At 65.8% G+C, this 57,671-nt stretch carries 43 protein-coding genes and 1 pseudogene (2 of these 44 cut by a window edge); 24 read left to right on the forward strand and 20 right to left on the reverse strand.

Annotated elements, in window-relative coordinates; genetic code table 11:
* The 3 genes from hslO to AC06DU_RS14785 all read left to right on the forward strand — a co-directional run.
* Positions 1 to 484, forward strand: partial view of an Hsp33 family molecular chaperone HslO gene (gene hslO, locus AC06DU_RS14775; RefSeq protein ID WP_024939249.1) — the 3' portion only. 407 nt of this gene lie to the left of the window's left edge; the window shows 484 of its 891 coding nt (coding positions 408-891); the start codon falls outside the window, past its left edge; it ends in the stop codon at positions 482 to 484.
* Between the two features lie 153 nt (positions 485 to 637).
* On the forward strand, positions 638 to 1,471 hold the full coding sequence (locus AC06DU_RS14780) for an XOO1806 family protein (protein WP_024939250.1): 834 nt from the start codon (positions 638 to 640) through the stop codon (positions 1,469 to 1,471).
* A 240-nt stretch (positions 1,472 to 1,711) separates the two neighbouring features.
* Positions 1,712 to 4,561: a TonB-dependent receptor domain-containing protein gene (locus tag AC06DU_RS14785; RefSeq protein ID WP_478202715.1), complete on the forward strand. Its 2,850-nt coding sequence runs from the start codon at positions 1,712 to 1,714 to the stop codon at positions 4,559 to 4,561.
* Positions 4,562 to 4,667: 106 nt separating this feature from the next.
* On the opposite strand, the gene AC06DU_RS14790 is transcribed toward AC06DU_RS14785, so the two are convergent.
* Positions 4,668 to 5,276: a TetR/AcrR family transcriptional regulator gene (locus AC06DU_RS14790; protein ID WP_016902764.1), complete on the reverse strand. Its 609-nt coding sequence runs from the start codon at positions 5,274 to 5,276 to the stop codon at positions 4,668 to 4,670.
* Positions 5,277 to 5,413: 137 nt separating this feature from the next.
* Between AC06DU_RS14790 and AC06DU_RS14795 the strand changes: the two genes are divergently transcribed.
* A complete protein-coding gene (locus AC06DU_RS14795) occupies positions 5,414 to 6,337 on the forward strand; it encodes an alpha/beta fold hydrolase (protein ID WP_478202716.1) in 924 nt (307 codons plus the stop codon).
* Positions 6,334 to 8,808, forward strand: a complete 2,475-nt coding sequence (locus AC06DU_RS14800; RefSeq protein WP_478202717.1) for an acyl-CoA dehydrogenase — start codon at positions 6,334 to 6,336, stop codon at positions 8,806 to 8,808. The genes AC06DU_RS14795 and AC06DU_RS14800 overlap by 4 nt, the downstream gene beginning before the upstream one ends.
* Positions 8,809 to 9,049: 241 nt before the next feature.
* On the opposite strand, the gene AC06DU_RS14805 is transcribed toward AC06DU_RS14800, so the two are convergent.
* Positions 9,050 to 9,403 carry a DUF1304 domain-containing protein gene (locus AC06DU_RS14805; protein WP_046343744.1) on the reverse strand — a complete coding sequence of 118 codons (354 nt, stop codon included), beginning with the start codon at positions 9,401 to 9,403 and terminating at the stop codon, positions 9,050 to 9,052.
* 418 nt (positions 9,404 to 9,821) lie between these two features.
* Positions 9,822 to 11,183, reverse strand: a complete 1,362-nt coding sequence (locus AC06DU_RS14810; protein ID WP_102251537.1) for an NTP/NDP exchange transporter — start codon at positions 11,181 to 11,183, stop codon at positions 9,822 to 9,824.
* Positions 11,184 to 11,516: 333 nt separating this feature from the next.
* On the opposite strand from AC06DU_RS14810, the gene AC06DU_RS14815 reads away from it, so the two are divergent.
* Positions 11,517 to 12,896, forward strand: coding sequence for a serine hydrolase domain-containing protein (locus tag AC06DU_RS14815; protein WP_478202718.1), 1,380 nt, complete (start codon positions 11,517 to 11,519; stop codon positions 12,894 to 12,896).
* A 590-nt stretch (positions 12,897 to 13,486) separates the two neighbouring features.
* Here AC06DU_RS14815 and AC06DU_RS14820 read toward each other — a convergent pair.
* Positions 13,487 to 13,966, reverse strand: a complete 480-nt coding sequence (locus tag AC06DU_RS14820) for a hypothetical protein (protein ID WP_039519650.1) — start codon at positions 13,964 to 13,966, stop codon at positions 13,487 to 13,489.
* 214 nt (positions 13,967 to 14,180) lie between these two features.
* Here AC06DU_RS14820 and AC06DU_RS14825 point away from each other — a divergent pair, with 214 nt between their 5' ends.
* Positions 14,181 to 14,480, forward strand: a complete 300-nt coding sequence (locus tag AC06DU_RS14825) for a hypothetical protein (RefSeq protein ID WP_167337516.1) — start codon at positions 14,181 to 14,183, stop codon at positions 14,478 to 14,480.
* Positions 14,481 to 14,977: 497 nt separating this feature from the next.
* Here the strand turns inward: AC06DU_RS14825 and gcvH are convergent, their stop codons facing one another.
* The 8 genes from gcvH to nudE form a co-directional block, all read right to left on the reverse strand.
* The gene (gcvH, locus tag AC06DU_RS14830) at positions 14,978 to 15,373 is read right to left on the reverse strand and encodes a glycine cleavage system protein GcvH (RefSeq protein WP_024939260.1); all 396 of its coding nucleotides are present in this window, start codon (positions 15,371 to 15,373) and stop codon (positions 14,978 to 14,980) included.
* 145 nt (positions 15,374 to 15,518) lie between these two features.
* A complete protein-coding gene (gene gcvT / locus AC06DU_RS14835; protein ID WP_039526065.1) occupies positions 15,519 to 16,628 on the reverse strand; it encodes a glycine cleavage system aminomethyltransferase GcvT in 1,110 nt (369 codons plus the stop codon).
* Positions 16,629 to 16,790: 162 nt separating this feature from the next.
* Positions 16,791 to 17,225: an NfeD family protein gene (locus tag AC06DU_RS14840; RefSeq protein WP_104568142.1), complete on the reverse strand. Its 435-nt coding sequence runs from the start codon at positions 17,223 to 17,225 to the stop codon at positions 16,791 to 16,793.
* Positions 17,226 to 17,228: 3 nt separating this feature from the next.
* Positions 17,229 to 18,194, reverse strand: coding sequence for an SPFH domain-containing protein (locus AC06DU_RS14845; protein ID WP_024939263.1), 966 nt, complete (start codon positions 18,192 to 18,194; stop codon positions 17,229 to 17,231).
* 215 nt (positions 18,195 to 18,409) lie between these two features.
* On the reverse strand, positions 18,410 to 18,745 hold the full coding sequence (locus tag AC06DU_RS14850; protein WP_024939264.1) for a YnfA family protein: 336 nt from the start codon (positions 18,743 to 18,745) through the stop codon (positions 18,410 to 18,412).
* Positions 18,742 to 19,698, reverse strand: coding sequence for a nucleoside triphosphate pyrophosphohydrolase (gene mazG / locus AC06DU_RS14855; protein ID WP_478202719.1), 957 nt, complete (start codon positions 19,696 to 19,698; stop codon positions 18,742 to 18,744). Before mazG ends, AC06DU_RS14850 begins: the two co-directional genes overlap by 4 nt.
* Positions 19,699 to 19,875: 177 nt before the next feature.
* Complete coding sequence (gene cysQ / locus AC06DU_RS14860; protein ID WP_016905000.1) at positions 19,876 to 20,676, reverse strand: 3'(2'),5'-bisphosphate nucleotidase CysQ; 801 nt, start codon at positions 20,674 to 20,676, stop codon at positions 19,876 to 19,878.
* Positions 20,673 to 21,221, reverse strand: a complete 549-nt coding sequence (nudE, locus tag AC06DU_RS14865; protein ID WP_016905001.1) for an ADP compounds hydrolase NudE — start codon at positions 21,219 to 21,221, stop codon at positions 20,673 to 20,675. Before nudE ends, cysQ begins: the two co-directional genes overlap by 4 nt.
* 41 nt (positions 21,222 to 21,262) lie before the next feature.
* Between nudE and bioA the strand changes: the two genes are divergently transcribed.
* A complete protein-coding gene (bioA, locus tag AC06DU_RS14870; RefSeq protein WP_184378934.1) occupies positions 21,263 to 22,681 on the forward strand; it encodes an adenosylmethionine--8-amino-7-oxononanoate transaminase in 1,419 nt (472 codons plus the stop codon).
* Positions 22,672 to 23,406: a 16S rRNA (uracil(1498)-N(3))-methyltransferase gene (locus AC06DU_RS14875; protein WP_478202720.1), complete on the forward strand. Its 735-nt coding sequence runs from the start codon at positions 22,672 to 22,674 to the stop codon at positions 23,404 to 23,406. The genes bioA and AC06DU_RS14875 overlap by 10 nt, the downstream gene beginning before the upstream one ends.
* A 454-nt stretch (positions 23,407 to 23,860) precedes the next feature.
* On the opposite strand, the gene AC06DU_RS14880 is transcribed toward AC06DU_RS14875, so the two are convergent.
* Positions 23,861 to 24,859, reverse strand: a complete 999-nt coding sequence (locus tag AC06DU_RS14880; RefSeq protein WP_184456977.1) for a glucokinase family protein — start codon at positions 24,857 to 24,859, stop codon at positions 23,861 to 23,863.
* 717 nt (positions 24,860 to 25,576) lie between these two features.
* Between AC06DU_RS14880 and AC06DU_RS14885 the strand changes: the two genes are divergently transcribed.
* The 11 genes and pseudogenes from AC06DU_RS14885 to AC06DU_RS14935 all read left to right on the forward strand — a co-directional run bounded on the left by AC06DU_RS14885 (position 25,577) and on the right by AC06DU_RS14935 (position 46,343).
* Positions 25,577 to 28,237, forward strand: coding sequence for a TonB-dependent receptor (locus AC06DU_RS14885; RefSeq protein ID WP_154832429.1), 2,661 nt, complete (start codon positions 25,577 to 25,579; stop codon positions 28,235 to 28,237).
* A gap of 208 nt (positions 28,238 to 28,445) precedes the next feature.
* Complete coding sequence (locus AC06DU_RS14890) at positions 28,446 to 30,128, forward strand: alpha-L-fucosidase (protein ID WP_478202721.1); 1,683 nt, start codon at positions 28,446 to 28,448, stop codon at positions 30,126 to 30,128.
* A 14-nt stretch (positions 30,129 to 30,142) separates the two neighbouring features.
* Positions 30,143 to 31,198, forward strand: a complete 1,056-nt coding sequence (locus AC06DU_RS14895; RefSeq protein WP_016903894.1) for a glycosyl hydrolase family 18 protein — start codon at positions 30,143 to 30,145, stop codon at positions 31,196 to 31,198.
* A 310-nt stretch (positions 31,199 to 31,508) separates the two neighbouring features.
* On the forward strand, positions 31,509 to 33,932 hold the full coding sequence (locus AC06DU_RS14900) for a family 20 glycosylhydrolase (RefSeq protein ID WP_478204425.1): 2,424 nt from the start codon (positions 31,509 to 31,511) through the stop codon (positions 33,930 to 33,932).
* 21 nt (positions 33,933 to 33,953) lie between these two features.
* The gene (locus tag AC06DU_RS14905) at positions 33,954 to 36,635 is read left to right on the forward strand and encodes a beta-mannosidase (RefSeq protein ID WP_478202722.1); all 2,682 of its coding nucleotides are present in this window, start codon (positions 33,954 to 33,956) and stop codon (positions 36,633 to 36,635) included.
* 237 nt (positions 36,636 to 36,872) lie between these two features.
* Positions 36,873 to 39,542, forward strand: a complete 2,670-nt coding sequence (locus AC06DU_RS14910; RefSeq protein WP_478202723.1) for a glycoside hydrolase family 3 C-terminal domain-containing protein — start codon at positions 36,873 to 36,875, stop codon at positions 39,540 to 39,542.
* Between the two features lie 46 nt (positions 39,543 to 39,588).
* Positions 39,589 to 39,753 (forward strand): annotated as a pseudogene (locus tag AC06DU_RS14915) (6-phospho-beta-glucosidase); the annotation flags it as partial.
* A 234-nt stretch (positions 39,754 to 39,987) separates the two neighbouring features.
* Complete coding sequence (locus AC06DU_RS14920; RefSeq protein WP_478202724.1) at positions 39,988 to 41,448, forward strand: glycoside hydrolase family 125 protein; 1,461 nt, start codon at positions 39,988 to 39,990, stop codon at positions 41,446 to 41,448.
* A gap of 134 nt (positions 41,449 to 41,582) precedes the next feature.
* Positions 41,583 to 43,925: a GH92 family glycosyl hydrolase gene (locus AC06DU_RS14925; RefSeq protein ID WP_478202725.1), complete on the forward strand. Its 2,343-nt coding sequence runs from the start codon at positions 41,583 to 41,585 to the stop codon at positions 43,923 to 43,925.
* A 42-nt stretch (positions 43,926 to 43,967) separates the two neighbouring features.
* Entirely contained in the window at positions 43,968 to 45,809 is a 1,842-nt protein-coding gene (locus AC06DU_RS14930; protein ID WP_478202726.1) for a glycoside hydrolase family 35 protein, read from the forward strand.
* A gap of 318 nt (positions 45,810 to 46,127) precedes the next feature.
* On the forward strand, positions 46,128 to 46,343 hold the full coding sequence (locus tag AC06DU_RS14935) for a hypothetical protein (RefSeq protein ID WP_016904393.1): 216 nt from the start codon (positions 46,128 to 46,130) through the stop codon (positions 46,341 to 46,343).
* Positions 46,344 to 46,415: 72 nt separating this feature from the next.
* On the opposite strand, the gene AC06DU_RS14940 is transcribed toward AC06DU_RS14935, so the two are convergent.
* Positions 46,416 to 46,745 carry a RebB family R body protein gene (locus tag AC06DU_RS14940; RefSeq protein ID WP_102580839.1) on the reverse strand — a complete coding sequence of 110 codons (330 nt, stop codon included), beginning with the start codon at positions 46,743 to 46,745 and terminating at the stop codon, positions 46,416 to 46,418.
* Positions 46,746 to 47,151: 406 nt separating this feature from the next.
* Here AC06DU_RS14940 and AC06DU_RS14945 point away from each other — a divergent pair, with 406 nt between their 5' ends.
* Positions 47,152 to 48,264, forward strand: coding sequence for a sialidase family protein (locus tag AC06DU_RS14945; protein ID WP_478202727.1), 1,113 nt, complete (start codon positions 47,152 to 47,154; stop codon positions 48,262 to 48,264).
* A gap of 931 nt (positions 48,265 to 49,195) precedes the next feature.
* On the opposite strand, the gene AC06DU_RS14950 is transcribed toward AC06DU_RS14945, so the two are convergent.
* The 3 genes from AC06DU_RS14950 to AC06DU_RS14960 all read right to left on the reverse strand — a co-directional run bounded on the left by AC06DU_RS14950 (position 49,196) and on the right by AC06DU_RS14960 (position 51,833).
* Positions 49,196 to 49,927, reverse strand: coding sequence for a copper homeostasis protein CutC (locus AC06DU_RS14950; protein ID WP_184577708.1), 732 nt, complete (start codon positions 49,925 to 49,927; stop codon positions 49,196 to 49,198).
* The gene (locus AC06DU_RS14955; RefSeq protein WP_046346022.1) at positions 49,924 to 50,988 is read right to left on the reverse strand and encodes a glycosylasparaginase; all 1,065 of its coding nucleotides are present in this window, start codon (positions 50,986 to 50,988) and stop codon (positions 49,924 to 49,926) included. Before AC06DU_RS14955 ends, AC06DU_RS14950 begins: the two co-directional genes overlap by 4 nt.
* A gap of 581 nt (positions 50,989 to 51,569) precedes the next feature.
* Positions 51,570 to 51,833 carry a hypothetical protein gene (locus tag AC06DU_RS14960; RefSeq protein ID WP_478202728.1) on the reverse strand — a complete coding sequence of 88 codons (264 nt, stop codon included), beginning with the start codon at positions 51,831 to 51,833 and terminating at the stop codon, positions 51,570 to 51,572.
* Between the two features lie 61 nt (positions 51,834 to 51,894).
* Here AC06DU_RS14960 and AC06DU_RS14965 point away from each other — a divergent pair, with 61 nt between their 5' ends.
* Genes AC06DU_RS14965 through AC06DU_RS14975 form a run of 3 tightly spaced genes read left to right on the forward strand, consistent with a single transcriptional unit; the run spans position 51,895 to position 55,618 of the window.
* Entirely contained in the window at positions 51,895 to 53,379 is a 1,485-nt protein-coding gene (locus AC06DU_RS14965; protein WP_478202729.1) for a vWA domain-containing protein, read from the forward strand.
* Positions 53,380 to 53,408: 29 nt separating this feature from the next.
* Positions 53,409 to 53,981: a sigma-70 family RNA polymerase sigma factor gene (locus AC06DU_RS14970; RefSeq protein WP_104576486.1), complete on the forward strand. Its 573-nt coding sequence runs from the start codon at positions 53,409 to 53,411 to the stop codon at positions 53,979 to 53,981.
* Positions 53,978 to 55,618, forward strand: coding sequence for a hypothetical protein (locus AC06DU_RS14975; RefSeq protein ID WP_478202730.1), 1,641 nt, complete (start codon positions 53,978 to 53,980; stop codon positions 55,616 to 55,618). Before AC06DU_RS14970 ends, AC06DU_RS14975 begins: the two co-directional genes overlap by 4 nt.
* 45 nt (positions 55,619 to 55,663) lie before the next feature.
* Here AC06DU_RS14975 and AC06DU_RS14980 read toward each other — a convergent pair whose 3' ends face one another.
* The 3 genes from AC06DU_RS14980 to AC06DU_RS14990 all read right to left on the reverse strand — a co-directional run.
* Positions 55,664 to 56,236, reverse strand: a complete 573-nt coding sequence (locus tag AC06DU_RS14980; protein ID WP_478202731.1) for a GNAT family N-acetyltransferase — start codon at positions 56,234 to 56,236, stop codon at positions 55,664 to 55,666.
* Between the two features lie 223 nt (positions 56,237 to 56,459).
* Positions 56,460 to 56,936: a chemotaxis protein CheW gene (locus AC06DU_RS14985; RefSeq protein ID WP_024940325.1), complete on the reverse strand. Its 477-nt coding sequence runs from the start codon at positions 56,934 to 56,936 to the stop codon at positions 56,460 to 56,462.
* A gap of 35 nt (positions 56,937 to 56,971) precedes the next feature.
* On the reverse strand, positions 56,972 to 57,671 hold the 3' portion of the coding sequence (locus tag AC06DU_RS14990) for a chemotaxis protein CheB (RefSeq protein WP_054591004.1). The gene runs 482 nt beyond the window's last position; 700 of the gene's 1,182 nt are visible here — the last part of the coding sequence; its start codon lies off the right edge, out of view; its stop codon occupies positions 56,972 to 56,974.

A 57,671-nucleotide genomic window follows, 5' to 3' on the forward strand; every position in this document is an offset into this window, starting at 1 on the left:
GCAGGCGCCGGATCTGGCCGAAGCGTTCGAAACTTATTTCCAGCAGTCCGAGCAACTGCCGACCCGCCTGCTGCTGGCCGCCGGCCCGGATCAGGCCGCCGGCCTGTTGCTGCAAAAGCTGCCCGGCGACGAAGGCGACACCGATGGCTGGACCCGCATCGGCGCGCTGTTCGACACCCTGGGCGCACCGGAATTGCTCTCGGTCGCCAGCGAGGACCTGCTGCACCGGTTGTTCCACGAGGAAGACACCCAATTGCTGGGCAGCAAGCCGCTCAGCTTCGGCTGCTCGTGCTCGCGCGAGCGGGTCGCCTCGATGCTGCAGTCCCTGGGCGAAGACGAGGCCCGTGCCGCTGCCGAGGCGACCGGCGAGGTCGAGGTCCGCTGCGAGTTCTGTGGGCGTGAGTATCACTTTCCGTTGACCGCACTGGACGTACTTTTCAGCGAGGCGCGCCCCCTGCAGGAGGCGCCGGAACGGTTGCAGTAGAAAGGTTTGACAGGTGCGATCCGGGGATCGTGAGTACTTGTTAAATAATCATAAACACCCTAGCATTCCGACTGCCCGCTTCCGGGAACTTAACAACTGCCGCTGGGTCTGAACTCTGGTATGCGACACCTACTGCGCCTTCCGCTTGCTCTGATGGTTGCCCTTGCGGCGGCTACGGGTGTGCATGCGCAGTCGACCCAGCAGGTACGTGAAAGCACCATCCTGCCGGTGTGGAACAAGGGCAGCGGCAAGGTCGAAGCCTTTCTGTACCTGGAGCCCACCGGCGAGCAGAGGGCCGGTGCACGCTGGCACTTCGGCCGCAACTCGCTGGACGCGGCGTTCGGCCTGACCTCCGGCGATTCGCTGGGCTTGATCTGCAACAGCAGCCGCGGCACCAACATCAACGGACTCGCCAGCCACTGCCTGCTCGCAGGCATCGGCGATGACGAAGAAGACAGCGCCGCCGCATCGCGCCGCGTGTCGGCAACCCTGGGCTTCAACCGTGGCGGCGCACGCGCCGGCGTCACTGCCGGTACCGGCCGCGATACCCTGCCGGCCTGGTTGATCGGCGCCGGCAAGGCACCGCTGACCCGCGTCGAACAGAACGACCTGACCGTGTTCGGGCAGAAGAACATCGGCCGCGAAGGCTTCGTTTCGATCGGCGGCACCTATGCGCGCGCGCGCCTGGTACCGCTGGCCGACGTTTCGCCGGCGATCGCCGACCAGTGGGACAGCAAGACCCTGAGCGTCGGAGGCGGCTACGGTGCCTTCAGCGCCAACGTCATCGGCCGCGTCGTCGACGTCCCCGGCCAGCCGGAAAAGTGGGAAGGTCTGGGCCTGGGTCTGACCTGGCGCACCCCCTGGAGCGGCCAGCTGACCGTCGGCGCAGAGAACGTCATCTCCCGCGGCAAGAACCCGTTTGCGCCGAGCAACGAGAGCAACAGCGACGGTACGATCCCGTACGTTCGGTATGAGCAAGACCTCTAAGTAATTGATTTTAAACTATTTTACCTGACGCCACCGGCTTGCAGCCGGTGGCGTTTTGCGTTCCAGCACCCGGCCTGCGGCAGCCTTTCACGTCTTTCTTCTTTTTCGTTAACGGGACTTTAATTTCTCGCATAACGCATATACCATCGGTTCACCCTGACGTTTTGGATCCGCTTCTTTCGGACCCCCGACAGGCAAACAACCCTTGGCAGTACCCAAGATCACTTGGAGAGAGAGCTAATGAATTGCAAGTCCAACAAGCTGCGCGATGCAGTCGTCCTCGCGCTTGTCGTGGGCGTCGGCGGTACCGGTACCGCCATCGCTCAGGAAGCCGGCACCACCAACCTCGACAAGATCGAAGTGACCGGCTCGCGCATCAAGCGCGCCGACGTTGAAACGTCGCAGCCAGTCTTCACCATGAGCCGCCAGCAGATCGAATCGCAGGGTCTGACCTCGATCGGCGACGTGATCCAGAACATCAGCTCGGGTGGTTCGGCGCTTAACAGCAACGTCAACAATGGCGGCAACGGCGAAACCCGCGTCAACCTCCGTAACCTCGGTTCCAACCGCACCCTGGTGCTGGTTAACGGTCGTCGTTGGGTCGGCGGCACCGGCCTGGGCGGCGCAGTAGACCTCAACACGATTCCGACTGCTGCCGTCGAGCGCATCGAAGTCCTGAAGGACGGCGCCTCCACGATTTACGGCTCCGATGCTATCTCCGGCGTGGTCAACATCATTCTGCGCCAGAACTTCGATGGCGCCGAAGCGAATGCTTATTTCGGTCAGTACGACAAGGGCGACGGCAGCCGTGAGTCCTACGACTTCACCATCGGCTCCACTGGCGATCGTTGGCACGCCACGTTGGGCGTTGGCTACGTCAAAGAAGAGCCAGTCTGGGCAGGTGATCGCGAAATCTCGTCGGTCCCGGTGTTCGGCGCCGTTGCCGGCACCGGCAACAGCACCACGATTCCTGGCGGTCGCTTCGGCATCTTCGGGCCGACCGGCACCAGCGCCACTGGCACACCCACCTTTGGCGCAACGCGCTTCAACGGAACGCCTGGGTTCTCCATCACCAATAACGGTGGTACGACCTCGCGCAACTACACTGCAGCCGACAGCTACAACTTTGCGCCGGCTAACTATCTGGTGACCCCGCAGGAGCGCAAGTCGGTATTCGCCGACGCTGGCCTGTCGATCACGGACAATGTGCGCTTCAAGACCACGGTGACCTACAACGAGCGCGAGTCGAGCCAGATCCTGGCACCGATGCCGGTCGTTCTTGGTCGCTCTGCGCCCGGCACCAACGGCGCAGATATCGTTATTTCGGCAAACAACATTTACAACAACACCGGCCGCGATATCGACTACATCCAGTACCGCGCCGAAGAGACCGGCGGTCGCATCTTCACCCAGAACGTCAAGACGTTCGGGTTTAGCGGCGCATTCGAGGGTGATTTCGAAGTTGGCCAGCGTTTCTTCAGCTGGGAAGCCGGGATGTTCTACGGCAAGAATGACCAGACCGATCGCACCACCGGCCTGTTCAATATTTCTGCACTGCGTAACGCGCTTGGCCCGTCGTTTGTCGACGCTGGCGGTGTAGCACGCTGCGGTACCGCTGCCAGCACGATCGACGGCTGCGTGCCGATGAACATGTTGAGCGGCCCGGGCTCGTTGACCCCGGAAATGCTGGGTTACGCTGGCTTCAATGCACACGACCTCTATGGGTACGAGCAGAAGACCTATTTCGGCAACATCGGCGGCGAGCTGTTCGACCTGCAGGGAGGTGCATTTGCATTCTCCTTTGGCGCTGAACACCGTGAAGAGTCGGGCTTTGACGATCCGGACGCGCTGATCAACTCCGGTGACACCACCGGCAACGCACGTACCGCGACCAATGGCGGCTACAAGCTGGACGAAGCCTACCTCGAACTCGCCGTGCCGCTGCTGGCTGACCTGCCGGGCGCACAGTTGCTGGACTTCAGTCTGGCCACGCGTTATTCGGACTACAGCAACTTCGGCGACACCACCAACAGCAAGTTTGGTTTCCGCTGGAAGCCGATCACCGACTTGATGATCCGTGGTAACTGGTCGCAGGGCTTCCGCGCACCGTCGATCAACGAGCTGTTCCAGGGCGTAAGCGATACCTTCGAAGACGTGCGTGATCCTTGCGCAGGCTCCTTCAGCGATGGCTCCGTCAACGGAACGCGTCCGGGTTCGTGCGGCGCAGTGCCAGCCTACGCTCAGGCCAACCCGCAGGTGCGTACCGCTACTGGCGGCAACCCCAACCTGCAGCCGGAAACGTCGACGTCCAAGACCTTGGGCTTTGTGCTCAGCCCGAGCTGGGTCACTGGTCTGGATATCTCGCTGGACTGGTGGAACATCGAGATCGAAGATGCGATCGACACGCAGACCGTGCAGGAAACCCTGGACAGCTGCTATTTGGCAGGCATCGCCAATGCTTGCTCGCTGATTCAGCGCGAACCTACTGGCGAAGTGTCGAATCTGCTGGCAGTGCCGAACAACATCGCAAGAATCGAGGCTGAAGGTTACGACCTGACCGTGGGCTATCGCCTGCCGGACACCGCGTGGGGCAGCTTCAGCGTGGTGTGGGACTCGACCTACATGAGCAAGTTCGTGGTCGAGAAGCCGCTGCAGGACCCGGAAACCCGCGTTGGCTTGTACCGTGGCGGCTCGGCCCGTGACAACAACTGGCGCATCCGCTCCAACCTGATGCTCAATTGGGAATTGGGCGACGTCGGCGGCTCGGCATCCATGCGCTACTACAGCTCGCAGGTCGAAAACTGCACCGGCGCCAACGTGGCGACTCCGGCGAACGTGGCGCTGCTGTGCTCGGATCCGGATCGTGTGACCGCTGCAGGTGCAGCGCCGCGTAATCATGTCCCCAGCGTGACTTACACCGATCTGGCCGCGTACTGGAAGGCACCGTGGAACGCGCGCGTTACTGTTGGCGTGAATAATGCCTTTGACCGCGATCCGCCGCAGGCTGCCACGGCGTTTGCCAATAGCTTTGACCCGCAGTACGAAATCCCGGGTCGCTTCTACTACATGCGTTACACCCAGAAGTTCTGATATTCGTCCGCTTAAGTAATACGTAAATTAAAAACCGCGACTCGGAAGAGTCGCGGTTTTTTTTTGCTCAACGATCGAACATCAGCTTATGCCGGACGACTGAAGCCTATCCCGGAATCAACGTCTGAATCACATGCTCGACGTAAGCCTCGAAGTCTTCGCGGGCTTGCTTGGGTTGCTGCAGTTGCAGCGAGAGCTGCAGGAAACCGACGTAGGCAGCGTAGGCCAGGCGGGCGCGGTGCTGGGCATCGGTGCGGCTCAGGCCGGCCTGGCGGAACGAGGCGATCAGGTAGTCGAGACGGCGCTGCGAGACGCGGTCGATGACCGGGCGCACGGCCGGGTGATCGAGTGCCTTGAGCAGTTCGCTGTAGATGACGTGCGGCTTGACTTCGTGCGCGACCAGTTGAAACAGCGCGCGCAGGCGTGCGCTGGGGTCGGGCACGTCCTCCAGGCTGCCGAATACTTCCTTCTGTTCGAAGATTTCCCAGCGTTCCAGGGCTGCCTGCAGCAAGGCATCGCGCGAGGGAAAATGCCAGTAGAAGCTGCCCTTGGTCACCCCGAGACGGCGTGCCAGTGGCTCCACCGCGACGGCACCCACCCCTTGTTCGGCGATCAGGTCCAGTGCGGCCTGCGCCCAATCGTCCGCGCTGAGGCGGTTGCCGCGACCGGACGTGGCGCGGGGCGTGGTGAGGCTTGGGTCGGTGATGTCATTCATTGCCGCGATTTAACCATACGCTTGAGTCAGTTGCAGTATGCATCACAAAAAGGACACACAACTGCCACGATTCAATGGCTTAACCGTCCATACCAAGGAGTATTGACAGCCACCCAGACAGGTCCATACCATGAGGTATGGTCACCTCTTCTCCTAGCCTCGCCCACCGTGTGTCTACCTCGCGCATCGACGCTGGCGAGACATCGCTTGCGGTGTCGGTGCGGGGCGCGGACCACACGCCGACGGTGCTGCTGGCACATGGCTTTGGACAAACCCGGCACGCGTGGGAAAGCACTGCGGTCCATCTGGCCGAAGCTGGCTACCGGGCGCTGGCCTACGATGCGCGCGGCCATGGCGATTCCGGTTTCAACGACGCAGACCTGCCCTACTCGGCCACGCAGTTCACCGATGACCTGATCGTGCTGGCAGGCGAGCAGGCCGAGCCACCGGTGCTGGTTGCCGCATCGATGGGCGGCTTGTTCGGCCTGCTTGCCGAGGCGCGCTGGCCAGGTCTGTTTCGCGCGATCGTGCTGGTCGACATCACGCCGCGCTGGGACACCGCGGGCGTGGAGCGCATCCTGCGTTTCATGACCGCACATCCAGATGGCTTTGCATCGCTGGATGCCGCCGCCGATGCGATTGCCGCCTATTTGCCACAGCGCCCACGTAAGACGGCCGAGCAGTTGCAGGCCTTGCTGAGGCAGCGCGCAGACGGGCGCTGGCACTGGCACTGGGACCCGCGGCTGGTCGATGAACCGGCGGGACGGGATCCGCACGCACAACAACAGACCTTGCTGGACGCCGCCGCGCGGACGCGTTGCCCGATGTTGCTGATCAGCGGCGGTCGCAGCGACCTGGTCACTCCGGACACCATCAAGGAATTCCTGTTGATCGCGCCGCATGCGCAGCACGTGCATCTGCCCGATGCCACGCACATGCTGGCCGGCGACGACAACACCACGTTTACCGCAACCGTGTTGCATTATCTGGACGCACTGCCCCCGGTTGGCACCATCGCAGCGTCCAACATTACCGAGCATGTCACTGGAGCAAGACCATGAGCATCGTTGCACCGTTCCTCCTCGTCATCCTGGCGGCGGGCATCGCTGCCTATCACCGCATGCGCCTTGCCACCTGGGTCGCGCTGAGCGCCTGTGTGCTGGTGGCCTGCTGGTTACTGGGTGCCAATCTCACCGCAACCATCGTCGCTGCCGTGCTGGTGGTGCTGATTTCCGCGCCAGTGCTGCTGCCGTTCCTGCGCAAGCCGCTGCTGACCACGCCACTGATGGGCTTCTTCCGCAAGGTGCTGCCGCCGCTGTCGCAGACCGAGCGCATCGCGCTGGAAACGGGTTCGGTGGGCTTTGAAGGCGAACTGTTCACCGGCGACCCGGATTGGCAGAAGCTGCTCAACTATCCCAAGCCGCAACTGAGCGCCGAAGAGCAGGCCTTCCTAGATGGCCCGGTCGAAGAGCTGTGCAGGATGGTCAACGACTGGGAGATCACCCACGTCCACGCCGACCTGCCGCCGGAGCTGTGGGAATACATCAAGAAGAACAAGTTCTTCGGCATGATCATTCCCAAGCAGTACGGCGGGCTGGGCTTCAGTGCGCTGGCGCATCACAAGGTGATCCAGAAGCTGTCCTCGATCTCCAGCGTGGTCAGCTCCACCGTCGGCGTGCCCAACTCGCTCGGGCCGGGCGAGCTGCTGCTGCATTACGGCACGCCGGAACAGAAGGATTACTACCTGCCGCGCCTGGCGGTCGGCGCAGAAGTGCCGTGTTTCGGCCTGACCGGTCCGTTCGCCGGTTCCGATGCGACCTCGATCCCCGACTACGGCATCGTCTGCAAGGGCGAATGGAATGGCGCCAACGTGCTCGGCGTCAAGCTGACCTTCGACAAGCGCTACATCACCCTGGCGCCGGTGGCCTCGCTGATCGGCCTGGCATTCCGCGCCTACGATCCGGATGGCCTGATCGGCGACAAGAAGGACATCGGCATCACCCTGGCCCTGTTGCCGCGCGAGACCCCCGGCGTGGAAATCGGCCGTCGCCATTTCCCACTCAATTCGCCGTTCCAGAATGGCCCGATCCACGGCGAGGAAGTGTTCATCCCGCTGAGCCAGCTGATCGGCGGCGTGGAGATGGTCGGTAAGGGCTGGAACATGCTCAACGAGTGCCTGGCGGTGGGCCGTTCGATCACCCTGCCCTCCACGGCCAGCGGTGGCAGCAAGTATGCCGCCGTGGTCACCGGCGCGTATGCGCGTATTCGCAAGCAGTTTGGCCTGTCGGTCGGACGCTTCGAGGGCGTCGAAGAAGCGCTCGCGCGGATCGGCGGCAAGGCCTATGCCATCAGCGCGTTGTCGCAGGCCACCGCTGCGGCGGTGGACCGTGGCGATGTGCCATCGGTGCCGTCGGCGATCGCCAAGTATCACTGCACCACCATGGGCCGCGAAGTGGTCAGCGACATGATGGATGTGATCGGCGGCAAGGGCATCATCCTGGGGCCGCGCAACTTCGCCGGCCGTGCCTGGCAGGCGGCACCGATCGGCGTGACCGTGGAAGGCGCCAACATCATGACCCGCAGCCTGCTGATCTTCGGGCAGGGCGCAATCCTGTGCCATCCGTGGGTGATGAAGGAAATGCAGGCGGCGCAGGATCCGGACACGCGTCGTGGCCTGGAAGAGTTCGACCAGAGTCTGTTCGGGCATATCCGCTTCGGCATCTCCAATGCGGTGCGTTCGTTCTGGTTCGGGCTGACCGGTGCGCGCATCGGGGCAGCGCCGGGCGATGCATACACGCGGCGCTTCTTCCGCAAGCTGGATCGTTATTCCGCCAACCTGGCGCTGATGGCCGACGTGTCGATGCTGATGCTCGGCGGCAAGCTCAAGTTCAAGGAATCACTGTCCGGCCGTCTGGGCGATGTGCTGAGCCACATCTACCTGACCAGCGCGATGCTCAAGCGCTATCACGACGAAGGCGCGCCGGCGACCGATCAGCCGCTGCTGGCCTGGGCGTTCCATGACAGCGTGCACAAGATCGAAACCGCGCTGTCTGCGGCGCTGCGCAACTTCCCGATCCGTCCGGTGGGCTGGCTGATGTGGGTGCTGATCTTCCCGCTGGGCCGTCGTGCCGAAGCACCGGGCGACCGGCTGGGACACCGCGTGGCATCGATCCTGATGACGCCGAACGAAGCGCGCGACCGTCTGGGCCAGGGCGTGTTTCTGACCCCCTGCGCCAACAATCCGGGCGGACGTATCGCCAGCTATCTGGCCAAGGCCGTGCTGGCCGAGCCGGTGGAGCGCAAGTTCCTCAAGGCGCTCAAGACCAAGGGCATCGAGGCGCTGGATTTCACCGCGCAGCTGGACGAAGCCGTGGCCGAAGGCGTGATCACCGGCGACGAGCGCAGGCAGCTGGAAGAGTTGCGCGAGATGATGATGGACACCATCACCGTGGACGATTTCGACCCGCACGAACTGCGTGCGGCCAGCTACTACGACAAGCCGCAGGCCCAGCAGCCGCGCGAAGCGGCATAAGGCGCAGGCCAAGTGACGGCAGACGACGGCGGGCTTCGGCCCGCCGTTGTCGTTTTTGGAGACTGGCCGTGGTGGAGGCCGAGCATCGCAACTGCGCTGCCTGCCGTCAGCGTCTTCGACCAGTTCCCAGCAACTGCAATCCGGTGGACACCTAGCAGGAGCGGGCCTGCCCGCGATGAAGCTCTACCGGTAACGCCTCATCGCGGGCAGGCCCGCTCCTACAGGAAGCGAGCACACGGCCTCAGCGCGGCAACCACAGCAGCGCCAGGGCAATCAGCGCGGGCAAGGCCTGCACGAAAAAGATGCGGCGGTTGACGCTGTAGGCACCATAGCAGCCTGCCACGACGACACAGCCCAGAAAGAAGCCCAGCACGTCGGTGCGGGCCTGCAACGCGCCCCAGAACAGGCCCGCTGCCAGGAAGCCGTTGTACAGGCCCTGATTGGCCGCGAGCACGCGCGTGGCCTGCGCCTTCTCGGGAGTATTGCGGAAGGTCTTCAGGCCCAGCGGCCGCGTCCACAACGCCATCTCCAAGACCAGAATGTAGACGTGCAGCAGAGCGACGCACAGGCCGGCAACGATGGCGAACAGGGACATGGCGGATCGGCCTGATGGATGTGGCGACCAGCATAGCTGCGATTGCGGCCCTGCTGCTCGGAACAGGCGACGGAACCCGGCACGCCGGCAAGAGACGGGGGATGTGCAGGACCTGCATGCATGATCGGAGCGTCGCGATTGCGGACATCGGCGGCGTGTCCTGCAATGGCCTGATCTATCTGCTCGCCACGCTCTCCCAAAGGCAAAAGCGGCTAGTCCAGACAGCGGCATCGCTAATGCATGTCATGCCCTGCTTGCCAGTGCACACCGACCATCTCGACCGGTCCTTGCCCGCTCACCGTCGCGGGCCTTTATGCGGCATGGATGCCGCGTAAGAGCCTACAAGGACGTACTTGCGGCGTGTCCCGCGAGGGTGGGCGGGCAAGGGCCCTGCAGCCAGGCCGCTTGTTGACCGCTCCTAGTCGGAGACCTGATTGCCAGTCTCCGCATCGCGCTCTGCGGGCAGCTTGCGCGCCTCACGCAGCAGGCCGAACGCGCCCAGGGTCATGCCCGATGCCACCAGCAGACCGACACCGAACACCGCGCTGGAGCCGAATGCCGACACCAGCTTGTGCACCCAGACGAAAGTGAGATCGCCACCGCGGTAGATCACGGTGTCGATCGCCGCGCCGGCCTTGTAACGCCATTCCCGATCCACCCGCGTGTACAAGGTCTCGCGCGCCGGCTTGGCCAGTGCGAACTCGCTGGAGCGGGTGATCACCTGCACGATCGCAAGCATCATCGGCAGCGGCGAGGCCGTCAGCACGGCATAGCCCAGCGTGATCGCCACGCCCGGAATCAACAGCGCCGGTGCGATGCCGAAACGCGACAGCAGCGCGCGCGTCACCAGCAGCTGCAACACCAGGGTAAGCGCGTTGATCGCCAGGTCGATGCTGGCGTAATAGGCGGTGGCCGCCGCTGCGTCCGTGTAGAGCCGACGTACCAACGCTGCCTGCTCGTTGTAGAGCAAGGTGCCGACGCCCACGCCAAACAGCACCATGAAGGCCAGCCAGCGCAGCAACGGCTCGCGCACGATCAGCTTGAGCCCGCCCAGCACATCGCCGCCCATCGGCACCTCGCCGGAGCCCAGCTGTCGCTCCTGCTCGCGCGCAACCGCCCACAGGCGCAGACGCAGCACGCAGACCACGCACACGGTCAGAAACCCGGCCGAGACCAACATCAGATGCGCGATGCCGATGCGCTCGACCAGCGTGCGGGTGAGGATCGGCCCGAGAAACGCGCCCAGCGTGCCGGCCGCACCGATGTAACCGTAGTAGCTGCGCGCTTCGGCATTGCCGAAGACGTCGGCCATGAAGCTCCAGAACACCGCCACCGCAAACAGGTTGAAGACGGTCACCCACAGGAAGAACGCCAGGCCGCGCCCGGGCACGCCGCTGTCGAACAATACGTAGAACAGCAACAGGGTCGCGATGAAGAAGCCATACACCGCTGGCAGGAACACCCGGCGCGGGTAGCGACTGACCAGCGCGCCGTAGACCGGCTGCAGCAACACCATGATCAGGAAGGTGCAGGTAAACAGCACCTGCAGGGTGAAATCCTTGAGCGGTATGCCGTGCGTGGCAAAGAAGGCGATCATGCCGGTGGGGAAAATCGCTTCCACATCCGCCGACGCACTCATCGCCTCGCGCACCGGGCGCAGCACGTAGTAGCCGCTGAGCAGGCAGAAGAAATACAGGAACGACCACGCCAGCGGCGGCGAGCTGCGCAATGCCACGCTCAGACGGCCAGCCGCAGAGCGCGGCGAAGACAGGCTGGTCATCGGGTAAGGCTCGCTCGCATCGACGAGCGCGACAGCAAGGACATGGCAGCGGCAACACCCGCGAAACAAGCGCGCAAGTTAGCCGATGCCGCGCTGCATCACCAGCAGCAGCGGGCGGCACCGACTAAATCGATTGCCTGCGGAGACGGCACGCCGCTTGCAGCTGTCTCCGCACGGGCTCCCGATTGCGTTGCAGAGGGTCCTGGCAGTTCGATTTATGAACCTAAAATCATCAATAGGATCAACACGATGCCCATTCATCTTCCGGCAGTTTGTGCTATTGCAAAGCGCGGCGCTAGAATCGTCGGAGGCAGTGGAACAGGCGGGACAACCATGACTCAAATGCGCAGGCGCCGACGGTTCCGACCGTTGGCCATCGGGCTGCTCGGGGCGTTATTGCCTCTGGCCCTCTCTTCCACCGCGCAGACACCCGCGCCGGCTGCTTCTGCGCTGCAGCCGGCCACCGTCGTGCAGTCGCCCACCGCCCCGCTGCAATACCGCGCGTCGCTTCCGGCCAGCCAGGTGCTGGCCCCGGCGGCCGGGTTCGATGTGGCCACGTTCGAATCGATGGCCAACCAGTTGACCTACGGCAATCGCCTGCCCGGCATGGCGATGGCGATCGTGCAGGGCGGCAAGGTGCTGAGCGCGCGCGGCTATGGTGTCACCGACGTCAATCACCCGCAGCCGGTCGACGCGCATACCGTGTTCCGTCTGGCATCGCTGTCCAAGGCCTTCGCCGGCACCATGGCCGGGTTACTGGTCAACGACGGCGTGCTGCGTTGGGACAGCAAGGTAGTGGACTACGTGCCTGGGTTCCAGCTCAGCAATGACGTCGCCACCCGGCAGCTCACCGTCGCCGAGGTGCTGAGCCACCGCGTCGGGCTGACCCGCAATGCCTACGACAACGATATCGAATCCAACGTCGACTACTACTCGCTCAGCCACAAGCTTGCCGCCGCACCGCTGCGCTGCGCGCCCGGCGATTGCTATGCGTACCAGAACGTGGCCTTCAGCCTGGTCGGCGATGTGGTGTTCGCTGCGTCCGGCAGCTTCTACGAGCAGTCGGTGGAGCGCCGCATCTTCAAGCCACTGGGCATGAACGATGCGAGCATGGGACTGGCCGGTATCCAGGCCAGCCCGCGCTGGGCGCGCCCGCATGTGCGCAGCCGCAATGGCTGGGTGTCGTTGACGCCCAAGCCGACCTACTACCGTCTGGCCCCCGCTGCTGGCGTCAATGCCAGCGCCAGCGACATGGCGCAGTGGCTGCTCGCGCACACCGGCCACCGCACCGACGTGCTGCCTGCGCCGCTGCTGGCGACGCTGCACGCGCCGCTGATCTCCACGCCAGGGGAGATGCGCTCGGGTTGGCGCCACGAGCGTGTTGACGCTGCCAGCTACGCGCTGGGCTGGCGCGTGTTCGACTACGCCGGCCATCAGGTCGTCTTCCATGCCGGCGCAGTGCAAGGCTATCGCGGCTTGGTCGCGTTGCTGCCCGAACGTGATCTCGGCATTGCGATCATGTGGAACGGCGAGAGCGGCCTGCCTTCCGGCATGCTGCCGACCATTCTGGATCGTGCGCTGGGCCTGCCCGCCAAGCGTTGGCTGGATATCGATGTGGATGGCGACTTCGGCAGCGAGAACATGCTGGCCGAGCGCCCCGACCCTGCCGGCAAGGGTGCCTCGTCGGGCAAGTCGGTGGCATCGCCGCGCTGAGTTGGCGTTGCTGCGACCTCGCACACAGGCGGCTTCGGCCGCCTGTGTCGTTTCCGGCCTGCAGAATCGAGTCGGGCATATCAACATCGGTGGCCGGGAGCCGGACATCGCTCCATGGCCATGCGATGACGGTCATGGCAGGCGCAGGTCTGAGTCACCTTGCCCAGTGCGCGCGCCAGATCTGACTGAAAAGCGAGAGCGTGGCTGCCCACGATACAGCCCAATGCATCTACCCCCGCTTGGCACGACCAACACACCGCACCGCTAGGCCAATCGATGGCGACACGACCGATCGGGACAGACGATGGTCAGTTGGGCGGGCGGCGCAGCGGCCCAGCCCATTGCTAGCGTTGGACCGGAGAAAGCGGGTGGCGGGTGGGAAGCGGCGATAGTGTGGCGATAGCCACAACGTCCCGGCCTGACATCCCGTCACGCACAGCGCAATGCATCCGGCGGCGATAGCTTCGGCTGCCTGCGTGCGACCGGGACTTCCTCGATCACGGACGCCCTGGGCACGTCAATAAAAAAGCTCCCTCCCCGCTGGGCGTCGGGGAGAGAGCTCGATGTTTACGGCGATCGGGTGGTGCAGATCAGATCAGCGGCGCCGGGGTTGCGGGCAGCGCGACCGGAGCGGCCTTCTTCTTGCGAACGGCCGGCTTCTTCTTGGCGACCTTCTTCACAGCAGGCTTCTTGGCGGCAGTCTTCTTGGTGGCGGACTTCTTGGTCGCCTTCTTGGCAACTGCCTTCTTCGCGGTCTTCTTTACTGCCTTCTTGGCGGTCTTCTTGACGGCCTTCTTGGCGGCAGTCTTCTTGGTCGCCTTCTTTGCAGTCTTCTTCACTGCCTTCTTGGCGGCAGTCTTCTTGGTTGCCTTCTTTGCAGTCTTCTTCACTGCCTTCTTGGCGGTTGCCTTCTTTGCAGTCTTCTTGACGGCCTTCTTGGCAGCAGTCTTCTTCACTGCCTTCTTGGCGGTTGCCTTTTTGGCGACCTTCTTGACTGCCTTCTTGGCGGCAGTCTTCTTCACTGCCTTCTTGGCAGTGGGTTTCTTTTTCGCAGCTTTTGCAGTGGCCATGTAATTGGCTCCTCGTCAGTGAACTATGGAGGTGAAACGCCCAGTTGAAGCAAACCCCGCAACGGCACGCCGTCGTCGGGAACCGTCCGCAGGTAATGCGCGACGGGACGGATACAGAAACACCCGCGTCGAACAGCGACGCGGGTGCGTGATCGGAGCGACTGCTGCTTTTTCGGAGAGAAGCGGACCCAACTCCACCGTGGATAGCGCTTCGGTGGACATCGGGAACAAGCGTGTCGGCTTGATGTCGATTCTGCTCACTCTCTTTCGCAGCAACGTCTGCTGGGCGAAACCTAATCACGCTTTTTTTTACTGTCAACACTCTTTTGCATTTTTTTTTCAACGCCTCGTCGCGGCGCGTCCCGTCGAGCGTGTCCAAAGACGCCGTGCGATGGCGCGCGCCGCTGACCTTGGCATGCAGCGGCGCAACGACGTTTTCAAAAAAGCACTTCTTTTGTGCTGTTTTTTTTTTGCGATGCAGACGCGCACGCTGTTGCCCACTGCACCGACGTAGCAGCGCACGCCTGCTCGCCGCGGTACGCGCCGCCTGTCCGCCAGCTGAAAATTTTTTATCGACCAAGCTTGCCCAAGGCCTCGCACAAGCAAAAATGCGCAAACTTATTGCGCATTTTTCGACCCACGCGTGCATCCGCGTGCACTGCCAACGGCATGCATTGCGCACCGTGTCCAAGGTTGGATGCAGGCGACGCTGCAAATATTTTTCACCGGCTGCACGCCATCTCCTCACGACCGGCTCACGTCGGAAATCCGACACCACGACGGTCGCAACGCAGTCGACGATGTCGCGCGCGCATGCCGCTGGCGAGTGCGCGGTCGTCGAACTTGGCAAAGGCTTCGACTGCGAGCGACAGCCGGCACCGGCCGGACGCGTGCAGCGCGGCAGGACGCACGCCATCGGCAGGCGGGATCGGCGCGCGGCCATCGCCACGCAGACAAAAAAATGGCCGCTCCAACGAGCGGCCATCCGGGTGTGCGACGGGCGAGGCGCGGTCAGTGCGCGTCGTCTTCCAGCAGCTCGGCGTAGTCGTCCGGCGACAGCAGGTCGTTGAGCTCTTCCTTGTCGTCGAGTTCGACCACGAAGATCCAGCCTTCGCCGTAGGCGTCTTCGTTGATGGTTTCCGGCTTGTCGCTGAGTGCGCTGTTGACCTCAACGACGGTGCCGCTGACCGGGCTGTAGACGTCGGAGGCGGCCTTGACCGACTCCACCACCGCCGCGCCGGTACCGACCTGCACGGTGTCGCCGACGCCGGGCAGTTCGACGTAGACCAAGTCGCCCAGCAAGCCCTGCGCGTGGTCGGAGATGCCGACGGTCACGCGGCCGCTGCTTTCGACGCGGGCCCACTCGTGGGATTTGAGGAACTTGAGGTCGCCAGGGATCTCGCTCATGGGTGTGCTCCGGGGAAACTGTTGGGTTGGGGACAGGTGGCTAGTTTAGACCGCACGACAACACAGGTGCACGCGCGTATCGGCCGGTGGGTGGCGATGGATGTCGCACGCTGCCGGACGTTTGCACGCCCGGCAGAGGTCTGACTCATTCGCCGAGGACGCCAGGCTGCGCCTGGCCGTCGCGCACGAACGGAAACTTCACCGCGCGCAACGGCACCTGCTTGCCACGGATGTCCACGCGCAGCGCGTCGATGCTGCCGGCCGGCACGCGCGCGAACGCGATCGCCTTGCCGAGCGTGGGCGAGAAGGTGCCGGACAGGATCTCGCCTTCGCCGCTGGCGCTAAGCACGGTCTGGCCATGCCGCAGCACGCCCTTCTCGTCCATCACCACACCGATCAGCTGACGCGGTGCGCCCTGCGCCTTTTGCGACTCGAGCACGGCGCGACCGATGAAGTCGCGGCCGTCGTCCAGGGCGATCGTCCAGGCCAGCGCGGCCTCGTACGGACTGACCGTGTCGTCCATGTCCTGGCCGTAGAGATTCATGCCGGCTTCCAGACGCAAGGTGTCGCGTGCGCCCAGACCGGCCGGCTTGACGCCCTGCGCGAGCAGCGCGTTCCAGAACGCCACTGCTGCCTCCTGCGGCAACACGATTTCGAAACCGTCTTCGCCGGTGTAGCCGGTGCGCGCAAGGAACAGTTCCACGCCATCGCGCGAACGCGTCTGCAGCGCAGCGAAGCGGCCGAGCTTGCTCGCCGCTACGGTATCGGCCGGATCCACCAGTTCGATCACCTTGGCGCGCGCGTTGGGCCCTTGCACGGCGATCATCGCAAAGTCGCCGCGCTCTTCCACGCGCACCTGGAAGGCTGCGGCCTGTTCGCCGATCCACTGCAGGTCCTTTTCGCGGGTGGCGGCGTTGACCACCAGGCGGAAGAAGTCCTCGCGCAGGAAGTAGACGATCAGATCATCGATCACCCCGCCCTGCGGGTTGAGCATGCAGGTGTACAGCGCCTTGCCGGAGACCTTGAGCTTGTCCACCGAGTTGGCCAGCAGGTAGCGCAGGAACTCGCGCACGCGCGGACCGTGCAGGTCGACCACGGTCATGTGGCTGACATCGAACATGCCGGCGTCGCGACGCACCTGGTGGTGCTCGTCCAGCTGCGAGCCGTAATGGATCGGCATGTCCCAACCGCCGAAGTCGACCATCTTGGCGCCGAGCGCACGATGGGTGTCGTTGAGGATGGTCTTCTGGGTCATGCGCACCGGTCCAAGGGAAAGAGCACCATTATCGCCGCCCGGCCGTGCCTGGGGAAACGGCGCAGGCGATGCGGCAACGCGCCGCCGACACCTGGACCTGGCCGCGCCCTATCGCGCCGCGCTGCAGCATCGCTGCATGGGCACGACGCGTGCCCTGCCCGATCAACCGGCCGCCTGCACCTGCAAGGTCATGCCATCGACACCGACGATACGCACCGGCGCGCCGGCCGGAAGGTCCGGGCCGCTGACCACCCAGAACGCGTCGTCGACCTTGGCACGGCCGCGCCCCTCCTGGATCGCCTGGTCGAGCACTACGCAGCGACCGATCAACTGCTCGGCACGTCGGTTGAGCAGGGGCCGATCACTCTGCCGGCCCTTGCCGCGGAACCAGCTGCGATACACCTGCACCGATACGAAACTCAGCAGCACGAAGGCAACGATCTGCAGCAGTAGCGACATGCCCGGCAACGCGAGCACCAGCACGCACACCGCTGCGGCGGCAATGCCCATCCACAGCAGGAACGCGCCGGGCACCAGCGTCTCGGCAGCAATCAATAGCAACGCCAGCACCGCCCAGGCCACCACGTCCCAACGCATGGCTCAACCTCCCACGCGCGGGGGCATCGGCGGCACGCGCACATGGCTCGCGTCGGGTTTGTTCAGCGCTTCCTTGGCCAGCTCGGCAATGCCGGCGATCGAGCCGATGACGCCGCTGGATTCCATCGGCATCAGCACGAACTTCTGGTTGGGCGCGGTGGCCAGCGCCTTGAACGCCTCCACATACTTCTGTGCGACGAAGTAATTGATCGCCTGCACGCTGCCGTTGGCGATCGCATCGGAGACCATCTGGGTGGCCTTGGCTTCGGCCTCGGCCAGACGCTCGCGCGCCTCGGCGTCGCGGAACGCGGCTTCCTTGCGGCCTTCGGCCTCGAGCACGGCGGCCTGCTTCTCGCCTTCGGCGCGCAGGATTTCCGACTGGCGCGAGCCCTCGGCTTCGAGGATCTGCGCGCGCTTCTCGCGCTCGGCCTTCATCTGCCGCGCCATCGAGTCGATCAGGTCGCGCGGCGGCTGGATGTCGCGGATCTCGATGCGGGTGACCTTGATGCCCCAGGGATTGGTGGCCTGGTCGACCACGCTGAGCAGCTGCGCATTGATGGTCTCGCGCTGGCTCAGCGATTCGTCCAGATCCATCGAGCCGATCACGGTACGGATGTTGGTCTGCACCAGCGCGATCGAGGCGATCTCCAGGTTAGAGACCTCATAGGCGGCCTTGGCGGCATCGAGCACCTGGAAGAACACCACGCCATCCACGCGCACCACCGCGTTGTCCTTGGTGATGACGTCCTGGCTGGGAACGTCGAGCACCTGCTCCATCATGTTGATCTTGCGCCCCACGCCGTAGACCACCGGCACCAGAAAGTGCAGACCCGGACTCATGGTGTGGGTGTAGCGGCCGAAGCGCTCCACCGTCCACTGAAAGCCCTGCGGCACCATGCGCACGGTCTTGAACAACACGATGACGCCAGCGACCAGAACGGCGATGGCCAAGAAAGAAGTCGGAAACATGAGCAGCCCCTTGCGATGACGAGTCGATCCTTGGCTTGAGTATGCCCTAGCGCCACCTGTCCCCACTGCGCGCCCTACCTTCGGCAACGGCGGTCACGACCCTGCATGCGGCGCTGTGGCTGACCACCTCGGGCAGCGTGTCGGCGTTGCGCAGCACGCCGCAACGCGCAGGCGACCGCGCTTTGTAAAGTGCAGACGTTGCTGCGAGCGCGCGCTCAGGCGCCGCGCGGCGAAAACATGATGATCGCCATGCCGAGCAGGCAGCAGGCTGCGCCCAGCAGATCCCAACGCGTCGGCGTCACCCCGTCCACCCACCACAGCCACAGCAGCGCACTGGCGATATAGACCCCGCCATAGGCGGCATACACCCGGCCGCTGGCATCGGGATGCAGGCTCAACAACCAGACGAAGACGGCCAGGCTCAGCGCCGTCGGCAGCAACAACCAGATGCTGCCGCCCTTGCGCAGCCACAGATACGGCAGGTAGCAACCGACCAGCTCGGCAACGGCAGTGGCCGCGAACAGCAACAGCGTGGTCGGTGCAGCAGTCATGCGCGGCCGGGCTTGTCGACGCCTTGCTTGCCAGCGTCGGCCTGCTGCAGCTCCGCAGTGTCGCGCGCCTGCTCACCGGCCGCGGGCGCGTCAGTGACAGGCGTTGCGGCAGGCTGACCCAGAGCGGGCGGATCACCGCCGCGTTCGCCGCGCTTGACCTGTTGCCACAGCGCCTCCTGTTGCTGCAGCGACAGCGCAGCCAGGGAGGTGCCGTCCGCCTGTGCCTGTGCTTCCATCGCGCGAAAGCGGCGCTCGAACTTGAGATTGGCATGGCGCAGCGCTGCACCCACGTCGACCCTGGCATGGCGCGCCAGGTTGGCGCAGACGAACAACACATCGCCGAGCTCGTCTTCCAGCCGCGCCTGGTTGTCGGCGACCGGGCCACGCGCGAACTCCACGCGCAGTTCCTCGATTTCTTCCTGCAGCTTTTCCAGCACCGGGGCCGGGCCGGGCCAATCGAAGCCGACCCGCGCCGCACGCGCCTGCAGCTTGGTGGAGCGTTGCCATTCCGGCAGGCCGCGTGCGATGCCGGCAAGTGCGGAGTCGTCCTGATGGCCCGCCGCGCGACGTTCGTCGCGCTTGATCTGCTCCCAGTTGGCGCTTACCGCCTGCGCATCGTCGGCACGTTGCTCGGCAAACACGTGCGGGTGGCGACGCACCAGCTTGTCGCTGAGCGTGGCGACCACGTCGGCGAATCCGAACACGCCCTGCTCGGCGGCCATCTGCGCATGGAAGACCACCTGCAGGAGAAGGTCGCCCAGCTCGTCGCGCAGAGCCGGCAGGTCGTTGCGATCGATGGCGTCGGCAACTTCGTAGGCTTCTTCGATGGTGTACGGCGCGATGCTGGCGAAGGTCTGCTCCACATCCCACGGACAGCCGTGCTCACGATCGCGCAGGCGCGCCATCAGTTGCAGCAGGCGCTGGAGGTCGCCGGTCGGCGGGGACTGAGACATGGTGTGTTCCTGGCAGGTGTGGTGCAGTGGAGTGGCGTGCCCGGGCGATGCCGCGGGCACGTGCCGGGTCACCTGTCGGCAGGCGATGGGCAGGGACCGCATTGGACATGACTGCATCGGGATTGCGCGCAACTGCCGGATCCAACCGGCGAGCGCGCAAGCGGCGGTCGGCCGTGCTCACACCAGCCAGCTGCGCCACGGCAGATTGGGATCGCCCAGCGCGATGAAATCGCCATTGAGCAAGGTGTCGCGGCGGTTGTAACGGAACGGTTTGCCGGTGCCGCCGGCCAGCAGCACACCGCCGGCGGCGTGCAGCACGCATTGGCCGGCTGCGGTGTCCCACTCGGAGGTGGGGCCGAAGCGCGGATACACGTCCAGGTCGCCTTCGGCGATGCGGCAGAACTTCAACGACGAGCCTTGCGCGACCACATCGATCTCGCCCATGCGCTCCAGCGCGGCGGCGGTGCGCGCATCGCGATGCGAGCGACTGGCGGCGACCCGCAGCGGCGTGGCCGCCGGCGTGCGCGTGTGCAGCATCTCGTCGCGGTCGCCATCGCGGCGGTAGGCGTTCTCGCCCCGTGCGGCGTACCAGACCCGGCCATCGACCGGCGCCTGCACCACGCCGAGCACCGGTGCGCCCATATGGATCAGGGCGATGTTGACGCTGAACTCGCCGTTGCGCTTGACGAACTCGCGGGTGCCGTCGAGCGGGTCGACCAGCCAGTAGCTGGTCCAGAACTGGCGGTCTTCCCAGGCCACGTGCGCGGATTCTTCCGACAGCACCGGCACGTCCGGGGTGACCCGGCGCAAGCCTTCGACGATGACACGGTTGGCGGCAAGGTCGGCCTGGGTCAGCGGGCTGGCGTCGTCCTTGATCTCCACCGCGAAATCCTGCGCATAGACATCCATGATCGCCGCCCCCGCCTCGCGGGCGATGGCGATCACGGTTTCGCGCAGTTCCATCGGGATGCGGATCATGGGTTGCGCTCCAGCCACTCGCGCGCAATGAACAAGGCGGCCAGCGAGCGGCCTTCGGAAAAATCTTCGCGCAGCATCAATTCGTCCAGACGGGCGATCGGCCAGGGCACCACCTCCATCTCTTCCGGCTCGTCGCCCACCAGGCGCTCGGGATAGAGGTCGCGTGCCAGCACCAACCAGGATTGGTGACTCATATAAGTAGGAGCGAGCGTCATCGCACGCAGCACCTGCACCTGGCGCGCGCCGTAACCGGCTTCTTCCTTGAGCTCGCGGTCGGCGGCCTGCTCCGGCGTTTCGCCGGCATCAATGCGGCCCTTGACCAGACCCAGCTCGTAGCGATGCACGCCGGCAGCGTACTCGCGCACCAGCAGCACGGTCTGTGCGTCGAGCATCGGCACCACCACCACCGCGCCGTGGCCCTGGCTGAGCTGGCGCTCGTAAAGGCGACGCTCGCCGTTGGAAAATTCCAGATCCAGCTGCTGGCGACGGAACGGCCCGTCGCCCAGATCGGTGATCTTGTGGATGGTCGGCAGGCGCGGGCTCATGCGTCGCACGCAGCGGCGGGGCCGACCGATAGAATAGGCGTATGCATCGACATGTTCATGAGCCCGAAATCCTAGCAGACCCGGCAGCCTCCCAAGCTGACGAACATTGGCGGCAACGCGATCTTGCCGTGCTGTGGCACCCCTGCACGCAGATGCGCGAGCACCCGCACACACTTCCGCTGGTACCGATCGCGCGTGGCGACGGTGCGTGGCTGATCGGCCACGACGGTCGCCACTACCTGGACGCGGTCAGCAGTTGGTGGACCAACCTGTTCGGCCATAGCGAACCGCGCATCGGCGCGGCCATCGCGCGCCAGGCTGGCGAACTGGAGCAGGTGATGCTGGCCGGCTTCACCCATGCGCCCGCCGTGCAGCTGGCCGAGCGCCTGTTGGCGATCGCGCCACGCCAGGCCGGCCGCGCGCCGTTGTCCAAGGTGTTCTATGCCGACAATGGCTCGGCCGGCGTGGAAGTGGCCTTGAAGATGGCCTTCCACTATTTCCATAACCGCGGCGAGCACCGCCGCACGCGTTTCGTCGCGCTGGAAAACGGCTACCACGGCGAGACCATCGGCGCGCTGTCGGTCGGCGACATCCCGCTGTATCGGCGCGTGTATGCGCCGTTGCTGCTGGAGTCGATCTTTGCGCCCTCGCCCGACGCCTACCTGGCCGAGCCCGGACAGAGCGCGGAAGACTACGCACTGCAGGCGGCCGATGCGCTGCAGGCGGTGTTCGAACAATCGCCCGACGAAATCTGCGCGCTGATCCTGGAGCCGCGCGTGCAGTGCGCAGGCGGCATGCGCATGTATCACCCGGCCTATCTGCGCCGCGCACGCGAACTATGCGATGCGCATGGTGCGTTCCTGATCGCCGACGAGATCGCCACCGGCTTCGGTCGCACCGGCAGCCTGTTCGCCTGCGAACAGGCCGGGATCATGCCCGACCTGTTGTGCCTGTCCAAGGGGCTGACCGGCGGATTCCTGCCGCTGTCGGCGGTGCTGGCCACGCAGCAGTTGTACGCGGCGTTCCTGGACGACTCGCGCGAACGTGCGTTCCTGCATTCGCATAGCTACACCGGCAATCCGCTGGCATGCGCCGCCGCGCTGGCAACCCTGCAGATCTTTGCAGACGACGATGTGATTGCGCGCAACCAGCGCACCGCCGCGCACATGACCACGCTGGCTGCGCAGATCGGCGAACACCCCGCGGTGGCCGACGTGCGCCAGGCCGGCATGATCGTGGCGTTCGAACTCACGCAGGGCGGCGACAAGCGCACGCCGTTTCCGTCTGCGGCGCGGGTGGGCCTGAAGGCCTATCGCGCCGCACTCGACAAGGGCGTGGTGCTGCGCCCGCTCGGCGACGTGCTGTACTGGATGCCGCCGTATTGCGTGGACGACGCGCAACTTGCGCTGCTGGCTGCGACCACCCGCCACGCCATCGAGGAGGCCGTTGCATGCGCCTGACCCGCTCCCATGTCGCACTGCCGCTGCACTGCGACCAGGAGGTGACGCTGCCGGAAGAGTCGGCCAATCACCTGCTGCGTGTGCTGCGACTGCGCGAGGGCGATGCCTGCGTACTGTTCAACGGCGACGGCAGCGACTACCACGCGCGCATCACCCTGGCCGGCAAACGCGAGGCGCGCGCACTGGTGGAACGTGCCGAGCCGCTGCGCAACGAGTCGCCGTTGTCGATCACCCTGATCCAGGGCATTGCGCGCGGCGAGAAGATGGATCTGATCCTGCAGAAGGCCACCGAGCTGGGGGTGACGGCGGTCGTGCCGGTCAACGCCGAGCGCACCGAGGTCAAGCTGGATCCGGCGCGCATGGAAAAACGCCTGGCGCATTGGCGCAGCGTGGTGGTGTCGGCCTGCGAGCAGTCCGGGCGTGCGCGCATTCCCACGGTCGCTGCGCCGCACGGCCTGCTGGACGCGGCGCAGGCCAGCGACCCGCAGGCGCTACGGCTGACGCTGGACCCGCACGGCGAGCATCGCCTGGGCAGCCTGGCGCTGGGTGCGCAACCGCATGTGATCGTGGCGATCGGCCCGGAAGGCGGCTGGTCGCCGCGCGATCGCGCCACCCTCGCCGATGCCGGTTTCAGCGGCCTGCAACTGGGGCCACGCATTCTGCGTACCGAAACCGCGGGGCTGGCGGCAATTGCGGCGCTGCAGTCGCGGTTCGGTGACCTATAGCGCCACGCCATCGTAGGAGCGCACCTGGGCGCGACCGGGCGTTATCGAGAATGCCTCGTCGCGCCCGGGTGCGCTCCTACGGGGATGTGGAGTTGACCGGCGTTGCGTCGTCCGCTGCATGTTGATGGCTCCGTCCACTGCGTCCCGGCCCTAAACCCGCGCCGACTCGTAGGAGCGCACCTGGGCGCGACGGGGCGTTATCAGGAATGCCTCGTCGCGCCCGGGTGCGCTCCTACGGGGGATGTGGAGTTGCCCGGCGTTGCGTCGTCCGCTGCATGTCGATGGCTCCGTCCACAGCGTCCCGGCCCTAGACGCGCGCCGACTCGTAGGAGCGCACCTGGGCGCGACCGGGCGTTATCGGGAATGCCTCGTCGCGCCCGGGTGCGCTCCTACCGGATGTGGAGTTGATCGGTTTGGTGCAGCCAGACTGCTGCACCTGGCGCTGCGCGGGCGCTCAGCGGCCGTGCTGCAGGAACCAGCTGGCCGCGCCGATCACACCGAGCTGGCCGTGCTCGACGATGCTGACCGGCACCTGCTCCAGCGCCGGACGCAATGCGCCCTTGTCGAGCAGACGTGCGACGAAATCGCTTGCGGCCACGAATGCGGCGATCTGCGGCAGGAATCCACCCGCCAGATAGACACCGCTGCGCACGCCATAGAGCAGCATCATGTCGCCGACCACGCTGCCCATGAAGCCGCAGAACGCCTGTAGCGCATCGCGTGCCAGCACGTCCTCGCCAGCCAGCGCGGCGGCGGTGACATCGGCCGGGCTGGCATGCAGCGCCGGCACGCCACGCAGCGCGGCCAGTGCGGTGTAGAGATTCAACAGGCCCGGGCCGGAGAGCAGGTGCTCGGTGGCCACATGCGTGCGCGTGCGGCGCAACTCCTGCAGCAAGGCCACTTCCAGATCGCTGGCGGCAGCAAGCGCGGCGTGGCCGGCCTCAGTCGGCAACACCACCGGGGTGGCGCCGTTGGGAATCCACAACGCCGCGCCCAGGCCGGTGCCCGGGCCCAGGATCAGCGCCGGACCCGGCGCACCCTGCGGCGGGCCGGACAACTGCAGGACCTGATTGCCGACCATGTAATTGGCCGCATGCGCCACCGCTTCGAAATCGTTGACCAGATGCAATGCCTGCATGCCGAGCTGGCGGCGGATCTGCTCGGGCGCCAGCACCCACGGCAAGTTGGCGGTGATCACGCTGCCGTCTTCCAGCGCATACCCGGCACTGGCGATGACACCACGCTGCACCGGCGCGCAGCCCAGCTCCGCAAAGAACGCGGCCATGATCTCGGCCAGGCCCGGGTAGTCGGCACACCGGTACTTGCGGTAGTCCAGCACCGTGACCGGTTGGCGTGGATCGGGGCTTTCGCACACCAGCGCCAGACGCACATGCGTCCCCCCCACGTCTGCGGCAACGAAGGTGTCGGGGCGCGGAAAGGCCACCGCTTCCATTGGACTGCTTGCGCTCACGCATTCTCCTGATAAGTGGCCGCGGGCTGGCGTCATGCCCATTGTCCGACGAACGGTAACGGGGTAGACAACGTTGTCAGTAATCGCCCTGTAACGCAACCGTGGCGATCACGATTTAAACAGGATGCCGCCAATTTCATCATTCACTCAAATTCCACGTTTGCGACAGCGATTTCAGCACAAAACGGCACCCGCCATTTGCACAAGCGCCATTCCGCATAGAAACAGCTGATCAAAACCGCGAGCCGCCGACGGCGCATTGCGCAACGGTATCGGCGCAGTGCATGGCATCGCGGAGAAATGCTGCATTGCAGCGCAATCGCAGCCGCTTCAGAGATCTGTGACGATGTGTTGACAACGCTGTCAACGCTACGCGAGACTCGATCCAAATCGGGGTTCTGGCAGGAGGGGCCATGGACTGTTCGGTACTCAGGAACGGGCTACTCCCTCGCCGGTGCATTCCAGATTCGTGAGCGGGACATCACCCGATGTTCGACTCGCTGAAGTCGCATTCGCTCTACCGCTTCACCACACGGGGGACACCTCCTCTACCACGCGAATCACCCGGGCCCGCCTCTCGCGACGCGTGCCAGTGCGATCACCGCGATCGGTCAGGGCGTGTTGTTTTGCCGGCCACGCCGAGCGCGTGACGCCTTCCAGAGGCGGCGCGCTCACAGCACTAACCAACGAGGTTTAGCCATGCACAGCCGCACCACGACGTTAGCACTCTGTATTACCGCCGCTCTGTACTGCTCCGGCTCTGCAATGGCTGCCGGACAAGAACAACAGGCTCCTGCCGCCACGCCGTCGGCGACCACCGAGCTGGATACCATCACCGTCACCGGTTATCGCGCATCGCTGGAGAAGAGCCAGTCAGTCAAGCGCTCGGCCAACTCGATCGTCGATGCGATCAGCGCCGAAGACATCGGCAAGTTCCCGGACATCAATGCCGCCGAATCGCTGTCGCACCTGCCGGGCATCAGCGTCGACCGCCAGTTCGGCGAAGGCGAAAAGGTCAGCATCAACGGCACCGACCCGGCCTTGAACCGCGTGCTGCTCAACGGCCAGACCATCGCCTCGGGCGATTGGGGCGGCAACCCGACCGACACCAGCGGCCGTACCTTCAACTACACCCTGCTGTCGCCGGAAATCATCGGCCTGATGGAGGTCTACAAGACCCCGGAAGCGCGCATCGACGAAGGCTCGATCGGCGGCACCGTGATCGTGCACACCCGCAAGCCGCTGGACCTGCCCAAGAACACCATCCGCGGCTCGGTCGGCTACAACTACAACGACCGTTCGGAAGAAGGCAATCCGCGCGGCTCGGCGCTGTGGAGCTGGAAGAACGACGACGAGACCTTCGGCGCGTTGATCTCCGCCACGCATGACAAGCAGGACCTGGCACGCGCCGGTATCGAATACTTCGGCTACACCACCGGCGCCAACATTCCCGCCAGCGCCACCATCACCGGCGACGGCAGCGATGTCGCCACCGCCCGTGTACCGGCCGGCATCAACAGCGCGTTCTTCCAGCAGACCCGCGAACGCAGCGGCGTGCAGGGCGCGTTGCAGTGGAAGCCGAACGAGCAGAACGAATTCAACCTGACCGGCCTGTACATCAAGGGCAAGTACAACAACTTCAGCGAATCGCGTTACGTCTGCCCGGCCTGCAACAACGACCTGCAGAAGGTCACCAGCGCCAATGTGCAGAACGGCGTGGTCACCTCGGCGACCTTCGGCGATGGCGCCGCGGGGCAGCCGTACGCTCAGCTGGACGCGAACTACCGCGAGAGCACCGTCACCACCAAGAGCCTGAACCTGCGTCACGACTGGTCGGGCGAGAAGTGGGTGTTCACCACCCAGGTTGGCGACACCAAGGCCACCGGCGGCAAGAACCCCGAGTACCTGATGAAGTTCCTGATGACCGACGGCGGCTATAACTACGCCTTCGATGGTCAGAACACCGCGGTGAACTACGACAACGGCGGCGCCTCGAACTGGACGCTGCCCGGTTCGCCGGCCGGCCTGCCCGCCGGTTCGCAGGACTCCAGCGCGATGCAGGCCGGCGGCATCTTCTATCAGAAGAGCACCGACGAAGAGAAATACTTCCAGTGGGATGCGGCCCGCGATCTGGAGCTGGGCCCGTTCACCAAACTGCTGTTCGGCTACAAGTACATCAACCACAACAACGGCGTGGACGCACGCGGCAATCGCATCAATACCACCGATGCGATCTCGCTGACCCAGTTCAACCCGGGCACCACCCCGAGCGGTCTGTACGACGGCCTGGGCGCAAGTGGCGACCTGACCACCTGGCCGACCGCCAGCCTGAACTCGATCCGCAACTATCTGCTGTCGCAGCCGCAGGGTCCGTACCGTCCCGATTACGGCTCCTCATTCGAGGTGAAGGAGATCACGCAGAACTTCTACACCCAGTTGAATTACGAGACCGGCAAGTGGCGCGGTAACGTCGGCGTGCGCCTGGTCGACACCACCGACAAGTCGCTGTACTGGCAGACCGCCGATGGCGGCACCAACTACTCGCGCGTGGCCGAGACCAACGACTACCGCAAGGCGCTGCCGAGCTTCAACATCGCCTACGACATCACCGACGACGCCGTGCTGCGTTTCTCGGCTGCCAAGGTGATCGCACGTCCACGCTATGGCGATCTGGCCGGCACGTTCAGCATCAACAGTGCGAACGGCAACCTGACCGCCGGTGGCGGCAACCCGGACCTGAAGCCGTACGAGTCCACCAACTACGACCTTGCTGCGGAGTGGTATTTCGCGCCGTCCAGCATGCTGTCCGGTGAAGTGTTCTATCGCGACATCAGCTCCTACATCGTCAACACCACCAGCCAGCAGCAGTTGACCGATCCGATCAGCGGCAACTCCGGTCTCTACACGGTGACCTCGCCGATCAACGTCTCCGACGCCAAGGTCAAGGGCGTGTCGGTGAACTACCAGCAGTCGCTGGGTCTGGGCTTCGGTTTGCAGGCCAACTACACCTTTGCCGAATCCGATTCGAGCTCGGGCCTGAACCTGCCGTACCTGTCTCGCGACACCTACAACATCATCCCGTACTGGGAGCATGGCGACTGGATGGTGCGTGTGAACTACAGCTTCCGTTCCAAGTACTTCACCCAGATCGGCCGCCTGGCCTCGCAGGACTTCGCAGACAGCTACAAGCAGCTGGATCTGACCGCCTCGTATCAGATCACCGATTACATGGGCATCACCTTCGGCGCGACCAATCTGCTGGATTCCACCTACCGGCTGTTCAGCAACACCCGCTCGACCCCCACGGCGTTCTACAAGAACGGCCGCGGTTATCAGGCCCAGCTGAACTTCAAGTTCTGATGTAGCACCGGCGCGCCACCGACCCTCCACGGTGGCGCGCTTTTTTTTGAGCGGTGCGTTGCATGCAGTGCACCGCTCGATGTTGTACCAAGGAGTGGTACTGGCCACGCCCCTTCGCGGTTGAGGGAGCATGGCCAGGCCCGCTTTTGCCATCCACGTGCCGGCTGCGCTGCAACCGACACGTCTCGCTTGAAGGAGTGCAGTTCCCATGACGACCGATAGCCGCCCTGCGGCTCCATCCCGCCGCCACGCCGGAGCTGCACCCAGAACGCGAATGCTCGCGCTCGGTCTGCTGCTCGCGTTGCCTGCTGCCACGCTCAGCGCGCAATCGGCCACCGCGCCCACCGCCACCACGCTCAGCCCGGAACAAATCGACCAGCAGTGGCTCAGCGCCACCGCCAAGTACGCACCCGAGCGCGAGCGCCTGGTGCGCGAAGCCGAGGCCGGCGCACGCAAGGGTCCGTTCCGCCCCGACTGGGCTGCACTCAAGGCCTATCAATCGCCGGCGTGGTACAACAACGCCAAGTTCGGCATCTTCATCCACTGGGGCGTGTTCTCGGTGCCGGCGTTCGGCAGCGAGTGGTATTCGCGCAACATGTACTTGGAAGGCTCCAAGGAATTCGCCCACCATGTGGCCACCTACGGCCCGCAGGCGCGCTCCGGCTACAAGGATCTGATTCCCAAGTTCACCGCGCCCAAGTTCGATCCGAATGGCTGGGCCAAGCTGTTCCGGCAATCCGGCGCGCGCTATGTGGTGCCGGTGGCCGAGCACCATGACGGCTTCGCGCTGTACGACTCCCGGTTGTCGGACTGGACCGCGGTCAAGATGGGCCCCAAACGCGATCTGCTGGGCGAGTTGTCCAAGTCGATCCGCGCGCAAGGATTGCACTTCGGGCTGTCCTCGCACCGCGCCGAGCACAACTGGTTCTTCGACGGCGGGCGCAAGTTCGATTCGGACGTCAACGACCCGCGCTATGCCGCGCTGTACGGCCCGGCGCAGGTCCGCCTGCCTGGCAAGGACGATGCCGATGTGGCCAACGACTGGACGCCGGTGTCGCAGGCCTGGCTGGACGACTGGCTGGCGCGTACCACCGAGCTGATCGACACCTATCAGCCGGACCTGATCTATTTCGACTGGTGGATTGCCCACCCCACCTTCCGCAGCAGCCTGCCGACCATGCTGGCCTACTACTACAACCAGGGCGCGGCGCGCACCGAAGCCGATCGCGGTGTGGTGGTGAACTACAAGCTGGGCGCGTTTCCGGAAGGGGCCGGCACGCTGGACATCGAGCGCGGCCAGCTCACCGGCATCCATCCCACCCATTGGCAGACCGACACTTCGGTGAGCAATGCGTCGTGGGGCTATATCGAAAACGATACCTACAAGTCGCCGACCTTCATCATCCACATGCTGGCCGACGTGGTGGCCAAGAACGGCAACCTGATGCTCAACATCGGCCCGCGTGCCGATGGCTCGATCCCGGATACCGAGCGCGGCATCCTGCTGGCGATCGGCAAGTGGCTCAAGACCAACGGCGGCGCGATCTACGACAGCAAGCCGTGGCGCGTGTATGGCGAAGGCCCGACCGAGGTGGTCGGCGGCACCTTCCAGGACGTCAAGACCAAGCCCTACACCGCCGAGGATTTCCGCTTCACCACGCGCGATGGCGCGCTGTATGCGATCGAACTCGGCTGGCCGGCCGGCGGCAAGGCGGTGATCCGCTCGCTCACACCGGCCGACGGCGTGCGCGGCGTGACGCTGCTGGCCAACGGCAAGAAGGTGCCGTTCGAGCAGCAGGCTGACGGCCTGCATCTGAGCCTGCCTGCCAAGCCGGTCGGCGAGCACGCCTACGTGCTGCGCATCGACCTTTCTTCTTCCTCCACTCCCTGACGGATGCTGTTTTCATGAGCAAGCGATTGACCTGGATCCTGCTGGCGCTGGCGCTGGTGTGCGCGCCGGCCCTGGCCAAAACCCCCACGGCGTTGTTCTATCTGATGAACACGCAGAAATCGACCAACTCGTTCCTGGCCAATGTCGACAAGATCGATGTGGTGGTGCCGACCTGGTACGGCGTCGACCAGAACGGCCTGGTCAACGGCACGCCCAACATGTACCTGTACGACATCGCCAAGCAGAAGAACCTGCGGGTGATGCCGATCCTGTCGATGACCACCGGGCGCGACGGCTTCCACAAGCTGATGCACGACGAGGCCGCCAAGAAGCGCATGATCGAATCGCTGCTGATCCACGGCAAGCAGCACAAGTACTACGGCTTCCAGTTCGATTTCGAGAACATTGCCTGGACCGACCGTGACGCCTACACGCTGATGGTCAAGCAGACCGCCGATGCGCTGCACAAGGCCGGCTTCAAGATGTCGGTGGCGGTGGTGCCCAATGCCCCGGGCCATGCCGAAGGCGGCCAGTTCTCCAAGTGGATGTGGGAATACTGGCGCGGCGCGTACGACCTCAAGGCGCTGGGCCAGGCCGTGGATCTGGTCAGCATCATGACCTACGACCAGCACACCCGCTGGACCACGCCGGGCCCGGTCGACGGCATGGTGTGGATGAAGAAGCACCTGGATTACGCGATCACCCAGGTGCCGAAGGACAAGCTCTCGCTCGGCATCGCCACCTACGGCTACCGCTGGTACACCGGTAATCCGGTCAAGGAAGACGGCACCGAGGCGTCGAACATCTCCGCCACCTATATCGATGCCGACGAATCGTTTCCGCTGGCGATCGAGCAGAACGCCACCGTGCAATGGGATCCGGTCGAGCAGGAATCGTGGTTCTACTTCTACCGCGACGACATGCGCGAGTGGGTGTTCCGCCCGGATGCGCGCAGCTTCAAGGCACGCTACGACCTGGTGAAGCAGTACGGCCTGGAAGGTTTCAGCTGCTGGGTGCTGGGCGCCGAGGACCCGAAGGTGTGGGACGAGTTGCCGACCGCGCAGCGCTGACCGCGTCATCGCACTGCTGCACGACAGGACGGGCGCGGTCGGTGTTCGCATCGGAATGCATCCACTGCAAGCCGATGCGTGCACTGCCCGCGCCCGTTCTGCCACACGCCATGCGGAGCGCGGTCGCTGCGCGATACCACACACCGCGCACCCCGACGAAGCGTGCGCCAGTCCCTGCGCCATCCGGCACGGCTTTGCTACTGTGCGTGGCTGCCGTATCTCCCCCGCCATACCGGGATGTGATTGCATGATGTCGAACTCCGCACCGAGCCTGCGCTCACCGTTATCCGGGCCGCCGTCGCCGCGCAGCCTGTCGTCGCGCCTGCTGTCATCGCACCGACGTTCCTCGCGCCTGCTTGCGATGGCGCTTGCGGCAATGGTGCTGGCGGGCTGCGGCCAACGCGATGCAGCGACCGCACCTGCAGCCAATCCCGGCACCACCGCAACACTGCCTGCGACCACCGCACCGCTGCCCCTGATTCCCGCCCCGGCCGAAGCCAGGCGCGGCACCGGCAGTTTCCGCGTCGGCACCGGCACGGTGATCTCCATCCCCACCGGCAATGCCGAGGTGCGCCGCAGCGCCGAGTCGCTGGCCAGCCTGTTGCAACGCACCCGCGGCCTGACCCTGGAAGTGCGTACCGAAACCAGCGCCTCGCCGCACAGCATCCGCCTGGAGCGCACAGCGCAGGCGCCGGTGGCACACAAGGAAGGCTATAGCCTGGATGTGGACGGCAACGGCATCCGCATCACCGCGCGCGATGGTGCCGGCCTGTTCTATGGCGCGATCAGCGCCTGGCAATTGATGACGCCGGATGCGGGCAAGGGCGATGTCACCGTACCGGCGGTGGCGATCCGCGACTGGCCGCGCTTTGGCTGGCGCGGCCAGCATCTGGATGTGGCCCGCCACTTCCACGACGTGGACACCGTCAAGCATGTGCTGGACGCGATGGCCGCGCACAAGCTCAATGTGCTGCATTGGCATCTCACCGACGACCAGGGCTGGCGCATCGAGATCAAGCGATACCCCAAGCTCACCGAGGTCGGTGCCTGGCGCACCCCGCCCGGCGCCGGCCAGCACGGCACGCCCGAGCGCTATGGCGGTTTCTATACGCAGCAGCAGATCAGCGAGATCGTCGCCTATGCGGCGCGCCTGCACATCACCGTGCTGCCCGAGCTGGACATGCCCGGGCATGCGCAGGCCGCAGTGGCCGCGTATCCGGAAGAAGTCGGCGTGCCCGGCCAGCGCACGCAGGTGGGCGTAGACTGGGGCGTCAACCCGTACCTGTTCAACACCAGCGAACGCAGCCTGAGCTTCATCACCAACGTGCTGGACGAGGTGCTGACCTTGTTCCCGTCGGCGTATATCCATATCGGTGGCGACGAGGCGGTCAAGGATCAATGGGAAGCCTCGCCCGCGGTGCGCGCGCAGATGCGCAAGCTCGGGGTCAAGGACGCGCACGCGATGCAGGGCTGGTTCAACGAACAGCTTGCGGCCTACCTCACCCAGCACGGCCGGCGCATGATCGGCTGGGACGAAATTCTCGAAGGCGGCGTGCCGGCCAGTGCCTCGGTGATGTCGTGGCGCGGCACCGACGGTGCGGTGACCGCCGCCAGGCAGGGCCACGATGTGGTGCTGGCGCCAGGCGACTGGCTGTACCTGGACAACCTGCAGACCACCCGCAGCGACGAACCCAACGGCCGCCTGACCGTACTGCCGTTGTCCAAGGTCTACGCCTTCGACCCGGTGCCCGACACACTGACCGCCGAGCAGTCCAAGCATGTACTCGGCGCGCAAGGCGCGTTGTGGTCCGAATACATTCCCTCGCGCTGGCATGTGGATCACGCGCTGTTCCCGCGTCTGTCCGCCATCGCCGAAGTGACCTGGTCGCCGGTGGCTGCCCGCAACTGGAAGGATTTCCTGGCGCGCCTGCCGGCGCAGCTGCAGCGCTACAAAGCGCTGGGCATCGACTACAGCGACGGCGCCTTCGCCGCCGATATCGCACTGGAAAGCGGCCCCAACCCGGTGCTGGCCGGTGGCCCGGCCAAGGTGGCACTCGGCACCCAGGCCGGTGCGGGCACGCTGCACTACACCGTCGACGGCAGCGATCCCACGCCGGCATCGCCACGCTATGCGGCGCCGTTTACGATCCAGCTGCCGACCACGGTCAAGGCCACCGCCTTCGATGCCGGCGGCACCGCGCTGGCGGCCACGCGCAGCCGTACTTTCGATCGTGCCGGGTTGTTGCGCGCCGATACCCAGGGCCTACGCGATTGCGTGGACACCGGTGCGCTCGGCCTGCGCCTGCCGTTGTTGCCGGAGCTGACCGGCGCCGACACGCCGGTCTACAACGTCGACCTGTTCCATGCTTGCCGGCTGTATCCGCAGGCGCGCCTGGATGGCGTCGGCGCGATCCGGATCGAGGCCGCACGCCTGCCGAACAATTTCGGTCTGGCCCACGAACAATCCAAGGTGGTGCAGTACCCCGCCAAGACGCGCCGCGGCGAGCTGGAAGTGCGCCTGGGCTGCGAGGGCGAGCTGATCGCCAGCGTGCAATTACCCAACAGCGCCACGCTGGGCGAACAATTCACGCTGGAAACCGCACTGCCTGCACGCACCGGCATCCACGATCTATGCCTGCGCTTCACCGCGCCGATTCGCGGCCCGCTGTACGCCATCGGCGCCGTCCAGTTGATTGAAACCACCGCGCAGGCGCCCCCCGCCGCCACGCGCTGATCCATCCAAGGAGAGTCATCCATGCCCCTGTCCCGTCATCGTTGCGTTCCCGCCCCCGCCCGCCTCGGGCTTGCCCTGGCCGTTGCCATCTCGCAGGCCTGGGCCGCGCCGCCCACCGTGACGCCGCTGGACAGCGGCTGGCAGGTGCGACTGGTGCCGGGCCAGGAGCAGGCCAGGACCTATCCGAAAGCGGCAGCGTGGTTGCCGGCGCAGGTGCCGGGCGCGGTGCAGACCGATCTGATCGCCGCCAAGATCGTGCCGGACCCGTTCTATCGCGACAACGAAGGCAAGATCCAGTGGGCGGGCCTGAGCGACTGGCAATACCAGACCCGCTTCAACGTGGATGCGGCCACGCTCAAGCGCGAGCATGTCGAGCTGGTGTTCGACGGCCTGGACACGTTTGCCGAGGTCACCCTCAACGGCAAGCCGCTGCTCAGCGCCGACAACATGTTCCGGCAGTGGCGCGTGGATGCCAAACCCCTGCTCAAGCGCGGCGACAACGTGCTCGAGGTCAAGCTGTTCTCGCCGATCAAGAAGATCCAGCCGTGGCTGGCCAAGCAGCCGTACGCGCTGCCGGGCGCCTACGATTCCGCCTTCGGCGACGAGCCCGAGTCGCGCCACAGCTCCACCTATGTGCGCAAGGCGCCGTACAACTTCGGTTGGGATTGGGGCCCGCGCATGGTCAATGCCGGCATCTGGAAAGACGTGCGCATGGAAGCCTGGGATGCGGTGCGCGTGGACGGGCTGCATATTGCCCAGCAACGCGTGGATGCCGACAGCGCGCAATTGCAGGCGCAGCTGGAACTGCAGGCCGGCCGCAGCGGCCCGGTGCAGGTGACGCTCGACGTGCTGGGCCCGGATGGGCAGAAAGTCGGGCAATTCACCCAGCAGGCAGTGGTCGACCCGGGACAGAACCGCATCGATCTGCCGGTGCGCATCGCCAAGCCCAAGCGCTGGTTCCCGGCCGGCTACGGCGCGCAGGACCGCTACACCTTCGTGGCCAGCGTGCGCGATGCCGATGGCGACAGCCAGCAGATCAAGCGGGTGACCGGCCTGCGCTCGGTGGAGCTGCGGCGCGAGAAAGACAAGTACGGCAAGAGCATGGAGATCGTGATCAACGGCATCCCGATCTTCGCCAAGGGGGCCAACCTGATCCCGCTGGATGCGTTCCCCGCGCGCGTGAGCCCCGAGCGCATGCGCAGCACCTTGCAGGATGCGCGCGATGCCAACATGAACATGCTGCGCATGTGGGGCGGCGGGCACTATCAGGACGACCGCTTCTACGAGGTGGCCGACGAGCTGGGCATCATGATCTGGCAGGACTTCATGTTCGGCGGCGCGGTGCCGCCGTACGACGTGGAATTCCGCGAGAACACCCGGCAGGAGGCGATCGAACAGGTCAAGCGCCTGCGCGACCATCCCAGCATCGTGCTGTGGTGCGGCAACAACGAAGTGCAGACCGGCTGGGAAAACTGGGGCGACCGGGTCAAGTTCAAGCAGTCAGTGGACCCGGAAGAACGCAGCCGCATCGAGCGCGGCATGACCACCTTGTTCGGCACCGTGTTCCGCGAAGTGGTGGCCACCTACGACAGCGACGTGCCGTACTGGTCCACCTCGCCGGGCACCAACTTCGACGGCGCCGCCGACCAGGCCAACGATGGCGACATGCATTACTGGAAGGTCTGGGGCGGCCCCGCGCTGCCGGTGACCGAATACCTCAACGTCACCCCGCGCTTCATGTCCGAATACGGCCTGCAGTCGTTCCCGGACATGCGCACCGTGCGTGCCTTCGCCGAAGCCGGCGACATGGATCCGGAATCGCCGGTGATGCGCGTGCATCAGAAGTTCGACAAGGGCAACGGCAACAAGCGGCTGATGCTGTACATCCGCCGCGAATTCGGCGAGCCCAAGGATTTCGAGAGCTTCGTCTACCTGAGCCAGCTGATGCAGGCCGAAGGCATCAACCTGGCCGCCTCGCATCTGCGCGCCTCGCGCCCGCAATCGATGGGCTCGTTGTACTGGCAGCTCAACGATGTGTGGCCGGGTGCGTCGTGGTCCAGCGTGGACTACTACGGCCGCTGGAAGGCGCTGCACTACCACGCCCGCCGCTTCTACGCGCCGGAGCTGATCGCCGCATTGCGTAACGACAAGGGCCAGACCGAGGTGTCGCTGGTCTCCGACCGCACCACCCCGCTGGCCGCGCGTTGGCGCATGCGGGTGATGAACATGGACGGCAAGCTGCTGAGCAAGCGCGAGGAAAAGGCCACCGTCAAACCGCTCAGCAGCCTGCAGGTGGGCAACTTCAGCGACAAGCAGTTGCTGGGCAGCGCCAATCCCAAGCGCAGCTACGCGGTGTTCGAGTTGTTCGACGGCGACAAGCTGCTGTCGCGCGAGGTGGTGTTCTTCGCGCCGGCCAAGCAGCTGGCGTTGCCGGCCGCCAAGATCGACAGCCAGTGGCGCGCCGATGGCGATGGCTATGCGCTGACGCTGTCCAGCAAAACGCTGGCACGCGAGGTCTGGCTATCGTTCGGCGATGTGGATGCCACGCTGTCGGACAACGCGTTCGACCTGTTGCCGGGCGAGCCATTGACCGTGCATGTGAGCAGCAAGGCGGCGCTGGCGCAGTTGCAGTCCACGCTGCAGGTGCGCGATCTGGCGAGCACCCTGGCCGGTGCACCGCCGGAGCCGGCCGAGACGAAGTAAGCCGCGCCGGGAACAGGCGTCAGGCGATGGCGCAGCGCTCGTCTCAGGGCGCTGCGCCATACGCAAAGCCGGCGCGTGGCGCAGTGACTGCGGTCCCGGGCGCAGGTCGCATCCGATTCGGCGTCCGATCAGCAACCACCACTGCGCCAAGTGTCACCAACCGCTGCCCGCGGTGTCGCTGCGGGCAATCCAAGAACAACGCGTGACGGCCAGTCGCCGCCCCGCAGGAGTGAGCAGATGTCGTTGTCCATGTTTCCATGCCGCCTGGCGGTCGCGCTGAGTCTGGGTCTGGGCCTGCCGCTGGTCGGCGCGCCGGCGTTGGCCGCAACACAACCCGATGCGACGCCGGAGCAACGCGCCGCCGCGCTGGTCGCGCAGATGAGCCGCGAGGAGAAAGTCGCGCAGGCGATGAACGATGCACCGGCGATTCCACGCCTGCGCATCCCCGCCTACGAGTGGTGGAGCGAAGGCCTGCACGGCATCGCACGCAATGGCTACGCCACGGTGTTTCCGCAGTCGATCGGCCTTGCCGCCAGCTGGAATACCGCGTTGATGCAGCAGGTGGGCACGGTGGTGTCGACCGAAGCGCGCGCCAAGTTCAATCAGGCCGGCGCCCCGGGCAAGGATCACAAGCGCTATGCGGGCCTGACCATCTGGTCGCCCAACATCAATATCTTCCGCGACCCGCGCTGGGGCCGTGGCATGGAAACCTACGGCGAGGATCCCTTCCTCACCGGGCAATTGGCGGTGGGCTTCATTCGCGGGCTGCAGGGCAACGATCTGGATCACCCGCGCACCATCGCCACGCCCAAGCACATCGCCGTGCACAGCGGCCCGGAGCCGGGCCGGCACAGCTTCGATGTGGACGTGTCGCCGCGCGATGTGGAAGCGACCTATACGCCCGCCTTCCGCGCCGCCCTGATCGACGGCCAGGCCGGCTCGGTGATGTGCGCCTACAACTCGCTGCACGGCACGCCGGCCTGCGCGGCCGACTGGTTGCTCAACGGCCGCGTGCGTGGCGACTGGGGCTTCAAGGGCTTTGTGGTGTCCGACTGCGATGCGGTGGACGACATGACCCAGTTCCATTACTTCCGCCCGGACAATGCAGGCTCGTCGGCTGCAGCGCTCAAGGCCGGGCACGATCTCAATTGCGGGCATGCCTATCGCGAACTCGGCACGGCGATCGAACGTGGCGAAGTGGATGAAGCCCTGCTCGACCAATCGCTGGTGCGCCTGTTCGCCGCGCGCTATCGCCTGGGCGAACTGGAAGCGCCGCGCAAGGATCCGTATGCAAAGCTCGGTGCCAGGGATATCGATAACGCCGCCAACCGTGCGCTGGCACTGAAGGCCGCTGCCGAATCGATCGTATTGCTCAAGAACGAGGCCGGCACCCTACCGTTGAAGGCCGGCACGCGGCTGGCGGTGATCGGGCCGAATGCCGATGCGCTGGCAGCGTTGGAAGCCAACTACCAGGGCACCTCGTCCACGCCGGTCACCCCGCTGCTCGGCCTGCGCGAGCGCTTCGGCGCGCAGCAGGTGAGCTATGCGCAAGGTGCGCCGCTGGCCGCGGGCGTACCCGGCATGATTCCGGAAACCGCGCTGCGCAGCGACGGCAAGCCGGGCTTGCGTGGCGAATATTTCGATAATGTCGAGCTGGACGGTGCGCCGCGCACGGTGCGGCAGGACCGCACGGTGAGTTTCAACTGGGATCAGGTCGCCCCCGCAAAGGGCGTGCCGGCCGATCACTATGCGGTGCGCTGGAGCGGCGAGTTGTTGCCGCCGAGCGCGGGCGACTACACGCTGGCGGTACGGGTGGCGCGCTGCTTCGACTGCGCCGGCCACGACCCGGTGCGGCTGTACATCGACGACAAGCTGGTGGTCGCCGGCAATGCCGAAGACAAGCACGTGCCGGCCGGCATGCACAACGCCGACGGCCGCAGCGTGGAAACCGTGCTGCACTTCGGCGACACCCGCCCGCGCAAGATCCGCCTGGAAATGGAACACCGCGGCCAGGACCAGGGCGTGCGCCTGGAGTGGCTGGCACCGGCGGCCGCGCAACTGGCCGAGGCCGAGCAGGCGGTGGCGCAGGCCGATGCGGTGGTGGCCTTCGTCGGCCTGTCGCCGGATGTGGAAGGCGAGGAACTGCGCATCGATGTGCCCGGCTTCGACGGCGGCGACCGCAACGACATCGCCCTGCCCGCCCCGCAGCAGGCGCTGCTGGAACGGGCCAAGGCCTCCGGCAAGCCGCTGGTGGTGGTGCTGATGAGCGGCAGCGCAGTGGCCTTGAACTGGGCCAAGACGCATGCCGATGCGATCGTGGCGGCGTGGTATCCGGGCCAGTCCGGCGGCACCGCGATCGCGCGCATGCTGGCCGGCGACGACAACCCCGGCGGGCGCCTGCCGGTGACGTTCTATCGCTCCACCAAGGACCTGCCGCCCTACGTCAGCTACGACATGAAGGGCCGTACCTACCGCTACTTCAAGGGCGAGCCGCTGTTTCCGTTCGGCTACGGCTTGAGCTACACCAGCTTTGCCTACGCCGCGCCGCAGCTGTCCACTGCAACCCTGCAAGCCGGCAGTCCGTTGCAGGTGACCACCACCGTGCGCAACACCGGCACGCGTGCCGGCGACGAAGTGGCGCAGGTGTATCTGCAGTATCCGGGTCGCCCGCAGTCTCCGTTGCGCAGCCTGGTCGGCTTTCAGCGTGTGCATCTGAAGCCCGGCGAGCAGCGCACGTTGCGCTTCACCCTGGATGCGCGCGCGTTGAGTGATGTGGATCGCGCCGGGCAGCGTGCGGTGGAAGCCGGCGATTACATGCTGTTTGTCGGCGGTGGCCAGCCCGGCACCGGCGCGGCTGGCGAGGCCGCAGCGTTCTCGATCTCGGGGCGTTCGCCGTTGCCGAAATAAGTGCGGCATCTGCGCAACATGCAACAGGCGTCGGCTGTCATGGCCGGCGCTCAGCGGCAGCCACCTGGACGCCTGCAAGGCGATGCTGATCCACCCGGCGATCGGCGAGTGGAGCCCGTCGCGGCGCATGCTGGACGAACTGTTCGGGCATCCACACGACGATGGCCACTGCGCGGGGCCGGCGCACTGGCGCGGGCATGCGGCCGGTTGAAAGCCGGTGCCGCGCGACCGCGGAGGACGCGGACCAGCCACTGCCGCCACGGCCGCAGGCCACGCGTACGGCGCCGAATTGTGCGGGCGCACTATGCACATTCGGCGCACACGTTGTATGGTCATCGGGAATTGGTCATGCAGAGGTCTCATCATCGGCCCGGCACCAGATGCCGCCGCTGCAAGGATGTCCGCTGCGTCGACCGCTTGCTGAAATCCCAGGGAGCTCCAGGTCATGCACACCCGCCGCGACATCCTTCAGTTGCTGGGCGCCAGCGCGGGCGCCGGCCTGCTCGCCGGCGCATTGCCCGCCTTCGCCGCCCCCGTTGCCGGCACCTCCACGGCTGCCGGCAACTTCGTCAGCAAGCGCCCGCCCAAGGCGCAGCGCCGCTTCGTCAGCAAGGCGGTCGAGCAGCAGATCGTGCAGATCAAGGCGCGCATTGCCGATCCCGAACTGGCCTGGCTGTTCGAGAACTGCTACCCCAACACGCTGGACACCACGGTGGAAACCGGCACCCGCAACGGCAAGCCGGACACCTTCGTCATCACCGGCGACATCCATGCGATGTGGCTGCGCGACTCCTCCGCCCAGGTGCACCCGTATGTGCCGCTGGCCAGGCGCGACCCTGCCTTGCGGCGCATGTTCCATGGCCTGATCCAGCGCCAGGCCGCCTGCATCCGGCTGGACCCTTACGCCAACGCCTTCCTGCCCGATGGCCAGACCGAGCGCCTGAAGTGGTCGCTCAACGACATCACCGAGATGAAGCCCGGCGTGGGCGAGCGCAAGTGGGAAATCGATTCGCTGTGCTACCCGATCCGCATCGCGCACGAATACTGGCGCGCCACCGGCGATGCCGCCCCGTTCGACGACGACTGGCGCGCGGCGATGCAGGTGGTGGTCAGAACCTTCCGCGAGCAGCAGCGCAAGGACAACCGCGGCCCCTACGTGTTCCAGCGCCCCTCGCCGTTGGCGACCGAGACCCTGGTGCTGGAAGGCTACGGCCAGCCGACCCGGCCCAACGGCATGATCCACTCGATGTTCCGCCCCTCCGACGATGCCTGCGTGTATCCGTTGTTCGTGCCGGCCAACCTGTTCGCGGTGGCCTCGCTGCGCCAGCTGGCGATGATGAGCACGGCCCTGCATCGCGATGCCGCGTTCGCCGCCGACTGCACCGCGCTGGCCGACGAAGTGGAAGCGGCGACACGCAAGTTCGGCCAGCAACGCGACGCCGATGGGCAGGCCTACTGGGCATTTGAAGTGGACGGTTACGGCAACCAGTTGTTCATCGACGACGCCAACGCCCCCGGCCTGCTCAGCCTGGCCTACCTGGGCTGCTGCGACCGCGCCGACCCGGTATTCCTGCGCACGCGCCAGCTGGCCTGGAGCGAACGCAACCCGTATTTCTCGCGCGGCAGCGCGGCCGAAGGCGTCGGCAGCCCGCACAGCGGCATGGGTACGATCTGGCCGATGTCGATCATCCAATACGCGCTGGTCAGCGACGACGACGCGCAACTGCGCCAATGCCTGCAGTGGCTCAAGACCACCCATGCCGGCACCGGTTTCATGCACGAGGCCTTCGACAAGGACAACCCGAGCAGCTTCACCCGCGACTGGTTCGCTTGGGCTAACACTTTGTTTGGCGAACTGATCATCGACCTGCACCAACGCAAACCCCAGCTGCTGCGCAGCGCCTGATTTCAGGAAGGGCCCGCCCTTGCAACGCGGACCTGCAGAGCGCTTGATCTTCCCTTCTCCCGCCGGGAGAAGGGGCCCGAAGGGCGGATGAGGGTAGGCCCGCCCCACTTCGTGACATCCAAGAGCACATCACCATGGCAACACGACGCGGTTTTCTCCAAGGCGCCATCGCGGCGGCACTGTTCGGCAGCGCAGGCCTTTCCGGGCTTGCACGCGCACGCGCCGGCAACTACGCACTGCCGGCCGATGCGCGCACCCGCGCCGAGCTCACCCGCCACGTCGATGTGTTCATCGGCACCGGCGGCCATGGCCACACCTTCCCCGGTGCGACCCTGCCGTTCGGCATGGTGCAGCTGAGTCCGGACACCTACAACGCGGTATGGGATTCGTGCTCCGGCTATCACGAGTCCGACGGCTCGATCATGGGCTTCTCGCACACGCACCTGTCCGGCACCGGCATCGGCGACATGCTGGATTTTCTGCTGGTGCCCGCCACCGGCGAAGTGAAGCTGGTGCCCGGCGCACTCGACGCACCGGACAGCGGTTACCGCTCGCGCTACGACCATGCCGACGAAGCCGCCTCGCCCGGCTATTACCGCGTGCGGCTCAAGGACAGCGGCGTACATGCCGAACTCACTGCCACCGCGCGCGCCGGCCTGCACCGCTACCACTTCCCCAAGGGCAAGCCGGCGCATGTGCTGCTGGATCTATGCCACGGCATGCAGGACAAACCCGGCATCCCCACCCGCATCACCGACGCGCAACTGCGCGTGGTCGACGACCGCACGCTCACCGGTGGCCGGCGCGTCTATCAATGGGCGCAGGGGCGCTACATCTATTTCGCGATGCGGCTGTCGCGGCCGTTCAAGCAGGTGCAGCTGTACAACGAAGACCAGCCGCTGGCCGCAGGCACGCGCAACGTGGACGGCGTGCACCTCAAGGCCGCATTGCACTACCCCGACGCAGCCGACGCACCGCTGCTGATCAAGGTCGGCATCTCCGCGGTCAGCGCCGACAATGCGCTGGCCAACCTGGATGCGGAACTGCCGGACTTCGACTTCGCCCGCGTGCATGCGCAAGCCGTGGCCGCCTGGGAAAAGGAACTGGCACGGGTACGCATCGACAGCGATGACGATGCGCAGCGCCGCATCTTCTACACCGGCCTGTATCACAGCCTGCTCGCGCCCACCCTCTTCAGCGACGTGGATGGCCGCTACCGCGGCATGGACCTGCAGATCCACACCGTCCCCAAGGGCTATCACAACTACAGCACCTATTCGCTGTGGGACACCTACCGTGCCGCGCATCCGCTGCTCACCCTGGTGCAGCCCGAGCGCGTACCGGACCTGATGCAATGCCTGGTGCGCGGCGCCAACGAATGCCCGGACGGCGTGGGCATCTGGCCGCTGCAAGGTGTGGAAACCGGCTGCATGATCGGCTACCACTCGGCGGTGGTGCTGGCCGAGGCGCATGCCAAGGGTTTCACCGGCATCGACTACACCGCCGCCTGGCCGGCCTACCGCAAGCGCGCCATGGACGACACCACCCATGGCCTGGCGTACTACCGCAAGCTCGGCTACATCCCCGCCGACAAGGTGGACGAAGCGGTCAGCCGCACGCTGGAATACGCCTACGACGACTGGGCCTGCGCGCATCTGGCGCAGGCCGCCGGTGCCACCGACGATGCACGCGCACTGCGCGAGCGCTCGCGCAACTACCGCAACGTGTTCAATCGCGACAGCGGCTTCGTACAGGCGCGTCTGGAAGACGGTAGCTGGGCCACGCCGTTCGACCCGCGCGGCATGGGCCATATCAACAAATGGCGCGACTTCACCGAGTCCAACGCCTGGCAGGCCAGCTTCCTCAATCAGCACGATCTGTACGGCTACATGGACCTGTACGGCGGCCGCGACGGCTTTGTCGCCAAGCTCGACGAGCTGTTTTCCACCAGCTCCGAACTGCCCGCCGATGCGCCACCGGATATCGACGGCCTGGTCGGGCAGTACGCGCACGGCAACGAGCCCAGCCATCATGTGGCCTATCTGTTTGCTTACGCCGGCCAGCCGTACAAGACCCAGGCGATGGTGCGCCGGCTGCTGCGCGAGCAATACCACGACGCGCGCAATGGCCTGTCCGGCAACGAGGACTGCGGGCAGATGAGTGCCTGGTTCGTGCTCAGTGCGCTCGGGCTGTATGCGGTGGACCCGGTCAGCGGCAACTACGTCCTCGGCAGCCCGCTGTTCAAGCGCGCAGAACTCGATGTCGGCAACGGCCGCACGCTGCGCATCGTCGCCAACAACAGCAGCGCGCAGAACGTGTATGTGCAGGCGCTGAGCTGGAACGGCAAACCGACCAACCGCAGCTGGATGCGGCATGCCGACCTGGCCGCTGGCGGCACGCTGGAATTCACCATGGGCGCCAAACCAAATCCGGCCTTCGGCGCAAACAAGGAGGACCTGCCGCCTTCGTTTGCTTGATGTTTGTCCTCACTCGTCACTCGTTACCGCCGAGAATCGCCCATGTTGCGCAGCACCCTCAGCCCCCTCGTCCTGGCCCTCGCGCTGGCGCTTCCCGTCGCCGCCAATGCCGCCGACACCCACAGCTGGCCCAGCTTCGGCACCCAGGGCACGCAGTTCGTGCGCGACGGCAAGCCGTATCAACTGCTCTCCGGCGCCATCCATTTCCAGCGCATCCCGCGTGACTACTGGAAAGACCGCCTGCAGAAGGCGCGCGCACTGGGCTTGAACACGGTGGAGACCTACGTGTTCTGGAACCTGGTCGAGCCGCAACAGGGCCGGTTCGACTTCACCGGCAACAACGATGTGGCCGCCTTCGTACGCGAGGCCGCCGCGCAAGGCCTCAACGTGATCCTGCGGCCCGGCCCCTACACCTGCGCCGAGTGGGAAGCCGGCGGCTACCCCGCCTGGTTGTTCGGCAAGGACAACATCCGCGTGCGCAGCCGCGACCCGCGCTTCCTCGCCGCCAGCCAGGCCTATCTGGATGCCGTGTCCCAACAGGTGCGTCCGCTGCTCAATCACAATGGCGGGCCGATCATCGCCGTGCAGGTCGAGAACGAATACGGCTCCTACGACGACGACCACAACTACATGGCCGACAACCGCGCCATGTACGTCAAGGCCGGCTTCGACGACGCCTTGCTGTTCACCTCCGACGGTGCCGACATGCTCGCCAACGGCACCTTGCCGGACACCCTGGCGGTGGTGAACTTCGCCCCCGGCGAGGCCAAAAGCGCGTTCGACAAACTGATCAAGTTCCGCCCCGACCAACCGCGCATGGTCGGCGAATACTGGGCCGGCTGGTTCGACCACTGGGGCAAGCCGCACGCCAGCACCGACGCCAAACAACAGACCGAAGAACTGGAGTGGATCCTGCGCCAGGGGCATTCGGCCAACCTCTACATGTTCATCGGCGGCACCAGTTTCGGCTTCATGAATGGTGCCAATTTCCAGGGTAATCCCAGCGACCATTACGCCCCGCAGACCACCAGCTACGACTACGACGCCATCCTGGACGAAGCCGGCCGCCCCACCCCCAAGTTCGCGCTGATGCGCGACGCCATCGCCCGCGTCACCGGCGTACAGCCGCCCGCGCTGCCCAAGCCGATCGCGATCGCGGCGCTGCCGGAGACGCCGCTGCGCGAATCCGCCTCGCTGTGGGACAACCTGCCCGCCCCGATCGCCATCGACACCCCGCAGCCGATGGAGCACTTCGGCCAGGACTACGGCTACATCCTCTATCGCACCACCGTCACCGGCCCGCGCAAGGGGCCGCTGTACCTGGGCGAGGTGCGCGATGTAGCGCGGGTGTATGTCGACCAGAAGCCGGTCGGCACTGTCGAGCGCCGGCTGCAGCAGGTCTCCACCGATGTGGATATTCCGGCCGGCCAGCACACGCTGGATGTGCTGGTCGAAAACAGCGGCCGCATCAACTACGGCCCGCGCATGGCCGACGGCCGCGCCGGGCTGGTCGACCCGGTGCTGCTGGACAACCAGCAGCTCACCGGCTGGCAGGCCTTCCCGCTGCCGATGCGCTCGCCCGACAGCATCCGCGGCTGGACCCGCACCCCCGTCGCAGGCCCGGCCTTCCACCGCGGCACGCTGCGCATCGGCACACCGACCGACACCTATCTGGACATGCGCGCCTTCGGCAAGGGCGTGGCCTGGGCCAACGGCGTCAACCTGGGCCGCCACTGGGCCATCGGCCCGCAGCGGGCGTTGTATTTCCCGGCCCCGTTCCAGCGCAAGGGCGACAACGCCGTGGTGGTGTTCGACCTGGACAGCACCGCCAAGCCCGGCGTGCGCGGCCTGCAGCAGCAGGTGTGGATTACGCCGAAGGAGTAACCGGCACGCGGGTGGCGGGCGCTGGCGATCGCGCACCGGTCCGGGACGGCGATCGCAAGCCGCACGCCCATCCCCCATCGACGCCCAACCCAACCGCCAGGCAACCCGCCGGGCGCCCCCGGAGCGACACCCCTTCAGACCGCCGCGCGCCCGCCGCTATCTGGAGGTCCGCTGCCCGCGCAGCGTCTGCTACCAATTGTGGTATCGGACCGACCGCATTCCAGGCAAGATCACCGGCTCACGCCGTTGTGGAAGGCAGTGGCGCATTCCCGTCGTCCTATCGGGCGACGGTCAGATCGTGAGTTCCAGGAGCGTTTCATGTCGTCGTCCACCGTTACGCAAGACCCTGTCTCCGCGGTTCCGGAGCAGACCCAGCACGCCTTCGCCGAACACGTTCACAGCAAGCCCGCGCCCAGCCAGCCGATCGGCAGCACCGAAGCGGCGCACCTGATGACCTTCCTGTGCCAGACCCACTCGGCCAAGCAGCCGCAGATCCTGTTGCCGCCGCAGGCGCGCGACGACGACGCGGCCTGAGTGCGACGACGCTCGCGTCAGCAATGGCAATAGCAACATTGGCGACAGCACTGCCGCTGTCGCCAGCCGCCGTTATTTGCCGGTGTTGAACGCATTGAGCACGGTGAGCAGACTGGTCAGATTGTCGGCGACACCCGCTTGCGCGATCTTCTCGACATCCGCCGCCGAGGCGGTCGTATCAAGGCTGTAGATCTGCATCACGCCCTGGTTGCTGGCGGCCTGCGACAGGGTGTTTTGCTGCTGTTGCACCGATACCGCGTTCTGAAACAGGATGCCGCTCGAATGCGCCATGCTCTGGTAGATCGTGCTCGTCGCCATTGCAGGCGCCTCGCCAATGACCTTGACGTTGGACTGCGTGACAGCATCGGTGATCTGGTCGTTGACTGATGTTGGAAAAGCCATACGTGTGCTCCTGAGTGGACGGATACACGGCACTGCGCGTTGTTGCACGCCAATCGGCCCTGACAGCCGGTCGCAGCTGTTTACCGCGTCGCAGTGCGCCGCCCAAACACCAGGCACACCGCACACCGTGTCATCTCGATAACGGCCTGCTCGCGTACGACTGAATCCTCGCAACGCCGCTTCGCGATGGACGTCGCAGGCGCAGCAAAGTCCTGCGTCATGGCGGTGGGCAGGATCAGCGCGGTCAGGCCGAGTGCAGCCAGCCAGCGCAACGGGAAAGTGGGCGTGACGACATCGCGGCGCCTCGCCGTGGTCGGTGACCACGGCCGCCTGGGATGACCGGGGAACATGGTATTTAATAGATAATAAATAGGTATCTTTAAAATCCGCACAGGACTTCACCACGATGCTCCCGTCACGCCTGCTGACCTGCCTTATTGCGAGCCTTGCCGCCTGCGCAGTTCAAGCCGAATCGCCCATGCCGCCGCCCTCCCCCATTGTGCTCAGCGAATTCATCGCCGACCCGGCGCCGACGCCACAGGCGCACGCCTCCACGCTGCTGGAAACCCGCGACGGCACGCTGCTGGCGGCCTGGTTCGGCGGCGCGCACGAGGGAGCGGCCGATGTCGGTATCTGGCTCGCACAACGCGGCGCGCAGCACTGGCAGCCGCCGCGACGCATCGCCGATGGCGCGCACGCAGGCACCAATGGCGCCGCGCTGCCGGCCTGGAATCCGGTGTTGTTCCAGTCCGGCACCGGCCCGGTGCAGCTGTACTACAAGCTCGGCCCGAATCCGCGCGATTGGTGGGGCCTGCGCACCACTTCCGATGACGACGGTGCGCACTGGTCGCCGCCGCAGCGCCTGCCCGACGGCATTCTCGGCCCGATCAAGAACAAGCCGGTGCAATTGCCGAATGGACGCATCCTGGCACCCAGCAGCAGCGAAGACCGCGGCTGGCGCGCGCATCTGGAATGGAGCGACGACGACGGCGCGCACTGGCAGCGCGGCATGCCCCTCAACGACCCGGCGGTGATCGGTGCGATCCAGCCCAGCGTGTTGCTGCATGCGGACGGGCGCGTGCAGGTGCTCGGGCGCAGCCAGCAGAACAAGTTGTTCAGTACCTTCTCGCAGGATGGCGGCCTGCATTGGCAACCGATGCAGCTGCTGGATGTGGAGAACCCCAACTCCGGCACCGATGCGGTGATGCTGCGCGACGGCCGCGCCCTGCTGGTCTACAACCCCGGCATCGCCGGCAAGGACTGGTGGGATGGTCGCGGCACGCTTGCGGTGGCGCTATCGACCGACGGCGTGCATTGGCAACGCGCCCTCACGCTGGAAAACAGTGCAAAAGACGAGTTCTCCTATCCGGCGGTGATCCAGACCCGCGATGGTCTGGTCCATATCAGCTACACCTGGAAGCGCCAACGCATCAAGCATGTCGTCCTGGATCCGACACGACTTGGCAGCGAGGCAGATGACATGAAATCGCCGCAGTCATTGCTCGGAAGTGTGCAATAGACCGTACGATCGAGGGCGCGGTGCCCTCGCCGCTTGCGGGACACGGCATAAACCTGTCCGTGGATGCTCCTTGGCGGCATCCATCATGCTCTGCTTGCAAACACGCACACCGACCATCTCGGCTGGTCCTTGCCCGCTCACCGTCGCGGGACCTTACGCGGCATGGATGCCGCGTAAGAGCCTACATGGACGTACTTGCGGCGTGTCCTGCGATGGTGGGCGGGCAAGGGCCCTGCAACCAAGCACCAGATCAGACGCTTTTCCCCCGCTTCTTACACAGTGCCCGTCTGAGCTCAACACAAGAGCTTTGCCGCCGTTTCAATGCAGCAAAGCTTGGTGGTCGTGCACACAAGCAACTCGCCGACCGCCGCTCCTGCTCTTGTCCATGCATACCGACCATCTCGGCAAGTCCTTGCCCGCCCACCGTCGCGGGACCTTACGCGGCATGGATGCCGCGTAAGAGCCTACAAGGACGTACTTGCGGCGTGTCCCGCGAGGGTGGGCGGGCAAGGGCCCTGCAACCAAGCACCAGATCAGACGCTTTGCGTTGGCTGCTTCCACAGTTACCCGTCTGAGCTCAACACAACATGACCTCTTGAGCTCGGCCGCCGTTTCAACGCAGCAAGCCTGGTGGTCGTGTGCTGATAGAACTGCACAAGCGACTCGCAGACCGCCGCTCCTGCTCTTGTCCATGCATACCGACCATCTCGGCAAGTCCTTGCCCGCCCACCGTCGCGGGACCTTACGCGGCATGGATGCCGCGTAAGAGCCTACAAGGACGTACTTGCGGCGTGTCCTGCGATGGTGGGCGGGCAAGGACCCGGCAGCCAAGCTACAGCTCACATGCCACGTCTTCGCTTCACCTAAATTGCCAAGCCACAGCGTGCAAAAAGGTCCCAGCTCACGTGCTCCACAATCGGCACACAGCGCCTCACAGCTCTTGCAACACCCCCACGATCTGCCGCACACGCGCCACATCGGTACGCTGGTAGTCGCCGCCCAGATCGGTGATATACGCGTGCGGCGCATGCACCTGCGCCGCAACCGGCCCACGTGAGGAAGCATGGAATTCGCGCGCGCCGGTGTTGGCGCGCAGCGCACGCACATTGCTTTCGGACACGCCCGCACCCGGCATGATGCTGATGCGGTCGCCCGCCTGCCGCACCAATGCGGCAATGGTGTCGACACCTTCAAGCGCGCTCGCACGCGCACCGGAGGTCAGCACGCGCTCGCAGCCCAGCGTGATTGCATCTTCCAGCGCGCGCGACGGATCGGCACTGACATCGATCGCACGATGAAAGGTCACGCCCAGCGAACCGGCTGCGGCGATCAACACCCGCATCGTGCCCATGTCGACCTGCCCGTGCGGATCCAGCGCGCCTAGCACCACGCCATCGCAGCCCAGCCGCACGCATTGCTCCACATCGCGCCGCATCACCTCGACCTCTGCCGCGTCGAAAACGAAGTCGCCCACGCGCGGACGGATCAATACGTATAGCGGAATCTGCAATCGCTCACGCACCACCGCCAGCGTGCCGAACGATGGCGTCAGCCCGCCGCCATCCAGGCCCCCGCAGAGTTCGACCCGCATCGCACCGCCTTCCTGCGCCGCCAATGCGGACCCCACCGAATCGGCGGCCACTTCCAGCCCCAACGCACTCATGCTGCAGGCTCGGTGGTGTAGTGGCTTTCGCCGGGCACCAGCAGATCCTGCCGCTGCGCATCGCAGACCGCGTAACTGAAACCCTTCTGGATCGCGAACGCCCCCACCTCGCCGCGCTTGTTCATCGCCAGAAATCCTACCTGCAAGGTGCGGGTGAGTTCGGGCTTGCGCCGGATCAGCCGCATCACCACCTCGCGGCAGGCATCGGCCGGCGACTTGCCCTGGCGCATCATTTCCACCACCGCAAAACTGCCGACATTGCGGATCACCTCTTCGCCGACGCCGGTCGAGGTCGCACCGCCCACCTCGTTGTCCACGTACAGGCCCGCGCCGATGATCGGGCTGTCGCCGACCCGGCCGTGCATCTTCCACGCCATGCCGCTGGTGGTGCACGCGCCGGACAGGTTGCCGTGCGCATCCAGCGCCAGCATGCCAATGGTGTCGTGATTGTCCTTGCCGCCCGGCAGTTTCGCATCGCGCCAGGCGCGGTTTTCGATATTGGCTTCCGGCGAATACTTCGAGGTCTTCAACCACTCTTTCCACGCCGCTTCCGAGCTGGGCGTGAGCAGCTTGGTCTGCGGAAATCCCTGCTCCAGCGCGAACTGCCGCGCGCCATCGCCGACCAGCATCACATGCGGGGTTTTTTCCATCACCGCGCGCGCCACCGAAATCGCATGCACCACATCTTCCAGCGCCGCCACCGAGCCGCAATTACCCAGGTGATCCATGATGCAGGCGTCCAGCGTCACCCGGCCGTCGCGGTCCGGATAGCCGCCCAGCCCCACGGTGGGATTGCTCGGGTCCGCTTCGGGCACCCGCACGCCGGCTTCCACCGCATCCAGTGCGATACCGCCGCTGCCAAGGATTTTCCAGGCCGCCTGATTGGCGGCAATGCCGAAATCCCAGGTGGAAATCACCCGCGCCGCGCCGCGCGGCAGCGCGGTAACGCGTCCGGCCGTGCCGGCACCGGCGGCCGCCTGCGCACGTGCGCCCCACCCGGCCAAGCCGGAAGCGATCGCACCAAGCGTGGCGCTCTTGAGAAAGTGACGACGTTGGATCATCCGGGCGAACTCCATGCAGGAAGAAGACAGGCAACCGCAGTGCGCGGCCATAGCCTTCCATCATGCGGCAGCACCGCGCGCGGATAAACCGCCTTGCGGCGCCCAGCAGTGCGGATTCGCGCATAACGCGCAGCAATGACTGTAAAGCCCCTCTCCCACAGCGGCGAGAAGGCACGGCTTGCGCGCGGGCCTTGGAGCGCCCGCGCTGCTGGCGCGGGCCGGGACGCGGAGCGGAGGTCGGGGTGAGGGTACGGGGCGACCGGCACCGCCCTGCAGCGCCGTGCCCTCATCCGGCGCTAGGCGCCACCTTCTTCCAATGGGAGAAGGGAAGCATCAAGCCCCTCTCCAACGGGAGAGGGGTTGGGGTGAGGGTACGCAGACAAGTGATGCCCATCGCCCAGCCCTCCCCGCAGCGGGCACTGCACACAGCACTCAGCAGCGATCGAAAAAAAATCTTCACCCCAGTTAACCCCGTTTGCCGCACTGGTCCGTTTACTCAACAGAGGCGCAGTGCACGGCGACCTCGGACGGTCCGTTGTTCACCCATCCCTTTTCGCCACGCAAAGGATTCCCATGCCCCGTCACAGCCTTCTTGCGCTCGCCTTGCTGCTGAGCGCCTGCTCGCACGAGCCGACCCAGCCGAACAGCGACAGTTCGCGCACCACCGTGCTGCCTGCAACCGCGCAGCCATCGCCATCCACCGCTTCGACACCCGCGCAGATCGAGGGCAGTCTCGCAGCGCCTGCCCTCGCCCACCCCATGCAGCCGCCGTCTGTGCCGAGTCCAGCACCGGCACCATCGCCATCCGCAATGCCGATGCTGATGCCGATGCCAGCAGCGCCCATCGCACTTGAGGCCTCGGTTGCACAGCGGGCGCCAAGCGCCAAGTGGGTCGCACAACGCCCAATGCTCGACAACCGCATGCCGATGCCGCCGCTCCTGCCGGCACCGGCCGAAGACCGCGAAACCTATCAAACGCTGCGCGACAACCCGATCGTGCAGACTGCGGCGAATCCGGTGTCCACCTTCAGCATCGACGTGGACACCGGCAGCTATAGCAATGTGCGGCGCTTCCTGAGCGCAGGCACGCTACCGCCGGTGGACGCCGTGCGTGTGGAAGAGCTGATCAACTACTTCCGCTACGACGACCCCGCACCCACCAACGGCCAACCGTTCGCCGTGCGCACCGAACTGGCGCCCACGCCCTGGAACAACGACAGCCTGCTGTTGCGCGTCGGCATTGCCGGCCGCGACATCGCCAGCGCCGATCTGCCGCCGGCCAACCTGGTGTTTCTGGTCGATGTCTCCGGCTCGATGGACTCGCCCGACAAACTGCCGCTGCTGCAATCCTCGCTCAAGCTGCTGGTGCGTCAGTTGCGGGCGAAAGATCGCATCACCCTGGTGACCTATGCCGGCAACACCGCAGTCGTGCTGCCGCCCACGCCCGGCGACCAGCAGGGCCGCATCATCGAGGCCATCGACAGCCTGCAATCGGGCGGATCCACCGCCGGCGCCAGCGGCATCGAACTGGCCTACAGGGCTGCCCAGCAAGCCTATCTGCGCGGCGGCATCAACCGCATCCTGCTCGCCACCGATGGCGACTTCAATGTCGGTGTCACCGACTTCGATCAGCTCAAGGGCATGGTCGCCGAAAAGCGGCGCTCCGGCGTGGCGCTGTCCACGCTCGGCTTCGGCACCGGCAACTACAACGACACGCTGATGGAACAGCTGGCCGATGCCGGCGACGGTGCCTACGCCTACATCGACTCGGCGCTGGAAGCACGCAAGGTACTGACCCATGAGCTCGGCGCCACGCTGGCCACGATCGCGCGCGACGTCAAGATCCAGGTCGAATTCAATCCGGACACGGTCAAGGAATATCGCCTGATCGGCTATGAAAACCGCGCACTGCAACGCGAGGACTTCAACAACGACCAGGTCGATGCAGGCGAGATCGGCGCCGGCCACACCGTCACCGCGCTGTATGAAATCACCCCGACCGACGGCCACGCATCGGTGGACCCGTTGCGCTATGCCAACACCCCCACACCTCGAAAAGTGCGTGCAATCGACAGCGAACTGGCACACGTCAAACTGCGCTACAAACTGCCCGATGCACAACGCAGCCGATTGCTCGACACGGTGGTCCGCAGCAATCAGCGCCGGGCCTTGAACGCCACCAGCGATGCCTTCCGCTTTTCCGCCGCAGTGGCCGGGTTCGGTCAGCGCCTGCGTGGCGGCACTCAGCTGCACGGCTGGGATTATCCGCAGGTGCGCGCCCTGGCCGCGGCCAGCCTGGGCAGCGACCGCTTCGGCTACCGCGCCGATTTCCTGCAGATGGTGCAGCAGGCCGATGCACTGAGTAGCCGGCCAATCGCAACCACCGACTGATGCGCGCGGCACCTGCCTATACTGCGCGCATGCAACCTGCCGACCTTGCGCATCTTCCCGACGAGGAGCTCATGCTCCTCGTCGCCAATGGTTTTGTCGAACAGCCGGCCACCGAGTTGTTCACGCGTCACAACCGCGCCCTGTTCAACTTCCTGGCCTGGTTGTGCGAAGGCAACCTGAGCGAAGCCGAAGACCTCGCGCAGAAGACCTGGGTCAAGCTGATGACCCGCTGCAGCGATTACCGCCCCGGGCAGGCCGCCTTCACCAGTTTTCTGTTCCAGATCGCGCGCAACGGCTGGATCGACACCCGTCGCAGCGCCTCTCACAGCACCTCGGTGGCGCTGGACGACGCGCATCTGCAGCTGCCCGATGACGATCTGTCCACCGAGCAGCTGGCCATGCTCGGCCAGCAACACCATCGCGTGCGCGCCGCGGTGATGGCATTGCCCGACGCACAACGCGAAGTGGTGGTGCTGCGCTTCTTTGCCGAGCTCGGCGTCGACGAAATCGCCCAGGTGATCGGCGAAGGTTTCGAGACCGTCAAGAGCCGGCTGCGCTATGCATTCGCAAAGTTGCGCCTGAGCCTGGACGCGACCCGATGAGCCAGTCCTTCGAACGGTTTGTCGCCGGCAGCGACGGGCTTGCCGCACTGCTGCGTGCACTGCCGGCGCATACGCCGCCAGCGTCGATGCAGGCGTGGTTCGCACAGGCCGCACGCAACGCCGATGCCGAACGCGCGGCAGTGCATCCAACGCAGGACACCTTGCAGTTCGAAGCACCCGCCACGATGGCGGCGATGTTTGCGGCCGCCGCCGCGCAGGCGGAGCAGGCGCAGGCCGTACGGCGTGCTGCCGTGCAGGCGCGTCTGGCACAGGGCCAACCTATCGATCAGGCCGGGACGACGAATCTGAGCGAGTCCGCGCGTGCGTGGATCGCCGCGCAACCGCTACACGCCGATACGGCAGAGCTGCGTCCGACCGCGCGTGTGGCCGCAGCAGCAGCTGCGTCGCTGGCTACGGCGGCACCGGCATCTGCGCAGGAAGCCGGAGCTGCCGCGCTTCCCGGGCCTGATAGCGCGTCCACATCCACCTCCGATGCATCGGCGCAGGCGCAGGCATCAGCAGCCACAGCAAGCTCAAACCCTGCCCCTGCCGGCAACGCAGCCGCCCGCCGGCGCAGCAGCCGTCGCCCGCGCTGGATGCCGACGCTGGCCTTCGCTGCATCGATCACCCTGGTGGTCGGCATCGGATTGCAGTGGCAGGCCAGTCAGCCCACCGCGGAGGCGCCGCCAGCGGCTGCAGTCGGGACGGCAGTCGTCGAACCGTCGACAGTTCACCCAGCCAGGCGCGCGCCTGAGCAGGTCGATCCCGGCGCAGAGCATGTGTTGGTTTTGCCTGCGATGCCGGCACCAGCGGATGCCGAAGTCCCCGAAACCGCAGCGCGCCCGAGCGCGGCAGCGCCCTCCCCGCCGCCAGCGCCGTCCCCCCTGCCATCGCCCGCCTTGGCCCCGGAACCAGTCAGTGCACCGGCGCCTGCCGCAGCTGCGCCATCATTCGACTCCGCACTCGCCGCCGACCCCACGCCAGGCACTGACCTGCAATCTGCCGACGCGCAGCCTTCTGCGGCGCCTGCACCAGCTCCAGCCCCCATCGCCGCACTCCCCGAGGATGCGTCGGTGACTGGCTCGCTCGCAGCCAGTGCCCGGCGCGGTGCATCTGCAGCACCTGCCCCCATCCCGCCCTCGCCCGCACCGGCATCGCTGCCGGCCCCGATGCCGGTGACCGAGCAGGCGCAGATCGTCATCAGCGCAACAGACGGCACGCTGCAATCACGCGCGCCTGGCGCAGGCCAGCCTGCACCGCTGCGTGTGCTCCATGCGCCGTTGGCGCAGACGGACGCCGCCCGCGCAACACCGCCAACCAGCCAACCAGCCTTCAGCACCACGGCGGTCGACGCCGGGATGTCTCGAGCAAAATCTGCTCCGGTGCGCATCGCGCCGATAAAGCGCGCCATGCCACCGGCCGACTGGCTTGCGCGCCACGCCGCCGCCGACGATCACGCGCCGGCTCGGATCCGCATCCTGGCCGCCACACCCGATGCACCCGAGGTGCAGAACTGGGCCAACCGACTGCGCGCGCGCCTCCGGCAACGCGGCTGGTCAACGCAGGTGGAGGTCTTGCAGGATGCAGGGCTCGAAGCCGACCAGCTGCGTGTCGAGCCGCTGACCGCCACCCCCTAGGTCACCGCACCGCGCGCATCGCTGTACCCGCCTGCGCAACCGGGCTCACGCACCCGCCGCTGGAGCGTCGTCGCGCAACCTGCTGGTCAATACATGGTCGCGCCAGATACCGTTCAATTGCAGATAACGGCGCGCATAGCCTTCGATCTGGAATCCCAGCCGCTGCAGCACACGCGCACTGCGCAGGTTGTCGGGGACGTATTGCGCCATCACCCGATGCAGGCCAAGCGGGCCGAACGCAAACCCGATGCCCTGCGTGGCCGCCCACTGGATCAAGCCGCGCCCCTGCTGCTGCGCATCCAGGCCATACCCGAGATGACAGCCCTGGAAGGCACCGCGCTGGATCTGGGTGAAGCCGACCGTGCCGATCACCTGCGCATCGCGCAGCAACACCAGTTGCAACTCGCGCTCGCCCGGCACCGCGGTGCGGTAGGCGATGCTCAGCCGGCGCCAGCCCTCGGTGGTGTAGAACGCTGGTGGCCGCAGCGGCATCGCCGCGGCCAGATGCGCGCGATTACGGCTGTGGTAATCGGCCATCGCGGCCGGATCGACGATGGCCAGATCGCACAGCAGCACACCGTCGGCGTGCTCGACCGGCGCGAAGACGGGAAGACTCATGACAGCCGCGGGCGCGCCTTGCGCGCGGCGTGCGAGTTGTGTGGAGCAGGCTGACACATACGGATCACGCCCCCGCAAACGGTTGCCCTACGGCAGCAAGACATACCAGCCATCTGCCCACTGCACGCAGCGCGGCGGCACTCGTCAGAGCAGCGCGGCCTCTACCCGATCCTCATCCCGGCACTGCCCGCAACCGGGCAGGTCGTCGCCCGGCAATGGCGCTTTAGGCGGCAACCGCCGCAAGCGCCTGCGCAACCTGCGCCTCAATCGCATCCAGATTCGGCAGCAGCGCACTCTGCTCGCCCAGCAGCACGCGCATGTGCACGCCGTCGGGCAGCGCATCTTCGGAGGCGTCGGCCAGCAGGCCGTCGCGCGGCACCGAGATCAGCTGCGGGAACGAGGCGGTGAGCAAGGCGAAATACGGCAGCACCGGATTGCCGCCCAGCGCCTTGAGCACGATGACCTTGTTGTTGACCGCCGTAGGCTCCTCGCCCATGCCGCTCAAGCGCGCAAACGACAGCAGCGGCACCTTCCAGCCGTACCAGTCGATGCGCCCGACCACCCAGCGCGGCATCTCGGCCATCGGCTCGACCGCCACCCGCGACATCACCTCGGCCACCGTGGCGTTGGGCAGCAGCACGCGCTCCTGGCCGGCCTGGATCAGGACGCCGCGGATTTCGTCATTGTTGGCGTAGCTCATCGCACCTGTTCCGTTCTTGAGAGGAAGCGCCCGGCTTATGCCGGCCAGCGCTGCGCCAACGCCTGCGCCAGCTGCGCAGGGTCGCCGGTCAGAATGCCCTGGCGCGCCAGACGCGCCGCCGCGGCCGGGTCGTAGCAGCCGTCGGCGGATTGACCGGCCAGCCAGCCGCCCTGCTCGGCCAGCGCCAGCGCGGCCTCGACCAGCGCCTCATTGGCGCCGCTGAGCATCAGCACCGCGCTGTCGGTCGGCGGCAACGCGGCCACCAGCCCGGCCGGATCGGCCTGCGCGACAAACGCCAGCGCGCCGGCATGTTGCTGCACGCCGATGTCGTCGGACAGCACGTAGACCTTGCCCGCCGCAATCACCTGACCGGCTTCGCCCAGTTCGACCGGCAATGCCGACACGCGCCCCATCTGCCGCACCAGGTTGCCGTACTGGCCGCCATCCAGGGTCATGCGCACCAGCACGGCGCGCGGAAACGCCGGCGGCAGCGCGGACAGCAGGCGACGGATCGCATCCGGGCCGCCGATACCGGCCAGTACCAGCACCGCACCGGTGGTGTCACCGGCCTGATCCAGCTCCACCAGCGACAGTCCGCCGGTCGACAACGCGTCCATGTTGAGTTCTGCACGCGGGCGCACCACCACCGCGACCTCGTCGACCAGGCCCCAGGTACTGGAATCGCCCAGCGTCAGGCCCGGCGTGTCGGCCGCGGCCTCGGACGTGTCCACGCCC

It is taken from the genome of Xanthomonas sp. NCPPB 3200 (genome assembly GCF_056393585.1).

Coding starts and splice junctions, on each gene's coding strand:
- AC06DU_RS14780 (WP_024939250.1), top strand. CDS start 638: ATGGTTGCCCTTGCGGCGGCTACGGGTGTGCATGCGCAGTCGACCCAG.
- AC06DU_RS14785 (WP_478202715.1), top strand. CDS start 1,712: ATGAATTGCAAGTCCAACAAGCTGCGCGATGCAGTCGTCCTCGCGCTT.
- AC06DU_RS14790 (WP_016902764.1), bottom strand. CDS start 5,276: ATGAATGACATCACCGACCCAAGCCTCACCACGCCCCGCGCCACGTCC.
- AC06DU_RS14795 (WP_478202716.1), top strand. CDS start 5,414: ATGGTCACCTCTTCTCCTAGCCTCGCCCACCGTGTGTCTACCTCGCGC.
- AC06DU_RS14800 (WP_478202717.1), top strand. CDS start 6,334: ATGAGCATCGTTGCACCGTTCCTCCTCGTCATCCTGGCGGCGGGCATC.
- AC06DU_RS14805 (WP_046343744.1), bottom strand. CDS start 9,403: ATGTCCCTGTTCGCCATCGTTGCCGGCCTGTGCGTCGCTCTGCTGCAC.
- AC06DU_RS14810 (WP_102251537.1), bottom strand. CDS start 11,183: ATGACCAGCCTGTCTTCGCCGCGCTCTGCGGCTGGCCGTCTGAGCGTG.
- AC06DU_RS14815 (WP_478202718.1), top strand. CDS start 11,517: ATGACTCAAATGCGCAGGCGCCGACGGTTCCGACCGTTGGCCATCGGG.
- AC06DU_RS14820 (WP_039519650.1), bottom strand. CDS start 13,966: ATGGCCACTGCAAAAGCTGCGAAAAAGAAACCCACTGCCAAGAAGGCA.
- gcvH (WP_024939260.1), bottom strand. CDS start 15,373: ATGAGCGAGATCCCTGGCGACCTCAAGTTCCTCAAATCCCACGAGTGG.
- gcvT (WP_039526065.1), bottom strand. CDS start 16,628: ATGACCCAGAAGACCATCCTCAACGACACCCATCGTGCGCTCGGCGCC.
- AC06DU_RS14840 (WP_104568142.1), bottom strand. CDS start 17,225: ATGCGTTGGGACGTGGTGGCCTGGGCGGTGCTGGCGTTGCTATTGATT.
- AC06DU_RS14845 (WP_024939263.1), bottom strand. CDS start 18,194: ATGTTTCCGACTTCTTTCTTGGCCATCGCCGTTCTGGTCGCTGGCGTC.
- AC06DU_RS14850 (WP_024939264.1), bottom strand. CDS start 18,745: ATGACTGCTGCACCGACCACGCTGTTGCTGTTCGCGGCCACTGCCGTT.
- mazG (WP_478202719.1), bottom strand. CDS start 19,698: ATGTCTCAGTCCCCGCCGACCGGCGACCTCCAGCGCCTGCTGCAACTG.
- cysQ (WP_016905000.1), bottom strand. CDS start 20,676: ATGATCCGCATCCCGATGGAACTGCGCGAAACCGTGATCGCCATCGCC.
- nudE (WP_016905001.1), bottom strand. CDS start 21,221: ATGAGCCCGCGCCTGCCGACCATCCACAAGATCACCGATCTGGGCGAC.
- bioA (WP_184378934.1), top strand. CDS start 21,263: ATGCATCGACATGTTCATGAGCCCGAAATCCTAGCAGACCCGGCAGCC.
- AC06DU_RS14875 (WP_478202720.1), top strand. CDS start 22,672: ATGCGCCTGACCCGCTCCCATGTCGCACTGCCGCTGCACTGCGACCAG.
- AC06DU_RS14880 (WP_184456977.1), bottom strand. CDS start 24,859: ATGGAAGCGGTGGCCTTTCCGCGCCCCGACACCTTCGTTGCCGCAGAC.
- AC06DU_RS14885 (WP_154832429.1), top strand. CDS start 25,577: ATGCACAGCCGCACCACGACGTTAGCACTCTGTATTACCGCCGCTCTG.
- AC06DU_RS14890 (WP_478202721.1), top strand. CDS start 28,446: ATGACGACCGATAGCCGCCCTGCGGCTCCATCCCGCCGCCACGCCGGA.
- AC06DU_RS14895 (WP_016903894.1), top strand. CDS start 30,143: ATGAGCAAGCGATTGACCTGGATCCTGCTGGCGCTGGCGCTGGTGTGC.
- AC06DU_RS14905 (WP_478202722.1), top strand. CDS start 33,954: ATGCCCCTGTCCCGTCATCGTTGCGTTCCCGCCCCCGCCCGCCTCGGG.
- AC06DU_RS14910 (WP_478202723.1), top strand. CDS start 36,873: ATGTCGTTGTCCATGTTTCCATGCCGCCTGGCGGTCGCGCTGAGTCTG.
- AC06DU_RS14920 (WP_478202724.1), top strand. CDS start 39,988: ATGCACACCCGCCGCGACATCCTTCAGTTGCTGGGCGCCAGCGCGGGC.
- AC06DU_RS14925 (WP_478202725.1), top strand. CDS start 41,583: ATGGCAACACGACGCGGTTTTCTCCAAGGCGCCATCGCGGCGGCACTG.
- AC06DU_RS14930 (WP_478202726.1), top strand. CDS start 43,968: ATGTTGCGCAGCACCCTCAGCCCCCTCGTCCTGGCCCTCGCGCTGGCG.
- AC06DU_RS14935 (WP_016904393.1), top strand. CDS start 46,128: ATGTCGTCGTCCACCGTTACGCAAGACCCTGTCTCCGCGGTTCCGGAG.
- AC06DU_RS14940 (WP_102580839.1), bottom strand. CDS start 46,745: ATGGCTTTTCCAACATCAGTCAACGACCAGATCACCGATGCTGTCACG.
- AC06DU_RS14945 (WP_478202727.1), top strand. CDS start 47,152: ATGCTCCCGTCACGCCTGCTGACCTGCCTTATTGCGAGCCTTGCCGCC.
- AC06DU_RS14950 (WP_184577708.1), bottom strand. CDS start 49,927: ATGAGTGCGTTGGGGCTGGAAGTGGCCGCCGATTCGGTGGGGTCCGCA.
- AC06DU_RS14955 (WP_046346022.1), bottom strand. CDS start 50,988: ATGATCCAACGTCGTCACTTTCTCAAGAGCGCCACGCTTGGTGCGATC.
- AC06DU_RS14960 (WP_478202728.1), bottom strand. CDS start 51,833: ATGGGCGCTGCTGGCATCGGCATCAGCATCGGCATTGCGGATGGCGAT.
- AC06DU_RS14965 (WP_478202729.1), top strand. CDS start 51,895: ATGCTCGACAACCGCATGCCGATGCCGCCGCTCCTGCCGGCACCGGCC.
- AC06DU_RS14970 (WP_104576486.1), top strand. CDS start 53,409: ATGCAACCTGCCGACCTTGCGCATCTTCCCGACGAGGAGCTCATGCTC.
- AC06DU_RS14975 (WP_478202730.1), top strand. CDS start 53,978: ATGAGCCAGTCCTTCGAACGGTTTGTCGCCGGCAGCGACGGGCTTGCC.
- AC06DU_RS14980 (WP_478202731.1), bottom strand. CDS start 56,236: ATGAGTCTTCCCGTCTTCGCGCCGGTCGAGCACGCCGACGGTGTGCTG.
- AC06DU_RS14985 (WP_024940325.1), bottom strand. CDS start 56,936: ATGAGCTACGCCAACAATGACGAAATCCGCGGCGTCCTGATCCAGGCC.